General features: G+C 57.6%; 49 protein-coding genes, 2 pseudogenes and 1 riboswitch (1 of these 52 only partly in view). Of the genes and pseudogenes, 26 read left to right on the top strand and 25 right to left on the bottom strand.

Annotated elements, in window-relative coordinates:
- The 5 genes and pseudogenes from AB3U87_RS17715 to AB3U87_RS17695 form a co-directional block, all read left to right on the top strand.
- Positions 1–9, top strand: a pseudogene (locus AB3U87_RS17715) (type II toxin-antitoxin system HicB family antitoxin) (its annotated part extends 264 nt beyond the left edge of the window); the annotation flags it as partial.
- A gap of 188 nt (positions 10–197) precedes the next feature.
- Positions 198–1094 carry a CDF family cation-efflux transporter FieF gene (fieF, locus tag AB3U87_RS17710; RefSeq protein ID WP_253457039.1) on the top strand — a complete coding sequence of 299 codons (897 nt, stop codon included), beginning with the start codon at positions 198–200 and terminating at the stop codon, positions 1092–1094.
- Positions 1095–1298: 204 nt separating this feature from the next.
- On the top strand, positions 1299–2261 hold the full coding sequence (pfkA, locus tag AB3U87_RS17705; RefSeq protein ID WP_125290594.1) for a 6-phosphofructokinase: 963 nt from the start codon (positions 1299–1301) through the stop codon (positions 2259–2261).
- A 151-nt stretch (positions 2262–2412) separates the two neighbouring features.
- On the top strand, positions 2413–3405 hold the full coding sequence (locus AB3U87_RS17700; RefSeq protein WP_394149932.1) for a sulfate ABC transporter substrate-binding protein: 993 nt from the start codon (positions 2413–2415) through the stop codon (positions 3403–3405).
- A 197-nt stretch (positions 3406–3602) separates the two neighbouring features.
- Positions 3603–4361, top strand: coding sequence for a CDP-diacylglycerol diphosphatase (locus AB3U87_RS17695; protein WP_253457043.1), 759 nt, complete (start codon positions 3603–3605; stop codon positions 4359–4361).
- 6 nt (positions 4362–4367) lie between these two features.
- On the opposite strand, the gene yhjD is transcribed toward AB3U87_RS17695, so the two are convergent.
- Positions 4368–5363: an inner membrane protein YhjD gene (gene yhjD, locus AB3U87_RS17690; protein WP_253457045.1), complete on the bottom strand. Its 996-nt coding sequence runs from the start codon at positions 5361–5363 to the stop codon at positions 4368–4370.
- A 56-nt stretch (positions 5364–5419) separates the two neighbouring features.
- On the bottom strand, positions 5420–6319 hold the full coding sequence (locus AB3U87_RS17685) for a LysR family transcriptional regulator (RefSeq protein WP_301730971.1): 900 nt from the start codon (positions 6317–6319) through the stop codon (positions 5420–5422).
- 115 nt (positions 6320–6434) lie between these two features.
- Here AB3U87_RS17685 and AB3U87_RS17680 point away from each other — a divergent pair, with 115 nt between their 5' ends.
- Positions 6435–7193: an SDR family NAD(P)-dependent oxidoreductase gene (locus tag AB3U87_RS17680; RefSeq protein ID WP_253457052.1), complete on the top strand. Its 759-nt coding sequence runs from the start codon at positions 6435–6437 to the stop codon at positions 7191–7193.
- Positions 7194–7235: 42 nt separating this feature from the next.
- Here AB3U87_RS17680 and AB3U87_RS17675 read toward each other — a convergent pair whose 3' ends face one another.
- Positions 7236–8087, bottom strand: a complete 852-nt coding sequence (locus AB3U87_RS17675) for a PhzF family phenazine biosynthesis protein (RefSeq protein ID WP_301252475.1) — start codon at positions 8085–8087, stop codon at positions 7236–7238.
- 150 nt (positions 8088–8237) lie between these two features.
- On the opposite strand from AB3U87_RS17675, the gene AB3U87_RS17670 reads away from it, so the two are divergent.
- Positions 8238–8861, top strand: a complete 624-nt coding sequence (locus AB3U87_RS17670) for a glutathione S-transferase family protein (protein WP_253457057.1) — start codon at positions 8238–8240, stop codon at positions 8859–8861.
- 4 nt (positions 8862–8865) lie between these two features.
- Here the strand turns inward: AB3U87_RS17670 and AB3U87_RS17665 are convergent, their stop codons facing one another.
- Positions 8866–10323: an aminotransferase-like domain-containing protein gene (locus tag AB3U87_RS17665; protein WP_370734995.1), complete on the bottom strand. Its 1458-nt coding sequence runs from the start codon at positions 10321–10323 to the stop codon at positions 8866–8868.
- 136 nt (positions 10324–10459) lie between these two features.
- On the opposite strand from AB3U87_RS17665, the gene AB3U87_RS17660 reads away from it, so the two are divergent.
- Positions 10460–11044 (top strand): LysE family translocator, encoded by a 585-nt coding sequence (locus AB3U87_RS17660; RefSeq protein WP_253457064.1) that lies wholly within the window; start codon positions 10460–10462, stop codon positions 11042–11044.
- A 30-nt stretch (positions 11045–11074) separates the two neighbouring features.
- On the opposite strand, the gene AB3U87_RS17655 is transcribed toward AB3U87_RS17660, so the two are convergent.
- The 4 genes and pseudogenes from AB3U87_RS17655 to AB3U87_RS17640 all read right to left on the bottom strand — a co-directional run bounded on the left by AB3U87_RS17655 (position 11075) and on the right by AB3U87_RS17640 (position 17281).
- Entirely contained in the window at positions 11075–13474 is a 2400-nt protein-coding gene (locus AB3U87_RS17655; RefSeq protein WP_394149928.1) for a phosphoketolase family protein, read from the bottom strand.
- A 151-nt stretch (positions 13475–13625) separates the two neighbouring features.
- A pseudogene (mqo, locus tag AB3U87_RS17650) lies at positions 13626–15182 on the bottom strand (malate dehydrogenase (quinone)); the annotation flags it as partial.
- A 618-nt stretch (positions 15183–15800) separates the two neighbouring features.
- Entirely contained in the window at positions 15801–16568 is a 768-nt protein-coding gene (tpiA, locus tag AB3U87_RS17645; protein ID WP_253457069.1) for a triose-phosphate isomerase, read from the bottom strand.
- A 119-nt stretch (positions 16569–16687) separates the two neighbouring features.
- Complete coding sequence (locus tag AB3U87_RS17640; protein ID WP_394149926.1) at positions 16688–17281, bottom strand: YiiQ family protein; 594 nt, start codon at positions 17279–17281, stop codon at positions 16688–16690.
- A 92-nt stretch (positions 17282–17373) separates the two neighbouring features.
- On the opposite strand from AB3U87_RS17640, the gene AB3U87_RS17635 reads away from it, so the two are divergent.
- Positions 17374–17817, top strand: coding sequence for a DUF805 domain-containing protein (locus AB3U87_RS17635; protein ID WP_253457073.1), 444 nt, complete (start codon positions 17374–17376; stop codon positions 17815–17817).
- Here AB3U87_RS17635 and fpr read toward each other — a convergent pair.
- The gene (gene fpr / locus AB3U87_RS17630) at positions 17808–18554 is read right to left on the bottom strand and encodes a ferredoxin--NADP(+) reductase (protein WP_253457076.1); all 747 of its coding nucleotides are present in this window, start codon (positions 18552–18554) and stop codon (positions 17808–17810) included. The genes AB3U87_RS17635 and fpr overlap by 10 nt on opposite strands.
- 280 nt (positions 18555–18834) lie before the next feature.
- Here fpr and emrD point away from each other — a divergent pair, with 280 nt between their 5' ends.
- Positions 18835–20013 (top strand): multidrug efflux MFS transporter EmrD, encoded by a 1179-nt coding sequence (gene emrD, locus AB3U87_RS17625; RefSeq protein ID WP_394149924.1) that lies wholly within the window; start codon positions 18835–18837, stop codon positions 20011–20013.
- A gap of 29 nt (positions 20014–20042) precedes the next feature.
- On the opposite strand, the gene glpX is transcribed toward emrD, so the two are convergent.
- The 3 genes from glpX to AB3U87_RS17610 form a co-directional block, all read right to left on the bottom strand.
- A complete protein-coding gene (gene glpX / locus AB3U87_RS17620) occupies positions 20043–21053 on the bottom strand; it encodes a class II fructose-bisphosphatase (RefSeq protein ID WP_253457082.1) in 1011 nt (336 codons plus the stop codon).
- A gap of 145 nt (positions 21054–21198) precedes the next feature.
- The gene (gene glpK / locus AB3U87_RS17615) at positions 21199–22710 is read right to left on the bottom strand and encodes a glycerol kinase GlpK (protein WP_253457085.1); all 1512 of its coding nucleotides are present in this window, start codon (positions 22708–22710) and stop codon (positions 21199–21201) included.
- 31 nt (positions 22711–22741) lie between these two features.
- Positions 22742–23584: an MIP/aquaporin family protein gene (locus AB3U87_RS17610; RefSeq protein WP_301252485.1), complete on the bottom strand. Its 843-nt coding sequence runs from the start codon at positions 23582–23584 to the stop codon at positions 22742–22744.
- On the opposite strand from AB3U87_RS17610, the gene AB3U87_RS17605 reads away from it, so the two are divergent.
- Both AB3U87_RS17605 and zapB read left to right on the top strand, forming a co-directional pair.
- Positions 23583–24041, top strand: a complete 459-nt coding sequence (locus tag AB3U87_RS17605) for a hypothetical protein (RefSeq protein ID WP_253457091.1) — start codon at positions 23583–23585, stop codon at positions 24039–24041. The two genes, AB3U87_RS17610 and AB3U87_RS17605, sit on opposite strands and share 2 nt — an antisense overlap.
- The gene (zapB, locus tag AB3U87_RS17600) at positions 24031–24270 is read left to right on the top strand and encodes a cell division protein ZapB (RefSeq protein ID WP_125290575.1); all 240 of its coding nucleotides are present in this window, start codon (positions 24031–24033) and stop codon (positions 24268–24270) included. The genes AB3U87_RS17605 and zapB overlap by 11 nt, the downstream gene beginning before the upstream one ends.
- A gap of 96 nt (positions 24271–24366) precedes the next feature.
- Here the strand turns inward: zapB and rraA are convergent, their stop codons facing one another.
- The 7 genes from rraA to priA form a co-directional block, all read right to left on the bottom strand.
- A complete protein-coding gene (rraA, locus tag AB3U87_RS17595) occupies positions 24367–24852 on the bottom strand; it encodes a ribonuclease E activity regulator RraA (protein WP_253457093.1) in 486 nt (161 codons plus the stop codon).
- A gap of 106 nt (positions 24853–24958) precedes the next feature.
- A complete protein-coding gene (locus AB3U87_RS17590; protein WP_253457096.1) occupies positions 24959–25888 on the bottom strand; it encodes a 1,4-dihydroxy-2-naphthoate polyprenyltransferase in 930 nt (309 codons plus the stop codon).
- Positions 25889–26060: 172 nt separating this feature from the next.
- Entirely contained in the window at positions 26061–27392 is a 1332-nt protein-coding gene (gene hslU / locus AB3U87_RS17585; RefSeq protein WP_125290572.1) for an HslU--HslV peptidase ATPase subunit, read from the bottom strand.
- Between the two features lie 11 nt (positions 27393–27403).
- Positions 27404–27934: an ATP-dependent protease subunit HslV gene (hslV, locus tag AB3U87_RS17580; RefSeq protein WP_012439891.1), complete on the bottom strand. Its 531-nt coding sequence runs from the start codon at positions 27932–27934 to the stop codon at positions 27404–27406.
- Positions 27935–28024: 90 nt separating this feature from the next.
- Entirely contained in the window at positions 28025–28999 is a 975-nt protein-coding gene (gene ftsN / locus AB3U87_RS17575; protein WP_301252492.1) for a cell division protein FtsN, read from the bottom strand.
- A 159-nt stretch (positions 29000–29158) separates the two neighbouring features.
- Positions 29159–30196, bottom strand: coding sequence for a DNA-binding transcriptional regulator CytR (gene cytR / locus AB3U87_RS17570; protein ID WP_253457102.1), 1038 nt, complete (start codon positions 30194–30196; stop codon positions 29159–29161).
- Between the two features lie 198 nt (positions 30197–30394).
- A complete protein-coding gene (priA, locus tag AB3U87_RS17565) occupies positions 30395–32593 on the bottom strand; it encodes a primosomal protein N' (protein WP_253457105.1) in 2199 nt (732 codons plus the stop codon).
- Positions 32594–32808: 215 nt separating this feature from the next.
- Between priA and rpmE the strand changes: the two genes are divergently transcribed.
- A complete protein-coding gene (gene rpmE, locus AB3U87_RS17560) occupies positions 32809–33021 on the top strand; it encodes a 50S ribosomal protein L31 (RefSeq protein WP_024966154.1) in 213 nt (70 codons plus the stop codon).
- Positions 33022–33105: 84 nt separating this feature from the next.
- Here rpmE and metJ read toward each other — a convergent pair whose 3' ends face one another.
- The gene (gene metJ, locus AB3U87_RS17555) at positions 33106–33423 is read right to left on the bottom strand and encodes a met regulon transcriptional regulator MetJ (protein WP_125290568.1); all 318 of its coding nucleotides are present in this window, start codon (positions 33421–33423) and stop codon (positions 33106–33108) included.
- Positions 33424–33667: 244 nt separating this feature from the next.
- Here metJ and metB point away from each other — a divergent pair, with 244 nt between their 5' ends.
- The 4 genes from metB (at position 33668) to AB3U87_RS17535 (ending at position 39097) form a co-directional block, all read left to right on the top strand.
- Positions 33668–34828, top strand: a complete 1161-nt coding sequence (gene metB / locus AB3U87_RS17550) for a cystathionine gamma-synthase (protein WP_301252494.1) — start codon at positions 33668–33670, stop codon at positions 34826–34828.
- A 2-nt stretch (positions 34829–34830) separates the two neighbouring features.
- Positions 34831–37260: a bifunctional aspartate kinase/homoserine dehydrogenase II gene (locus tag AB3U87_RS17545; RefSeq protein ID WP_369896589.1), complete on the top strand. Its 2430-nt coding sequence runs from the start codon at positions 34831–34833 to the stop codon at positions 37258–37260.
- A 267-nt stretch (positions 37261–37527) separates the two neighbouring features.
- The gene (gene metF / locus AB3U87_RS17540) at positions 37528–38430 is read left to right on the top strand and encodes a methylenetetrahydrofolate reductase (protein WP_253457115.1); all 903 of its coding nucleotides are present in this window, start codon (positions 37528–37530) and stop codon (positions 38428–38430) included.
- Between the two features lie 88 nt (positions 38431–38518).
- On the top strand, positions 38519–39097 hold the full coding sequence (locus tag AB3U87_RS17535) for a hypothetical protein (protein ID WP_253457119.1): 579 nt from the start codon (positions 38519–38521) through the stop codon (positions 39095–39097).
- A 38-nt stretch (positions 39098–39135) separates the two neighbouring features.
- Here the strand turns inward: AB3U87_RS17535 and ppc are convergent, their stop codons facing one another.
- Both ppc and argE read right to left on the bottom strand, forming a co-directional pair.
- Complete coding sequence (gene ppc, locus AB3U87_RS17530; RefSeq protein WP_301252495.1) at positions 39136–41787, bottom strand: phosphoenolpyruvate carboxylase; 2652 nt, start codon at positions 41785–41787, stop codon at positions 39136–39138.
- 237 nt (positions 41788–42024) lie between these two features.
- On the bottom strand, positions 42025–43176 hold the full coding sequence (gene argE, locus AB3U87_RS17525) for an acetylornithine deacetylase (protein ID WP_301252496.1): 1152 nt from the start codon (positions 43174–43176) through the stop codon (positions 42025–42027).
- Positions 43177–43347: 171 nt separating this feature from the next.
- Here argE and argC point away from each other — a divergent pair, with 171 nt between their 5' ends.
- From argC to argH, 4 genes are all read left to right on the top strand, one after another.
- Positions 43348–44352: an N-acetyl-gamma-glutamyl-phosphate reductase gene (gene argC / locus AB3U87_RS17520; RefSeq protein ID WP_370734999.1), complete on the top strand. Its 1005-nt coding sequence runs from the start codon at positions 43348–43350 to the stop codon at positions 44350–44352.
- Between the two features lie 15 nt (positions 44353–44367).
- Positions 44368–45144 carry an acetylglutamate kinase gene (gene argB, locus AB3U87_RS17515; protein ID WP_253457130.1) on the top strand — a complete coding sequence of 259 codons (777 nt, stop codon included), beginning with the start codon at positions 44368–44370 and terminating at the stop codon, positions 45142–45144.
- 19 nt (positions 45145–45163) lie between these two features.
- The gene (locus AB3U87_RS17510) at positions 45164–46378 is read left to right on the top strand and encodes an argininosuccinate synthase (protein ID WP_125290558.1); all 1215 of its coding nucleotides are present in this window, start codon (positions 45164–45166) and stop codon (positions 46376–46378) included.
- Positions 46379–46457: 79 nt separating this feature from the next.
- The gene (argH, locus tag AB3U87_RS17505) at positions 46458–47831 is read left to right on the top strand and encodes an argininosuccinate lyase (protein ID WP_301252499.1); all 1374 of its coding nucleotides are present in this window, start codon (positions 46458–46460) and stop codon (positions 47829–47831) included.
- Positions 47832–47929: 98 nt separating this feature from the next.
- Here argH and AB3U87_RS17500 read toward each other — a convergent pair whose 3' ends face one another.
- Complete coding sequence (locus AB3U87_RS17500; protein ID WP_125290556.1) at positions 47930–48661, bottom strand: glutathione peroxidase; 732 nt, start codon at positions 48659–48661, stop codon at positions 47930–47932.
- A gap of 135 nt (positions 48662–48796) precedes the next feature.
- On the opposite strand from AB3U87_RS17500, the gene oxyR reads away from it, so the two are divergent.
- The gene (gene oxyR / locus AB3U87_RS17495; protein ID WP_253457136.1) at positions 48797–49714 is read left to right on the top strand and encodes a DNA-binding transcriptional regulator OxyR; all 918 of its coding nucleotides are present in this window, start codon (positions 48797–48799) and stop codon (positions 49712–49714) included.
- Here the strand turns inward: oxyR and sthA are convergent.
- Positions 49697–51097 (bottom strand): Si-specific NAD(P)(+) transhydrogenase, encoded by a 1401-nt coding sequence (gene sthA, locus AB3U87_RS17490; protein WP_253457139.1) that lies wholly within the window; start codon positions 51095–51097, stop codon positions 49697–49699. The two genes, oxyR and sthA, sit on opposite strands and share 18 nt — an antisense overlap.
- 193 nt (positions 51098–51290) lie before the next feature.
- Here sthA and fabR point away from each other — a divergent pair, with 193 nt between their 5' ends.
- Positions 51291–51932 (top strand): HTH-type transcriptional repressor FabR, encoded by a 642-nt coding sequence (gene fabR / locus AB3U87_RS17485; RefSeq protein WP_253457141.1) that lies wholly within the window; start codon positions 51291–51293, stop codon positions 51930–51932.
- Positions 51933–51941: 9 nt separating this feature from the next.
- The gene (locus tag AB3U87_RS17480; protein WP_253457144.1) at positions 51942–52295 is read left to right on the top strand and encodes a YijD family membrane protein; all 354 of its coding nucleotides are present in this window, start codon (positions 51942–51944) and stop codon (positions 52293–52295) included.
- Between the two features lie 50 nt (positions 52296–52345).
- Here AB3U87_RS17480 and trmA read toward each other — a convergent pair whose 3' ends face one another.
- Positions 52346–53446 (bottom strand): tRNA (uridine(54)-C5)-methyltransferase TrmA, encoded by a 1101-nt coding sequence (gene trmA / locus AB3U87_RS17475; RefSeq protein WP_253457149.1) that lies wholly within the window; start codon positions 53444–53446, stop codon positions 52346–52348.
- Between the two features lie 126 nt (positions 53447–53572).
- Positions 53573–53745, top strand: a riboswitch (cobalamin riboswitch).
- A gap of 66 nt (positions 53746–53811) precedes the next feature.
- On the opposite strand from trmA, the gene btuB reads away from it, so the two are divergent.
- Positions 53812–55683: a TonB-dependent vitamin B12 receptor BtuB gene (gene btuB, locus AB3U87_RS17470; RefSeq protein WP_369896592.1), complete on the top strand. Its 1872-nt coding sequence runs from the start codon at positions 53812–53814 to the stop codon at positions 55681–55683.
- Positions 55628–56479 (top strand): glutamate racemase, encoded by an 852-nt coding sequence (gene murI / locus AB3U87_RS17465; protein WP_253457155.1) that lies wholly within the window; start codon positions 55628–55630, stop codon positions 56477–56479. The genes btuB and murI overlap by 56 nt, the downstream gene beginning before the upstream one ends.
- Positions 56480–56607 lie beyond the last annotated feature (128 nt).

Raw genomic sequence — 56607 nt, 5'->3', positions numbered from 1 at the left:
TCACAATAGACGCTGTTAAACAGCATCCGGAAAAGGTTTTTTAATGAGACCAGGATGCGTTTTTTTAATATAAATATCTTTATCAATGAGTTAATTTTGACTGGTTAATGCCACCCCTGTCTTTCCCCTCATGATAACGGGGCTTTTTTTGCCCGAAATCCGGTATACTTAAGCCACTGTCCTGAACGGAGTGCGATATGGCACAGCATTATGCGCGCCTGGTTAACTCTGCCGCTCTGGCGGCTACGGCTCTGGCTTCTCTGTTACTTCTGGTGAAGATTTTCGCCTGGTGGTATACCGGCTCGGTCAGCCTGCTGGCGGCGCTGGTGGATTCTCTGGTGGATATTGCTGCCTCGCTGACTAACCTCTTTGTGGTGCGCTACTCTCTGCAACCTGCCGATGAGGAACATACCTTCGGACACGGCAAGGCCGAATCGCTGGCCGCGCTCGCGCAAAGCATGTTTATCTCCGGCTCCGCGCTTTTCCTCTTCCTGACGGGATTACAACATCTGTCGACGCCTGCCGGGATGCGTGCGCCGTTGGTTGGGGTTATCGTCACGCTTATTGCGCTCTTTTCTACGCTACTTCTGGTCGCTTTTCAGCGCTGGGTGGTGCGCAAAACCCACAGTCTCGCCATTCGCGCCGATATGCTTCACTATCAATCTGACGTTATTATGAACGGCGCCATCCTGATAGCGCTGGGATTGAGCTGGTATGGCTTTAAACGCGCCGATGCGCTGTTTGCGTTGGGTATCGGCGTCTGGATCCTCTATAACGCGCTGCGGATGGGGTACGAAGCAGTACAGCTGCTGTTGGACAGGGCGCTGCCGGAGTCAGAGAAGGCAGAAATTGCGACCATTGCCGGCCAGTGGCCCGGTGTGGAAGGCGTACACGATATCCGCACGCGTCTTTCCGGCCCGACGCGTTTTATTCAGCTGCATCTGGAACTAAAAGACCATCTGACGCTGTTTCAGGCGCACCTGATTGCGGAAGAAGTTGAACGAGCGTTGCTGAAAGCTTTTCCCGGTTCTGATATTACTATTCACCAGGATCCCTGCTCGGTAGTACCTGAAAAGGAGCTGAATGGGCTATGATTTTCAGAGAGTTAAAAGAGTTACCCGAAAATTGCCTGAAAGAGTTATTTTGCGATGGAAAAATAGCAGAATGATCTCTGACCTGAATCAATTCAGCTAAAAGGCTTTGATATACTATTGCCAACATTAGTCGATCGCTCGCGTACGCCGATCCCCCAAGGCGTTCAGAATTTAAAATTTGCATTAACAAGTTCAGAGGTTGTCATGATCAAAAAAATCGGTGTACTGACAAGCGGCGGTGACGCGCCTGGCATGAATGCAGCTATTCGGGGTGTCGTTCGTGCGGCGCTGAGTGAAAATCTTGAAGTTTTTGGTATTTATGACGGCTACCTGGGATTATATGAAGACCGCATGGTAAATCTGGATCGCTACAGCGTTTCCGATATGATCAACCGCGGCGGTACTTTCCTGGGGTCAGCGCGTTTCCCGGAGTTCCGCGAAGAGTCCGTTCGTGCCGTGGCCATTGAGAATATGAAAAAGCGCGGGATTGATGCGCTGGTGGTCATTGGCGGCGACGGCTCCTATATGGGCGCCAAAAGGCTGACGGAGATGGGCTTTCCCTGCATCGGCCTGCCGGGCACCATCGATAACGACGTGGCCGGTACGGATTACACTATCGGCTACTTTACCGCGCTGGAAACGGTGGTAGAGGCCATTGACCGCCTGCGTGATACCTCTTCTTCCCATCAGCGTATCTCTATTGTCGAAGTGATGGGCCGCTACTGCGGCGATCTGACGCTGGCGGCAGCGATCGCGGGCGGCTGCGAATTTATCGTCCTGCCGGAAATTCCGTTTACTCGCGAAGAGCTGGTGCAGGAAATCAAAGCGGGCATCGCTAAAGGTAAAAAGCACGCGATTGTGGCGATTACCGAGCACATTTGCGATATCGACGAGCTGGCGAAATATATCGAATCCGAAACCAAACGCGAAACCCGCTCGACGGTGCTGGGCCACATTCAGCGCGGCGGCGCGCCGGTAGCCTATGACCGCATTCTGGCTTCACGGATGGGCGCCTACTCTATCGAGCTGCTGCTTCAGGGCTACGGCGGCCGCTGCGTCGGTATTCAGAATGAGAAGATGGTGCATCACGATATTATTGACGCCATTGAGAATATGAAGCGTCCATTTAAAGGCGACTGGCTGGATACGGCTAAACGTCTTTATTAAATCGTAATGACTTTTCAGGCGCTGCCCGTCAGCGCCTTTATTATGCAAAGTGATATTCCATTCAGTTATTACAGCTATCTTTTAATTCTTTAAGTCAGCAGTCACTTTGTGTCACGCTCTCTGCCAGAAAAAACCTTTGGGAGCGCGCATAATGAAAAAGTGGAGCATCGGATTAACCCTGCTGCTGGCTTCAACCAGTGTTCTGGCAAAAGATATCCAGCTGTTAAACGTCTCTTACGATCCTACCCGTGAGCTTTACGAGCAGTACAACAAAGCTTTCAGCGCGCACTATAAGCAGGAAACAGGCGATAACGTGGTGATCCGTCAGTCGCATGGCGGCTCCGGCAAGCAGGCGACCTCCGTGATTAACGGCATTCGCGCCGATGTGGTGACGCTGGCGCTGGCTTCCGACGTGGACGCTATTGCCGAGCGCGGACGCATCGACAAAAACTGGATCAAGCGTTTGCCGGAAAACTCCGCCCCTTATACTTCCACCATTGTGTTCCTGGTCCGCAAGGGCAACCCAAAACAGCTCCACGACTGGCAGGATTTGACGAAGCCTGGCGTTTCCGTGATCACGCCAAACCCAAAAACCTCTGGCGGCGCGCGCTGGAACTATCTGGCTGCCTGGGGCTGGGCGCTGGACAAAAACAACGGCGACAACGACAAGGCGCTGGCCTATATCAAGGCGCTGTTTAAAAACGTTGAAGTACAGGATTCCGGCGCACGCGGCGCAACCAATACTTTTGTTGAACGCGGCATCGGCGACGTGCTGATCGCGTGGGAAAACGAAGCTTACCTGGCCGTCAACAAGCTTGGTAAAGACCAGTTTGAGATTGTGACGCCGAGCGAGTCGATTCTGGCCGAGCCGACGGTATCCGTTGTGGATAAAGTGGTCGACGAGCGCGATACCCGTAAAGTGGCCGATGCCTACCTGAAATACCTTTATTCGCCGGAAGGTCAGGATATCGCGGCGCAGAACTATTATCGTCCGCGCGATCCGGCAGTGGCGAAAAAATATGCCGACAAATTCGCGCCGGTGAAGCTGTTTACCATCGACGATCCTAAGTTCGGCGGCTGGGCCAAAGCGCAGAAAACGCATTTTGCGGATGGCGGCACCTACGACAAAGCCATGCAGCGTTAATATCTTCAGAATGCTCACAGAGGGTGAGTTTGTCATCAGTCAGAAGCCAGTCATCCGACTGGCTTTTGTTTTCTTCGTTATATCCTGCTGATTCCAAAAAGCTTCCGCCAAATAGTCACGCGTGTTGATTATTTAGCATGACCTTTAGCAACGATTCGTTTACATTATGCGCAATTTAACGCGCAGAGGTTGTTGTCATGCAGGGAGGAACGCGTGTCCTGATTATGGGCATCGTGGCGTCCGTGGCTGTTATTGCAGGCTGCAAGGCGCTCAGTTTTAAACACAATGCCAATGCATTATGGAATATCGTCAGCCAGCAGTGCGTACCCAATCAGCAACAAAACAACGATCCGGCGCCCTGCCGCATTGTAGATTTGCGCAACGGCTACGTGGTGATGAAAGATCGGGAAGGGCCGCTACAGTTCCTGTTAATGCCCGTGAAAAAGCTTGCCGGTATCGAAAGTCCGGAGCTGCTTAATCCTTTTGCTCCTAACTATTTTGCCGAGGCCTGGCACGCGCGTCACTATATGGAAGAGCGTCGCGGCTCGCCGGTAGACGACAGCGCGGTAGCGTTAAGCATTAACTCGCAGCGCGGCAGAACGCAAAATCAGCTGCATATTCATATCTCCTGCCTGCGTCCGGATATCCGGCGGCGGCTGGACAGCCTGAACAGCTCGCTAAGCGAGAAATGGCAGTCGGCGCAGTTGGGTAAGCATGAGTATCAGATCAGGATAGTGAGCCGTGACGAACTGAAAAAAACCAGTCCGTTTGTCCGCATTGCAAACGAGCTGCCGGGCGCGCGTGAGGAGATGGGGAAATACGGTATCGCGGTGGCGGCAATGCCGGGCGGGCGGCGGGTGCTGATGGTGATTAAGCGCAATCTGCTGCTGCTGAACCGGGGTTCGGCGGAAGAGCTTCAGGATCACAGCTGCGCTATTTTGCAGCCGTCATCCTGATTGTTATCAGACCGGAGTATTAGCCTGCTCCGGCTCATCATCCGCATATTCCGCCGTGGCTATCCAGGCGGCGCAGAACAGCGTCAGACGCGCGAAAAAGTAGAAGAAAGCCATCAGGCCAAGCACGGAGCCGAACGCCGCGCCGGAAGGTGAAGAAGCCAGCTTCGGCAACGTCATAGTCATAATGGCTTTAATCACCTCAAAGCCGATAGCGGCGAGCAGCGTCCCGCGGAACAGCGCCTTTTTACGCGGCTGGTGGCGCGGCAGGCGCCAGAAAATCCACAGAAACAGCAAATAGTTCGCCAGGATAGAGATGGTCAGGGCAATGGTGGTCATCGCCGGGCGCAGCCATTCGATACCGTCCAGCCCCAGCGCCCGCACAATGGCGTCCTGCGCCGCACCAGCGACCGAAGTCAGCATGATGGTAATAAACAGCGCCAGCACCAGGCCTATCAGCGAGATAAAATCGCGGGTGTATTTGAAGTAAATCTTTTCTTTATCCTGCTGGTTACGTTCCCAGACGTCGCGCGACTGCGCGCGGACGGCTTCGCGCAGGTTGCCCATCCAGCTGATGCCGGAATAGAGCGCCACCAGCAGGCCGGTGATCCCCACGGTAGTGCGCTGCTCGACGGCCGTTTTCACGCTGTTTTTCAGGGTAGTGGCCAGCGTAGGATCGCTGATGCTGTTAACCATTCTGTCGATCAAATCCGTCAGCAGATCCTGATTGGAAGCGAGTACGAAACCCACACCCGCAAACGACACCATCAGAATGGGGATCAGCGAAAGAAAAGAAAAATAGGTGATCGCCGCGCCAAACTGGCTGCCCATGCGGTCGGTAAAGCGCTCCCCGGCGCGGATAAAATGCGCCACCGCCGGAATAGCCTGAAACCAGCTTACCAGACGGGAAACGCGCGTAATCGACTTATCAACGGTTTGATTGCCGGTTTTGATATTAATCAGCGGCTTTTCCGCTTTTTTCTCTTCGGGTTTATTTTCCTTCATGGATCCTTCTTCATATCCTTCAAGTGCATGGCGTAAAACAAATTATAGCCGGACGCTCAGGCAACGTAGTTTTTCATTGCCTGGGTCAGCCATTCCATAAAGACCTGAACCCGACGCGTCAGGTTGCGGCGATGGGGATAAATCAGCGAAACGGGCATCGGTTCGGCGCGAAAATGCGGCAGGATCTCTACCAGCTTTCGCTCGGTCAGCGCCTGTTTTACGCCGCGTTCCGGCACCTGAATAATGCCCAGGCCGGCCAGACAGGCGGCGCGATAGGTTTCCGTGCTGTTAACGGTTACCGTTCCACCGGTTTGAATATAGCGGCTATTTTTACCGTCAAAGTATTCAAAGCCCGTCGGCTGCACGCCAATCTGCTGGCTGTAGTGCACCATCGCGTGCGAGACGAGATCGTCCGGCGTGGTCGGCGTACCAAAACGCGCCAGATAGTCAGGGCTGGCGCAGTTAATCAGCGTCAGCTTACCCAAAGGCCTGGCGATCAGGCCGGAACTTTCCAGCACGCCGACGCGCACCACGCAGTCAAAGCCTTCCCGCACCACGTCCACGCGTCTGTCGCTGCTGCTCAGCTCCAGTTCGATGCCGGGATAGTGCTGCATAAAATCCGGCAGCAGCGGCAGGATATAGTCGCACGCCATGCTGATGGGCATATCCACCCGCAGCTTGCCGCTTAGCGTGGCGGGATCGTGCTGGAACAGCGAATCCATTTCATCCAGCGTCGCCAGCACGTCGCGGCAGCGTTCGTAATAGATCAGGCCGTCCTGCGTCAGCTGGACGCGCCGCGTAGTGCGGTGCAGCAGCCGCACGCCCATCGCGTTTTCCAGCGATTGCAGCTGCCGCGACAGGCTGCCTTTAGGCAATCCCATGCTGTCGGCAGCGCGGGTGAAGCTCTGAAGTTCAGCGACCCTGACGAAAACCTGCATTGCGTGAATTTTATCCATTTATCCGCCCATTGTTGCTTATAACGAAACAGTGATGCGTAGCCATGACCATTTATAGATCGCTTTGCGAGCAATATCCTGTTTTTTATCCACAGCGGAACCTACGGAGCGAGAAATGAGCCATAAAATTGCGGTTATTACCGGCGGCAGCCGGGGTTTAGGCAGAAACGGCGCGCTGAAACTGGCTGAAAAGGGCGTTGACGTGATTTTTACCTGGCGCAGTAAAGAACAGGAGGCGCAGGCGGTCGTCAAGGAAATTGAGGCGCTGGGCGCCCGTGGCGTCGCGCTACAGCTGGACGTCGGCGATAGTCAGGCCTTTCCCGGCTTTGTCAGCGAAGTGCAAAAACAGCTAAAAGCGATCTGGCAGCGCGACAGCTTTGATTATTTATTAAACAACGCGGGCACGGCGCTGCATGAGCCTTTTGCGTCGACCACGGAAGCGCAGCTCGAGGCTTTGGTTAACGTCCATTTTAAAGGGCCGTTTTTTCTGACGCAGCAGCTGCTGCCGCTGATAGCCGACGGTGGGCATATCCTTAATGTCTCCAGCGGCCTGACGCGTTTCAGCCAGCCTGGCTCCGGAGCGTATGCGGCGGTAAAAGGTGCGATGGAAGTGTTAACGCGCTATCAGGCGAAAGAGCTGGCGGCGCGGGGCATTCGCGTCAATATCCTGGCACCCGGCGCTATCGCAACGGACTTCAGCGATGGGCGAGTACGCGACAATCCGCAAATTAATGCGTTTATCTCTTCCGTCACGGCGCTGGGTCGCGTGGGGCTGCCGGACGATATCGGCAAGGCGATCGCCATGTTGTTCAGTGACGAAAGCGCCTGGATCACCGGACAGCGCATCGAGGCGTCCGGCGGCATGTTTCTCTGAGGCGTTTCAGGCCGGGAAGCGTCGCGCCTCCCGGCTTTAGCCTCAAAGACGGATCGTGCCGTCTATGACCGTGACCGTCTGGCCGCCAATCCAGGCTGTGCCCGACGCCCAGCTGACGCTCAGGCGACCGGCGCGCTGTAAGGCCGTGCCCTGACGCACGCGGTAATCCAGCTCCACGCCCTGCGCCTGCAGGTAGCGGGCGAGACAGGCGTTGGCGCTGCCGGTCACGGGATCTTCGCACAGCGAGCCGTGCTCCATCAGCAGGCCGCGCACCTCATACTGTTCCGCTGCGCCCTGCAAAGGGCCAAACGGCATCACGCCGGTCACGCGGGCTTTTTTCAGCAGCCGTTCAAATTCCGTAACGTTGGGTTTGATCGCCAGCACCGCTTCGGCGGAAACCATTGGTACCAGCAGAAAACGAATGCCCATATCCGCAATCATTACCGGCAGACGGGTTTCTATCGCATCGGTGTTTAACGCGCTGCCCAGCGGCGCCTCGTTAAATTCCGTCAGCGTCGCCTCCGGGGCGGCAAAAGCCAGCGCGCCGTCGTCGGCAATCTTAACCTTTACCAGCCCCAGCTCGCACTGCTGCACAATCTGGCCCGGCTTCTTCAGGCTAATACCGGATTCCAGCAGCGCATGGGCCGTACCGAGCGTTGGGTGGCCAGCGAACGGCAGTTCGCCGTCCGGCGTAAAGATACGCACCCGGTAATCGGCGGCCTCGTTGGTTGCCGGCAGAACAAAGGTGGTTTCCGATAAATGCGTCCAGCGGGCCACGGCCTGCATCTGCTCTGTGCTGAGATCCTCGGCCGCCATGATCACCGCCAGCGGGTTGCCGTTTAAAGGCGAAGAGGTAAAAACATCAACCTGTTTAAAAGCGCGTAGCTGCGTCATCTGTCTCTCCTTTCCATTAATTTTCTTTGACAATATCAGGAATTTTCCCGGTCGGGGTGCTGAAGAGGTGCTATTTTCAGGTTAAGGAGCGCCGTTATCAGTTCACGCTGTAACAGGTAGCCTAAACCCGAACAAAAAAGTGACGGAAATATGCTGAAAATACTGGGGCGTGCATCGTCTATCAACGTCCGTAAAGTCCTGTGGGCCTGTGAGGAACTGGGTATCGCCTCTGCACGCGAAGAGTGGGGTGAAGGTGCCAGATCGCCTCAGGAGGCCGAATTCAGGGCGCTTAATCCCAACGCATTAATGCCGGTTATTCAGGAAGGCGATTTTATATTATGGGAGTCCAACGCCATCATTCGCTATCTGGCGAACGCTTATGAAGGCGGCTGGCTCTACCCACAGGAACCGCGCGCCCGTGGACGGGTCGATCAGTGGATTGACTGGCAGGCCACCGAACTGAATACTTCCTGGCGCTATGCGTTTATGTCGCTGGTGCGGCATTCCCCCGCCCATCAGGATCCGCGCCTGCTGGCCGCCGCCTGTAAAGGCTGGAACTACACGATGGCTATTCTTAATCAGCAGCTGGAAAAAACCGGCGCTTTTGTCGCGGGTGACGCGTTCTCGCTGGCCGATATCCCGATTGGGCTGTCGGTGAACCGCTGGTATGAAACGCCGATGGAGCATCCCGAGCTGGCGGCGGTGCGCGCCTACTACGAGCGCCTGACGAAGCGTAAGGGCTACGCGCACTGGGGACGCAACGGGATGCCGTAACGGCTCAGGCTATGCCGGGCGGGATGCCGCTCATCTCGCAGGCCAGCTCGCCGGTGCGCTTCAGTGCCCAGGTATAGCGTTCGTCAAAGTGGTAGCAGCAGGTCAGCCGGATCGCGCTGTTGCAGCGGTCGCTCAGCGTATAGAGCGCGCCCGGCGTCAGGCAGATTTTCTCCTGCAGCAGGCGGTGGAACAGATCGATGCAGTCGATCTGGCCCGGCAGCTCGACCCAAAAGATAAAGCCGCCGCTGGGCAGCGTCGCTCTGGTGCCCTGCGGGAAATGCCGGGCGATCAGGCCGCGCGCCTCATCCATTAACGTGGCATAGCGGCGACGCATGGTGCGAAGATGACGATCGTAGCCGCCGGATTCCAGAAACAGCCCAAGCGTTTCGCTCAGCAATTTTGATTCCGTCAGGGAAGAAACCGACTTAAGCCGCGCCAGCGCCTGGGAAAAACGTCCCGCCGCTATCCAGCCAACGTGAAAATCGGGCGCCACCGTTTTAGTGAAGCTGGCGCAGTGCAGCACCCAGCCATCCGTATCGAAAGCCTTTACCGCTGGCGACAGCGGCCAGCAGAATTGCAGCTCGTCATAAAGCCCATCCTCGATCAGCGGCACCTGATAATGGTTAACCAGCTTCGCCAGCCGCTTTTTATCCTCCAGCCGCATGGTGCAGCCCAGCGGATTTTGTACCGTCGGCATGGCTACCAGCGCCTGAATGCGCTGCTCACGCAGCACCAGCTCCAGCGCGTCCAGCGACAGACCGTGCTGCGGATCGGTAGGCAGCTCCAGCACCTTCAGGCCCAGGCTCGCCACCAGAGGGAAGAGGTAGAAATAGGTGGGCGTTTCCAGCCCGATGCAGTCGCCGGGCCTGGTGACGGCGCGCAGAGCCAGCTGTAGCGCCTCCATACAGCCGTGCGTCAGCGTAATATCTTCGGCGGTGAGCATCATGCCCAAATCCGCTACGCGCCGGGCGATTTCACGACGCAGACGCTGGCTTCCCGGCGGCAGCGCGTAGCGGCCGATCAGCCCAGGTTCGCGCCGCAGCAGCGAAGCCATAATGCGGCTGATTTTCGCCGTCGGAAAGAAATCGCTGTTTTGCGGGCAGGCCAGCGAAAGGTTGATATAGTCCGGATGGTTTTGCGCCGCAAAGACGGTATCGATCAAATCGAGCTTCTCGCTGCCGGGCGTGCGCACCTGTGACTGGTGGCCGTTGCGCGCCCTTAACGAAGGCAGAACGCCCCGGACATAGTAGCCGGACTGGGGACGCGCTTCGATCAGTCCGCGATCTTCCAGTAGCCGATAGGCCGTCAGCACGGTGTTAACGCTGACCTGATGGATAGCGGCGCAGCGGCGCACGGCGGGAAGGCGGCTACCCGGCAGCCAGGTGCCGTTGTGAATAGCTTCCGCCAGCGTTTCGGCCAGCTGGTGATACAGCGTCTGCTCTTGCGGATCGATAATGGACACAGTCACGTCTCCGGCTAATGGGTACAGTTAATCGATAACAAGGATTGTGCTCATAACAATAGTGGATTTCTGAATCTGTTACCATCATCGCAGACGCCTTACCATGTTCTTCTCATTCACTTGCAGGAGAGCGGCCATGCTCGATCCCTCTTTTTTCAGCTACGTTACCGTTATGTCGATCACGCCTGGGCCGAACAATCTGATGCTTGCCACTTCCGGCGTTAACTTCGGGATGCGCCGCACCGTGCCGATGATGTTCGGCATCACGCTGGGCTGCGCCTTGCAGATAGCGATCGCCGCGCTGCTGCTGGACAGCCTGCTGCTGTGGATGAGCGCCATTCGCCTGCCTTTAACGCTGCTGGGCTGTGCCTATCTGCTGTGGCTGTCGTGGAAGATTTTCCGCGCGGGCGCGCCGGAACTGCGGGAAAAAGCGAGGCCGCTGACGCTGCTGGGCAGCGCGCTGTTTCAGGTGGTCAATCCAAAGGCCTGGCTGATGGCCACCAACGTAGCGCTGATCTATTCCGCCAGCAGCGGCATCCTGCCGATCATGAGCGGTTTCGCCGCGCTGAATCTGCCCTGCATTTTGGTCTGGGCGATGATGGGCGACAGATTGGGCAGGCATTTGCAGGTGGCGTGGAAGCTGCGGGCCTTTAACAGCGTGATGGCGCTGTCGCTGGTGGCCACCATCGGCTGGATGCTGGCAGAGGTGTTAAAGCCATAAAAAAGGGCGGCCCGAAAGCCGCCTTCTGTTTTAGTCGCCGACTTCGCCGCCGCCTTCCTGCGACGGCCACTTCCAGTCCCGTACTTCCGGGATATCCTCGCCGTATTCACGCACCCAGGCGTGATGAGCCGCCAGCTTCTCCTGAAGCTTGTCCAGCACGTCGGCGGCTTTCTCCTGCAGACCGGGCACGCGCAGGATCGCTTCCTGCGCCAGATGGTAACGATCCAGCTCGTTCAGCACCGTCATATCGAAAGGCGTGGTGGTGGTGCCTTCTTCGTTGAAGCCTCTGACGTGGAAATTCGGATGATTATTGCGCTGGTAGGCCAGGCGATGGATCAGCGCCGGATAGCCGTGGAAAGCGAACACCACCGGCCTGTCGCGCGTAAAGATCGCATCGAAATCCTGCTCTTCCAGCCCGTGCGGATGCTGGTCGCGGGTTTGCAAAGCCATTAAATCCACCACGTTAACGACGCGAACCGACAGATCGGGCAGATATTGCCGCAGCAGATCGACGGCCGCCAGCGTTTCCATCGTCGGCACGTCGCCTGCGCAGGCCATTACCACGTCCGGCTGTTTGCCTGGCTTCTCGTTGCCTGCCCAAGGCCAGATCCCCATGCCTTTCTCACAGTGCGCGATAGCCTCATCCATGCTCAGCCACTGCGGCTCCGGCTGCTTGCCGGCGATGATCACGTTAATGCGGTCCCAGGTTTTCAGGCAGTGATCGCCGACCCACAGCAGAGTATTGGCATCCGGCGGCAGATAAACGCGAACAATATCGGCTTTCTTGTTGATAACGTGATCGATAAAACCGGGATCCTGATGGCTGTAGCCGTTGTGATCCTGTCGCCAGACGTGCGAGGAAAGCAGGTAGTTAAGCGAGGCGATCGGCTCGCGCCACGGCAGCTTGCGGGAAACCTTCAGCCACTTGGCGTGCTGGTTGAACATCGAATCGATAATATGAATAAAGGCTTCGTAGCAGTTGAACAGGCCGTGGCGACCGGTTAACAGATAGCCTTCCAGCCAGCCCTGACACTGATGCTCGCTGAGGATTTCCATTACCCGCCCATCCGGCGCCAGCTGCTCGTCGTAATCGCGGATCTCCTCCATCCAGGTACGATTAGTGACGTCAAAAACCTTGCTCAGCCGGTTAGAGGCGGTTTCGTCCGGGCCGAACAGACGGAAGTTATCAGGGTTATCGCGGAAGATAGCGCTCAGATAGCTCGCCAGCACGGCGGTAGACTGCTCCTGCGTGTCGCCAGGCTTATCGATTTTTACCGCAAATTCCCGAATATCCCGCGTTTTTAACGGTTTGCGCAGCCGGCCGCCGTTGGCGTAAGGCGTCGCGCCCATGCGCTTTTCGCCCTGTGGCGCCAGCGCCTGCAATTCGGGTTTAAGCCTGCCTTGTTCATCAAACAGATCGTCAGGCCGGTAGCTTTGCAGCCAGTTTTGTAACAGCTGGCGGTGCTCGTCGTTTTCCCGACATTCGGAAACCGGCACCTGATGCGCGCGCCAGAATCCTTCCACCTTTTTGCCGTCCACCGTTTTTGGGCCGGTCCAGCCTTTCGGGCTGCGCAGAATAATCATCGGCCATGCCGGTACGCTGTCGCTGGTGTGGCCCTGACGCGCCTGCTGCTGGAAGTCACGGATGCGATCGAAAGCACGATCCAGCGTGTCGGCCATCAGACGGTGCATTTTTTGCGGGTCGTCGCCGCTGACAAACAGCGGTTCATAGCCGTAACCGGCGAACAGCTGCCGCAGATCCTCATCGCTGCTGCGGCCAAGCAGCGTAGGATTGGCAATTTTGTAGCCGTTCAGATGCAGGATCGGCAGCACGGCACCGTCCCGCGCGGCGTTTAAAAACTTAGTGCCGTGCCAGCTGGCCGCCAGCGGGCCGGTTTCCGCTTCGCCATCGCCGATCACGCAGGGCACGATAAGATCCGGATGATCGAAAGCCGCGCCAAAGGCGTGCACCAGCGAATAGCCCAGCTCGCCGCCTTCATGGATGGAGCCGGGCGTTTCCGGCGCCGCGTGGCTGGGAATGCCGCCGGGAAACGAAAACTGGCGGAAAAGATGCTGCATGCCCTGCGCGTCCGCGCTGACTTTTGGGTAGATTTCGCTGTAGGTGCCTTCCAGCCAGGTATTGGCGACCATGCCTGGCCCGCCGTGGCCGGGGCCGCAGATATAAAGCAGGTTAAGATCGCGCTGGCGAATAATGCGGTTCAGGTGCGCATAGATAAAGTTCAGGCCCGGCGTGGTTCCCCAGTGCCCCAGCAGACGAGGCTTGATATGTTCAGGCTGCAGCGGCTCGCGCAGCAGAGGATTAGCCATCAGGTAAATCTGCCCGACCGAAAGATAGTTAGCGGCGCGCCAGTAACGGTCAAGCAGCGCTAATTCAGTCTCGGTAGCGGAATGGGGTGAAGAGGTGTCCATCAGCTGCTCCTTTTAAATGAGTCAGCTAAAAGCATAGACGCCTGGGGGAGTTGTGCAGGAAGCGGCAAAATGCGCGCGTAAAAAAGGCGGGAGATCCCGCCTTCAGGCTTTACTATTTACCGATTACGGCTGCGGCCACCGCCGCTTCGTCATTGGCCGCGGTAAACGGCGTGTAGTCGAGCTGCAAAACGCGGCTGGTTTCCGCCAGCTGGTGCTCGGTTGCCGCCACGTTGCCGTTCAGCTTCTGGCCGTAAGAGGGCACTATTGCTTTCAGCTTTGCCTGCCATGCCGACGTCGCCATCTGCTCAGCGAACACTTTGCTCATCAGATCGATCATGATAGGCGCGGCCGTGGAAGCACCCGGCGAGGCGCCCAGCAGCGCGGAGATGGTGCCGTCCTGCGACGTGACGACCTCCGTGCCCAGCTTCAGCACGCCGCCTTTCTGCGCGTCTTTCTTGATAATCTGTACGCGCTGGCCCGCCTTAACGCGACGCCAGTCCTCTTTTCTCGCCTCCGGGAAATAATCCCGCAGCGCCTGGCAGCGATCGTCATCGGTCAGCATGACCTGGCCAATCAGGTATTTCACCAGGTTAAAGTTATCCAGCCCGACGTGCACCATTGGCTTAAAGTTCGACGAGGTCATGGAGCCGAACATATCCCACAGCGAGCCTTGCTTCAGGAACTTCGTCGAGAAGGTGGCAAACGGCCCGAACAGCAGCACCTGCTTGCCATCCAGCATCCGCGTATCCAGATGCGGCACGGACATCGGCGGCGCGCCAACGGAAGCTTTGCCGTACACTTTGGCCAGATGGCGCTTCACGATCTCCGGGTTTTCGCTTACCAGGAACTCGCCGCCGACCGGGAAGCCCGCATATTCTCTGGCTTCTGGAATACCGGTCTGCTGGAGCAGCGTCAGCGCCGCGCCGCCCGCGCCGATAAAGATATATTTCGCGCGAATGGTTTTCCGGCGGCCGTTGTTTTTCAAATCGGCCACGGTCACGTTCCAGCTGCCGTCGCCGTTGCGCTTAAAGCCGCGAACCTCATGGCCGGTTTCCAGCGAAAAATGCTGGTTTTTCTGTAGCGATGCCACCATCTGGCGCGTGATTTCGCCGAAGTTCACGTCGGTGCCGGTGGTGATGCGCGTGGCGGCAACGCGATCTTTGTCGTCACGTCCTTCCATCAGCAGCGGTGCCCACGCCCTGATTTGCTCCGGGTCTTCTGAATACTCCATACCGCGAAACAGCGAGCTTTTCTGCAGCGCCGTAAAGCGTTTCTTCAGGAACGCCACGTTGTCGTCGCCCCAGACAAAGCTCATATGGGGAACGGTGTTGATAAAGCTGCGTGGATTGCGCAGGACGCCTTTCTGGACCAGATGGGACCAGAACTGGCGCGAGATCTGAAACGCTTCGTTGATCTCGACGGCTTTTTTGATATCGACCGAGCCGTCTTCTTTCTGCGGCGTATAGTTCATTTCGGCCAGCGCGGCATGCCCGGTACCGGCGTTGTTCCAGCCGTTGGAGCTTTCTTCAGCCACGCTGTCCAGGCGCTCGATCATACTGATGCGCCACTCGGGTTCCAGAGCCTGCAACCAGGTGCCAAGCGTAGCGCTCATCGCGCCTCCGCCGATCAGTAATACGTCTTTTTCTTCATCTGCCGTAGCGGCTTTCGCAGAGCCCATAGCGGCCAGAAGTCCTGCTAATTTTGGCATGAGGCGACTTCTCCGTATGTTGATAAATCAACATGGTGAGCAGGTGAAACGGCGGCGATCTCTTTCGGACCGTGGTAGCCGCTTCGCTGAGTACAGTGCGCTTCCATCACAAAAACGGATGATTAACGCGCGTTAAGCGTTGTGGAAATATACCATTGTTACGTAGCAATTAAAAAATTGTTTAAAGATTAAAAATGAGAATGAATAATCAAACAAAATTAGAGGAAGTAATACCAGAGGCTGCTTCAGCGAAACGGCAAAGAGAGTTATCGGTTATTTATTATTAATTTTCATAAGGATAATTTGGCTTTCTTCGGATGGGGTTGTGCAAAAAGCAGACAGGTAAAGCCTGAAAAGCAGGCGTGAGCAGGGAAGATCGCAGAGAATTTAGTTGTTATTAAATGTTAATTGTTTGTTAAGTGGGAAAGGCCAGCGGATGATCCAGCCGCGTGGCGGGTAAAATGAGGGCGGATATCTCCGTGCGGACAGGCCGATTAAAAAAACCTCCGCGCAGGCCGGGCAAAAAAATGCCTGCTCCGCACGGGCGGAACAGGCGTCACAGATTGATACGTCCGGCATGCTGCCGGACGGAACAGGCACTGTGCTTTATCGGCAGCGTCAGGCTTTTTTAGCCGCTGCGGCAGCCTTAACGATTACCGCGAAAGCATCCGCTTTCAGCGATGCGCCGCCAACCAGCGCGCCGTCGATATCCGGCTGGGCAAACAGCTCGGCCGCATTCTTATCGTTAACGGAACCGCCGTACTGGATAATGACCTGTTCTGCGACAGCGGCATCTTTTTTGGCGATATGGTCACGGATAAATTTATGCACGGCCTGGGCCTGTGCAGGGGTAGCGGATTTGCCGGTGCCGATAGCCCAGACTGGCTCATAGGCAATGACCACGCCGTTGAACGCGTCAGCGCCCTGGGTTTCCAGCACGGCGTCAATCTGGCGTGCGCAAACTTCTTCGGTTTTACCCGCTTCGTTTTCCGCTTCGGTTTCGCCAATGCACAGTACCGGGATCAGACCGGCCGTTTTCAGCACCGCGAATTTTTTGGCAATCAGCTCGTCGCTCTCTTTATGATAAGTGCGACGCTCGGAGTGGCCGATAATGATGTATTTCGCGCCTACGTCTTTCAGCATCTCGGCGGATACTTCGCCGGTGAACGCGCCAGACAGGTTAACGTCTACGTTCTGCGCGCCAAGCACGATATGGCTACCCGAGCTGGCGTGCTTCGCCAGATCCAGATAAATCGTTGGAGGGGCAATGGCTACGCCGCAGCCATCGACGGCGCTCAGCTCATTACGCAGACCGGCAATCAGCTCGTTGACCATGTGTTTGCTGCCGTTCAGTTTCCAGTTACCCATTACTAACGGATGTCGCATTCTATCCTCCACGCTTAGCGCGATACGGTTTAATTACCCTGCCTCAGCAGCGTTGTCTGCCGGACAGTATAGAGATCAAAGCCCTTCAGAGCTTTGCTTTTCGTCATTTTTAAACCCGGTTAGCCACCGTTCAGGGCGAGTTTTACCGGCTCGATGGCGAAGGTCAGCCCTTTTTCGCCGTTGTCGGCCACCACGTAGCGCAGCGCGCCTTCCGCCTGGGCATAGTAGCGCGAGCCTTTCCCTTTACTCAGCAGATCGTCCAGCCGCTTCTGACTCTGTTCCTGAGTCAGCGTCGGTTCAAAAAACCTCGTCAGCGCAATCATATAGGCCAGCGCTTTATCCCGTGCGGCTTTCTCTTCCGGGCCGGGCACCGGCAGCCAGGTAATCTGTAACGTTTTGATCTTTCCGGTTCCCTGTTCCAGCGCGGTAGAAGAGTAGAGATTTTCATTGATCTTGCTGGCGGCACGGGTCAAATTACTTTTATCACCGCGGCTGTCCGTCGCCCGGTATTCAGCAATCTGTAACTTTGGATTGATAGCATTATACTTTTCGCGAAACTGGCCGATAGTCATATCAAAGGTCGGCGCACCCGCCAGAAGATAGGGCGCTGTAGGCATATGTTCAGCACGCTCCTGAGGATCGGCTTCGGCCCGAACGGACGCGGTACTCAGCCAGACCAGTAACGTAAAACCCGTGAACAACGCTTTATTCATTATCTGTCGCTCTAACTAATGCAGTTAACGCAAGATTAAAACGGACAATGACCGGCAAAGTCAAAGCCTGACGCTGTTCTGAGGAAGAAAAAATGACCTTACAAGCGTGGTGTTTTTCCTGGCGTGGCAGGCTGGGGCGGCGCGATCTGTGGATTTGGCTGACGCTGTGGCTGGTGCTGCTGACCGTGCTGTTTACCCTGGCCGCGCGAGGCTGGATCAGCACGCAGACCGCCGCCTTCTGCGTGGTCAGCCTGCTGTGGCCGTCCAGCGCCGTGGTGGTGAAACGTCTGCACGACCGTAACAAATCGGCCGCCTGGGCTTTGCTGCTGATCGTGGCGTGGATGCTGCTGGCAGGGAACTGGTCGGCGCTGCCAGCCAGCTGGCAGTGGACGCTGGGGCGCTTTATTCCCACGCTGATCCTGGTGACCATGAGCCTGGAGCTGGGCGTCTTCAGCGGCAGCAAAGGCGCCAACCGCTTCGGCAAAACGACGTTGCAGGTGAACTATTTTGGTCGTCGGACGCCCGATTACCAGTAGTGTTCGCTGGTGATATGGCCAGGCTTACGTTTCAGGTGCTTGCGCATGTCGCGCGTCTCTTTCAGCAGCTGCTGGGTGTCTCTGACCATCTGCGGGTTGCCGCACAGCATGATATGGCTCTCTTCTGCCGTCATGGGCAGCCCGACGGCGGCTTCCAGCTCGCCACGCTCTATCAGCGCGGGCACGCGGCCGGTCAGCGAGCCTTCAGCTGCTTCACGGCTGACCACCGTCTGAATACGTAGCTGTCCCTGATAGCGCTGCTCCAGCGCCTGCATCAGCGGCAGATAGCTCAGGTCCTGCGCGTAGCGGACGGCATGGACGAGAACGATATGCTCAAAACGCGCCAGCCCTTTGCCTTCCTGCAGGATAGAAAGATAGGGGCCGATAGCCGTCCCGGTCGCCAGCATCCACAGCGTTTTGCACTCGGGGATTTCATCTATCACAAAAAAACCGGCGGATTCTTTGGTGATCATCAGCTTCTGGCCCGGCTGCAATGCATGAAGTCGCGGGCTTAATTTGCCTTCCGGCACCGTCACCAGGTAGAACTCCAGGTTGGCGTTGCTGGGGGCGTTCACAAAAGAGTAGGCGCGCTGCACGCGTTCGCCGTCGACTTCCAGCGCCAGCTTGGCGAACTGTCCGGCAATAAAGGGATCGATGGGCGCGGTGACGGTAATGCTGAACAGGCTCTCAGTCCAGTCCTGCACCTGCTGTACTGTGGCGTTGACCCACTCGGCCATAGTGCGCTCCTTAGTCAAAACGGTTGAATAGCCTATCTTCGCTACGGAACGGCTTTTTTGCCAGCCTCCGTGTTGCGCAAAGCTCATATCGACAAATCCGGCATCCGACGTACAGTTTCATTTACGCCGCTGAACGCTTTTGCTGACACTTAATTAAAGACCATTTTTCCTTGCCCTCTCGCTTTGTCATGCGTTCCTGATATTTTCCTCGCTATCGAAAACCCTTCCTGGCCAATCGTCCTGTTTAATGGCGATTTAGCCGATAAATTGTGCTGATAAAATGAAGAAAATTGCAAACGGGCATTTGCTGGTGATGCTGATCGCGCTGGTGGCCGTCGGACAGATGGCGCAAACCATTTATGTTCCGGCGATGGCGACCATCGCGCAGGATTTTGGCGTGCGCGACGGCGTGGTGCAGCGCGTGATGGCCGCGTATCTGATGACCTACGGCGGCTCGCAGCTGCTGTATGGCCCGCTGTCGGATAATATCGGGCGGCGTCCGGTTATCCTGGGCGGATTAACTATTTTTATGATCGGTTCACTGGTCGCGCTCGGCGCGCCGACCTTCGATCTGCTGGTGCTGGGCAGCGCCATTCAGGGACTGGGAACGGGCGTGGCGGGCGTGATGGCTCGCACCATGCCGCGCGATCTGTATGCGGGCGGCGTGCTGCGGCAGGCCAACAGCCTGCTGAATATGGGCATTCTGGTCAGTCCGCTGGTTGCGCCGGTGATTGGCGCGCTGCTGACTCATCTGTTTGGCTGGCACGCCTGCTTTATTTTTCTGCTGCTGCTCTGCCTGGGCGTGGGCACGGCAATGCTGCGCTGGCTGCCGGAAACGCGTCCCGCGCCGTTGGAAAAACGCGCGCTTTTTTCACGCTATAAGCCGCTGCTGGCTGACAGCACCTTTGTGCGCTATCTGATTATGCTGATGGGCGCGCTGGGCGGCATCGCCGTGTTTGAAGCCAGCTGCGGCGTGCTGATGGGCGGCGTGCTGGGACTCAACAGCCTCACGGTCAGCCTGCTGTTTATTCTGCCGATCCCGGCGGCGTTTTTCGGCGCGTGGTTTGCCGGTCGCGACAATAAGCCTTTTCAGCAGCTGATGTGGTGGTCGGTCAATAGCTGCCTGCTGGCTGGCGCGCTGATGTGGATCCCGGCCTGGTTCGGCGTGATGACCATCTGGACGCTGGTGGCGCCTGCCGCGCTGTTTTTCTTCGGCGCGGGCATGCTGTTTCCCCTGGCGACCACGGGCGCCATGGAGCCGTGGCCCTATATGGCCGGTACGGCGGGCGCGCTGCTGGGCGGCCTGCAAAACCTGGGATCGGGCCTGGCGGCCTGGCTGTCGGCGCTGCTGCCGCAGAACGGCCAGTTCAGCCTGGGAATGCTGATGTTCGCCATGGCGCTGCTGATCCTGCTGTGCTGGCTACCCTTGTCGAAAAGGCCGGAGATGCACGCGGTATGAAGTAACGGGCCAAACGGCCCGTAAACATCCTACAGAATATATTGATGCAGGCTCGCGTCCTTACGATCCAGATAGTGAATGGACTGGATGCGGCGGATAGTGCGCGATTTGCCGCGCACCAGCAGCGTTTCGGTGGTGGCGACGTTGCCCTGGCGCGTAATGCCTTTCAGCAGATCGCCGCTGGTGATGCCGGTTGCGGAGAAAATAACGTTATCGTTGCGCGCCATGTCGGCCAGCGCCAGCACCTTTCCGGCTTCAATACCCATTGCCCGACAGCGTTGCAGCTCCTGTTCACCCAGCGCGCGGTTTTCCGGCGTATCGCCTTTGACCGCGTGACGCGGCAGCAGGCGTCCCTGCATATCACCATCCAGCGCGCGGATCACCGCCGCCGAAACCACGCCTTCCGGTGCGCCGCCGATGCCATACAGCACGTCCACTTCGCTGTCCGGCATACAGGTCAGGATAGAGGCGGCCACGTCGCCGTCGGGAAAGGCAAAAATTCGCACGCCCAGCTGCTGCATCTCGGCAATCACGCCGTCATGGCGCGGCTTGGCAAGAACGGTGACGGTCAGCTCCGTCAGCGGTTTTTGCAGCGCCCGCGCGATATTTCGCAGGTTTTCCGCCAGCGGCAACGCCAGATCGATAGCGCCTTTCGCGCCAGGGCCAACCGCCAGCTTTTCCATATACATATCGGGCGCGTTCAGAAAGGTGCCTTTATCGCCAACGGCCAGCACGGCCAGCGCGTTGGCCTGGCCCATGGCGGTCATGCGCGTGCCTTCAATAGGATCGACCGCGATATCCACCGCATCGCCCTGGCCGCTACCCACTTTTTCGCCAATGTACAGCATCGGTGCTTCGTCGATCTCGCCTTCGCCGATGACGATTTGCCCATCGATATCGACTTTATTCAGCATGATACGCATGGCGTGCACCGCAGCGCCGTCGGCCGCGTTCTTGTCGCCGCGCCCCAGCCATTTATAGCCAGCCAGCGCTGCCGCTTCCGTTACGCGTGAAAATTCAATAGCGAGTTCTCGTTTCATAATGGGCCTTACGCAAAGTAATGAAGCAGGAAGTCTGGCATGGCGGGGAGGAAAAACGCCAGCATTCTTATCGCCGGGTTCTGAACATCAGGGAGGAGGGGCGGAACAGATGCCCGCAGCCGTGGCGACTGCGGGCGAGAAGACGTTACTCTTCGTGATCTTCCCATGCCTGAGCGCGGGAAACGGCTTTCTTCCAGCCTGCATAACGATAGTTACGCTCGGTGGTTTCGATGCTCGGACGGAATTCGCGTTCAATGACGGCCTTGGCACGGACTTCATCCAAATCTTTCCAGAAGCCGACCGCCAGCCCCGCCAGATAGGCGGAACCCAGCGCGGTTACTTCCAATACTTCCGGGCGTTCGACGCGGGTGCCCAGGATATCGGACTGGAACTGCATCAGGAAGTTGTTGGCTACCGCGCCGCCATCGACACGCAGAGACTGCAGGCGGGTGTTGGAGTCATTCTGCATGGCTTCCAGCACGTCGCGGGTCTGGAAGGCGATAGATTCCAGCGTGGCGCGAATAATATGGTTCGCGTTCGCGCCGCGCGTCAGGCCGAAGATAGCGCCGCGCGCATACGGGTCCCAGTAAGGCGCGCCCAGGCCGGTAAAGGCCGGCACCATATACACGCCGTTGCTGTCTTTCACCTTGGTGGCGAAGTATTCGGAATCGGTGGCGTCACCGATTAGCTTCATCTCGTCACGCAGCCACTGGATAGACGCGCCGCCGATAAATACCGCGCCTTCCAGCGCATAGTTGACTTCGCCGCGCGGGCCGCAGGCGATAGTGGTCAGCAGGCCGTTAGTGGAGGTGACCGCTTCCGTGCCCGTGTTCATCAGCATAAAGCAGCCGGTACCGTAGGTGTTTTTCGCCATGCCCGGCTGAACGCAAAGCTGGCCATACAGCGCCGCCTGCTGGTCGCCCGCGATACCGGCGATAGGGATACGCGTGCCGCCTTTACCGCCGATATTGGTCTGGCCGTAGACTTCGGAAGAAGACTTCACTTCCGGCAGCATTTCACGCGGGATATCCAGGATATCCAGCATGCGCTGATCCCACTCCAGCTTGTGGATGTTGAACATCATGGTACGCGAGGCGTTGGTGTAATCGGTGATGTGCACCCGTCCCTGCGTCATTTTCCATACCAGCCAGGAATCGACGGTGCCGAACAGCAGCTCGCCGCGCTTTGCCCGCTCGCGCGAGCCTTCAACGTGATCCAGGATCCATTTAACCTTGGTGCCGGAGAAGTAAGGGTTAATCACCAGCCCGGTAGTGTGCTGAATATACTCTTCCAGCCCCTCTTTTTTCAGTCGGGCGCAGTAGTCGGCGGTGCGCGGATCCTGCCAGACGATAGCGTTATAGATCGGCTTGCCGGTCTCTTTGTCCCAGACGATAGCGGTTTCACGCTGGTTGGTGATGCCAATGGCGGCTATCTCGTCCGAACGGATATCGGCGTGGGCCAGCACTTCCACCAGCGTGGAGCTTTGCGACGCCCAGATGTCCATCGGATCGTGTTCGACCCAGCCGGTCTTAGGATAAATTTGCTGAAATTCGCGCTGGGAAACCGCAACAATGTTGGAGTCGTGATCCAGCACCACGGCGCGGGAGCTGGTTGTGCCCTGATCCAGCGCGACGATATATTTTTTATCTGTAGTCATAAATCCTTCCTGATGTGTAAAGGGTTAGCACTTACGCTTTACGCTGTTCAGCACGCGCTATCGTCTCTGGCTTCTTTACCGCAGCTGCGCCAGGCAGGTTACGGGCGATCAAAGAGCGGTAGCCGAATGCACCCACGCAGGCGCCAACAATCGGGCCAAAAATTGGCACGAGGAAATAAGGAATATCGCGGGCGCCGGTGAAAGCAACGTTACCCCAACCGGCCAGCCAGGCAAAGATCTTGGGTCCGAAATCACGGGCCGGGTTCAGGGCGAAGCCGGTCAACGGACCCATTGCACCGCCGATAACCGCGATAAGCAGGCCGATCAGCAGCGGAGCCATCGGGCCGCGCGGCAGGCCGTTGCCGTCGTCGGTCAGCGCCATAATCAGCCCCATCATCACGGCAGTGATCACGGCTTCAACCAGGAAAGCCTGGCCAACGCTGATATGCGGATTAGGGTAGGTAGAGAAAATACCGGCCAAATCCAGGCTCTCGACGCTGCCGCGCACCATATGGTGCGTCTGCTCGTAGTCCAGAAACAGGTTATGGTAGAGCGCATAAACCAGCGCGGCGGAGCAGAAGGCGCCTGCCACCTGCGCCACAATATAAGGAATAACTTTACGGCCTTCGAAGTTGCCAAACAGGCAAAGCGCCAGGGTCACGGCCGGGTTCAAATGCGCCCCGGAAATGGCCGCGCTCAGGTAAACCGCCATGGCAACGGCGATCCCCCAGATGATGCTGATTTCCCACAGGCCGAGTACCGCGCCTGCTACCTTTGCCGCCGCGACGCAGCCGGCACCAAAGAAAATAATCGTGCCGACGCCGAGAAACTCGGCGATGCACTGCCCTTTAAGGGTGGTGGTTGTCTGGCTCATGATGTTGGTTCCTGAAGGCGAGGTTAAATGGTGTACGGCTTTTTTTTCTCTTTCCCTGAGTCGCCCCAATCTTGTGTGGGGTTGTTGTGAATTTATCGTTAACGAGCATAAACGAGAAATAGCGAAATCAAAAGTTGTGTGCTGCTTCAAAAAAATGAGCGTTTTCGCGTCTTTTAACGGAATTTTCCTGCGGCTTTTGGCTTTCGTTTTCCATTTCATGTTGCAATTTGTTAACAATACCCGCGCAGGGATCGCGGGTAAATGTTACAAACACCAGGTCTGCGCTGAAAAACGCGGCTCTCTGCGCCGTAGCAGGTTCGTTGCTGGACTTGGCGGGCCGCTCTACATACAATCGGAACATCGTTGTGAGCCGCAGCGGGTCGGCCAGTGTCGATCGCGCCGCGTCTGCAACATCAACGCCTTGCGATTAGGAGAGGTCATTTACGATGTCATTTGAAGTGTTCGAGAAACTGGAAGCAAAAGTACAGCAGGCGATTGATACTATCACGCTGCTGCAGATGGAAATTGAAGAGCTGAAAGAGCAGAACAACAACCTGAATCAGCAGGTTCAGCAGGCCGCGGGCAACAGCGAATCCCTGGTGCGTGAAAACCAGCACCTGAAAGAGGAGCAGCATGTCTGGCAGGAGCGTCTGCGTGCGCTGTTGGGAAAAATGGAAGAAGTCTGAGTCAGGTTTGACGGCAGGCGGTAAAAGAACGGGTGCCAGTCAGCACCCGTTTTTGCTATATGCCAGCCGGTGGATCTTCTGGAAGGATAAGGTGTGCTATTCGATATCCAGCGGATCTTCGGAAAGGATAATACCGGTATTATCGGCATAAAGATGGTCGCCTGAAAAGAAGGTCACGCCGCCAAAATTGACGCGCACGTCGCTTTCGCCAATGCCTTCGCCAGCGGCGCCAGCCGGGATAGCCGCAATCGCCTGAATGCCGATATCCAGCTCTTCCAGGTCGTCTACCTGACGCACGGAGCCGTAGACCACCAACCCTTCCCATTCGTTTTGCAACGCCAGGCGAGCCAGCGCCGCATCGACCAGCGCGCGCCGTACAGAGCCGCCGCCGTCTACCAGCAGCACGCGCCCGCGTCCGTTTTCTTCCAGCAGATCATACAGAAGCCCGTTATCTTCAAAACATTTCACCGTGGTGATTTGCCCGCCAAACGAGGTGCGGCCACCAAAGTTTGAAAAGAGCGGTTCAACCACGTTCACATCTTCATGATAGATGTCGCAGAGTTCGGAAGTATCGTATTTCATAAGGGGTTCATCTGTTCGCCACAGGGAGACTAAGTATATCGCTTTCTGGCGGTTGTTGGCAAAATCATCAGTTGTTAAAAATTGCGGCAGGTCAGGGACATCGCGATTAGTTCATCGCCAGACCAATGGCGAAAAGCAGATTAACCAGCAGCGTCGCTTTTACCGTTTTCTCCAGCACGGGCCGCATAGCGGCGGCGGCGGTATGTTTGATAACAAAGCGTGCCTGGCCGAACAACAGCGGCGCGCTGAGCAAAAACAGCCAGCCCGACGCGTCCAGCATCGCCAGTTTGGCATACAGGCCAAAGCAAAACAGCGCGCCGGAAAGCAGCATGGCATGGTAATAGCGCGCGTTACAGGCGCCGAGCCGTACGGCCAGGGTGAATTTACCGTTCCGCCGATCGCTGTCGATATCGCGCATGTTATTGACGTTGAGCACGGCGACCGCCAGCAGGCCGCAGCCGGTCGCGGGCAGAAAAGCCAACAGATGCAGGCCGTGCGTTTGCAGATAAAAGCTGCCCACCACGCCCAGCCAGCCAAAGAAAACCAGCACGGAAAGATCGCCCAGCCCAAGATAGCCGTAAGGTTTTTTCCCTACCGTATAGGCGATGGCGGCGACGATGGCCAGCGCGCCCAGCGCCAGAAAGCCCAGCATATCGCCGGGGCTCTGACAGGCGCGCACCACCAGCGTTACGCCTGCGATCAGCGTCAGCGCGACCGTCAGCGTCAGCGCAAAGCGCATCTGCTTCAGGCCGATCAGCCCTTTCTGCATGCCGCGTAGCGGGCCGAGGCGATCGGGCTTGTCGCTGCCTTTTACCGCATCGCCATAGTCGTTGGCCAGATTGGACAAAATTTGCAGCAGCGCCGTGGTCAGCAGCGTCAGCAGCGCGACGGCCGGATCGAAATGTCCCTCACGCCAGGCCAGCGCCGAGCCGGTAATCACTGACGCGCAGGCTAAAGGCAGCGTACGTAAGCGCAGGCTTTCCAGCCATGCGCGGAAAGAGGTAAAAGCCGGAACTGCAGAGATATTGTCGCTCATCAGGCTGGGCCTTTGCTGAAAGAGGATGAATGCCGGAAAGCGACCAGTTTACTGGCTGTCTGCACGCGGAGAATTAATCCACGTCAGGAATTGGGCGGGAAAGCAGAGGCGGCGGACAAAGAAAAACCCCGCGCGTAAGCGACGGGGTTTAAAAAGGCGCGAGCGTGGAAGATTACAGAATAAAGCGGCTGAGATCTTCGTCCGCTACCAGCTCGTCCAGATGTTTACCAACGTAATCGGCATCGATGGTGATCGACTCGCCGTTGCGGTCGCTGGCGTCGTAGGAAATCTCTTCCATCAGGCGCTCCAGCACGGTATGCAGACGACGCGCGCCGATGTTCTCAGCGGTTTCGTTCACCTGCCAGGCTGCGGCAGCGATGCGGCTGATGCCGTCTTCCGTAAAGTGGATATCCACGCCTTCGGTCTTCATCAGCGCCTTGTACTGCACAGTGACGGACGCGCTTGGCTCGGTCAGGATGCGCTCAAAGTCGTGCGTGGTCAGCGCCTGTAGCTCAACGCGGATCGGCAGACGACCCTGCAGTTCCGGGATCAGATCGGAAGGGCTGGCGACCTGGAACGCGCCGGAAGCGATAAACAGAATGTGGTCGGTTTTCACCATACCGTGCTTGGTGGAAACGGTGCAGCCTTCCACCAGCGGCAGCAGGTCGCGCTGTACGCCTTCGCGGGAAACGTCCGGGCCGGAGCTTTCGCCACGCTTACAGACCTTGTCGATTTCGTCGATAAACACGATGCCGTGCTGCTCGACCGCGTCGATCGCTTCCTGCTTTAACTCTTCCGGATTGACCAGTTTGGCGGCTTCTTCCTCGATCAGCAGCTTCATCGCTTCTTTGATCGGCAGCTTACGCGGCTTCTGCTTCTGGCCGCCGATGTTCTGGAACATCGACTGCAGCTGGCTGGTCATCTCTTCCATACCCGGAGGCGCCATGATCTCGACACCCATTGGCGCGGCGGCCAGATCGATTTCGATCTCTTTATCGTCCAGCTGGCCTTCGCGCAGCTTTTTGCGGAAAGACTGGCGGGCAGCAGACGGCTCGGCAGCGGCTTCCGGCTGGCCCCAGTTGTTTTTCGCCGGTGGGATCAGCACGTCGAGAATGCGTTCTTCGGCCATCTCTTCGGCGCGATAGCGGTTTTTCTCAATCGCCTGCGAGCGCACCATTTTGATCGCGGAATCGGTCAGATCGCGGATGATAGAATCCACTTCTTTACCTACATAGCCCACTTCGGTGAACTTAGTCGCTTCCACCTTAATAAAAGGCGCATTCGCCAGCTTGGCCAGGCGACGGGCGATTTCGGTTTTACCTACGCCGGTCGGGCCAATCATCAGAATATTTTTAGGCGTCACTTCGTGGCGCAGCTCTTCGTCGAGCTGCATACGGCGCCAGCGGTTGCGCAGGGCGATGGCAACAGCGCGCTTGGCGCCGTCCTGGCCGATAATAAATCTGTCCAGTTCGCTGACGATTTCGCGCGGGGTCATTTCAGACATAATCAGGGTCCTTACGCTTTAGACGATAATTCTTCGATAGTAAGATTGTGGTTGGTATAGATGCAGATATCGCCTGCAATACCCAGCGCTTTTTCCACGATGTCGCGCGCGCCAATGTCGGTGTTTTCCAGCAGCGCACGAGCGGCAGCCTGTGCGTACGGGCCGCCAGAACCGATGGCGATCAGATCGTTTTCCGGCTGGATCACGTCGCCGTTGCCGGTGATGATCAGCGAGGCGTTTTCGTCAGCTACGGCCAGCAGGGCTTCCAGCTTGCGCAGCATCCGATCGGTACGCCAGTCTTTGGCCAGCTCGACCGCCGCCTTCACCAGATGGCCCTGATGCATCTCCAGCTTGCGTTCGAACAGCTCAAACAGCGTAAAGGCATCTGCTGTGCCACCGGCAAAACCAGCAATGACCTTGTCATTATAAAGACGACGCACTTTTTTGACGTTGCCTTTCATTACGGTGTTGCCGAGCGTAGCCTGGCCATCACCGCCAATTACTACCTGGCCGTTGCGTCGTACACTTACAATTGTTGTCACGGGCAGACCCCTTGTTACAGTCGAAAGATCTCCCCGCAGGCCTACTGCGGGGCAATGATGCGATCAGATATGGGGGGAATCTGGAAGGTTTCAACCCCCCAAAGAGACAGGAATACAATTTGAATGGCCGTTGCCGCGCAGGCGTTTCAGCGTGCTGTCGGCGGCGGTGCGGCTGTTGTAAGGGCCGACGATCACGCGATTCCAGCCGCCGCCGCTGGTGATTTTGCTTTCAAAGCCTTCAAACGCCAGCGAGGCGCGTACGGATTCCGCCTGGTCGCTGCCTTTGAACGAGCCGCACTGCACCATCCAGCGCTGCGTCTTCTCTTTTTCGACTTCTTTTGGCTTCTCGGTTTTCGGCTGCGGCTGGCGGACAGGCTCCTGAGCTACCGTCGGCTGCTGGCTGTGCTGCGGCAGCATGTGCTGCTGCTGTGCCGGCTGCTGACGCGATGGCTGTACCTGCGGCTGCGTTTGAACCTGACGCGGCTGGATCTGTGGCTGCGTCTGTACCTGACGAGAAGGCTGAGGTTCTGATGAATAGGCGTTCTGCGGCTGGCGCGACTGCTGTTGCAGCTGCGTCTGCTGCTGCTGGCGCTGTAGCGTTTGCTGGCGTTGGGCTGGCGTCTGCTCGTTCCACGGCACTTCGTTCAGCTGGGTAGGCTGCTGGCGCATATCGGCCTGCATCTGCTCCAGCAGCTGGCGCTGTTCGTCGGTCAGTTGCGTAGGCGAATGCACTTCACCGCCTGCCGAAGGCTCGACGGGTGTCGGCACGGTGATTTGACGGTTCTCCAGCTCTTTAATGTAGCGCCAGCGCTCTTCTGGCTTGGGCGGCAAACCGTTGCCGGCTGCTTTGTGATCCGGGATGACCGGCGCCTCTTCCTCTTTTTTATGATGGGCGATAAACCATAAGCCACCGACAAACGTCACCAGTACCGCGACGGCCAGACCTACCATGATCTTTGATACACCCGATCCGCTGCTGCGCTTTTTACTGCCGCCGCGGCCGTTGCTCTTTTTGCGACGCGTCCCTGTCGAACGCCCGCGGCCTACGTAATCTTTTTGTGCCACTATCGTTCCGCTAATAATCAATGAAGAGTAAGGTCGGGCCAGCGCGCTGGCCTGCAGCTCGCCATGTTACTCAAGGGCCGGAAGTTTGACCAGCAGGGATACGATTAAGAATCTGCTGAATCTCGGTTTTGTTGCCCAAAAGGAAAAATTTTGTTCGCGCTACGCTTTTTGCCGCAGCGCGGGCGCCGTGCTGCCGCGAATTTTTATTTCAAAATCCAGCAGCCGGGAACCGCTGTTTACCAGCTTGCCCTGTAGCTGTTCCAGCAGCAGATTCATCGCCTCGCGGCCGATGTTGAATCGCGGCTGGGCAATGGTAGTCAGCTGAGGATCGCTGTAGCGCGACAGTTCGATATCATCAAAACCAATCAGCGACAGATCTTTCGGCACGCGCAGCCCCATTATTTTCGCCTGCGCCATCGCGCCCAGCGCCATGATATCGCTGTGGCAGAACAGGGCGTCCGGCGGCTGCGGCAGCCGCATTAGCTGCTTCAGCGCGCGGCTGCCGGCGTCAAACGTGAAATCGCCGCGCACGATATAGCGCGGATCCAGCCTGATGCCGTTGCGTTGCAGCGCCTGAATATAGCCCTGCAGGCGATACTGACACAGCGGCATCTCCTGCGGCCCGGCGACGCAGGCGATACGCTCGTGGCCCAGCTTAAGCAGATGGTTCACCGCCTCGAACGCCGCCGTCAGGTTATCAATGTGCACGGTCGGCAGCGCCAGATCGGGCGCGAATTCATTGGCCATCACCATCGGCGGCAGGCTGCGCTGCTCTTCCGGCCCGGTTTCAAAAGGCACCTGCGACCCCAGCAGCACCATGCCGTCAATCTGTCGGGTCATCACCAGATTCAGGAAAGCGCTCTCCTGACGGTTTTGGTGCGCGCAGTCGCCAATCAGCACCAGATAGCCTTCTTCGGCCGCCACCGATTCCACCCCGCGAATAATTTCGCTGAAAAAGGGGTCGCAAATGTCGGGCACTATCACCAGGATTGTGCGGGACTCGCTGCGTCGCGGATGGCGCACCATGGCATGAGGCGAATAGCCAACGGCAATCACCGCCTCGTCGACTTTTTGGCGCGTGGCGGCAGAAACCTTTTCCGGACTCATCAGGGCGCGGGAAACGGTCGCCGTCGATACGCCCGCTTTTTCCGCCACGTCTTTCATCGTGGCGCCCACGGTTTCTGGCTTGTGCTCCAACGCTGTTCTCCTCATACCGGCCGGTTGACTGCCCGGCGTCGGCCGGAAATAAAAGGCTTTTTGTCAGCGTTATAGCCGACCCTCACCGTGAAATTAACCAATGCTAATCAATTGCGTTACTTAATTTGCATAAAAATAGTGACTTGTGCGACTTTTTTCGAGCCGGCTCGCAGCAAGAAGACGATATCGTCTGGCATTTCAGCTTTCGGTGGGATCCACATCCAGCGTCCATTTCACCTTGCGCGACTGCGGCAGCGTGCCCATCAGCGGCAGCGTAGCCTTAATCAGCCGCTGCAGCAGCGCGCGGGAAGGATGCTGGAGCAGCAGCTGCCAGCGGTAGCGCCCGCCTCGTTTAGGCTGAAGCGCCGGCACCGGGCCCATAACCCAGAACGCTTCATCCTTAAGCGGGCTGGCTTCCAGCAGATTGCGCAGCTGCTGTAAAAAGAGCGCGGACTGCTGGTTATCGTGATCCTCCGAGCGGAACAGCGCGTGGCTGGTGAACGGCGGCAGAAACACGGTTTTCCTTTCGACCAGCGCCTGCTGCGCAAAAGCGTCGTAGCCCTGATGCAGCAGCGTTTGCAGAAGGGGATGTTCAGGATGATGGGTTTGCAGCATCACTTCGCCCTGTTTCCCGGCACGTCCGGCACGTCCGGCCACCTGGGTATAAAGCTGGGCGAAGCGCTCGGCGGAGCGGAAGTCGGCGGAAAACAGCGCGCCGTCGACATCCAGCAGCGAAACCAGCGTCACGTCAGGAAAGTGGTGGCCTTTTGCCAGCATCTGCGTGCCCACCAGGATCCTGGCGCCGCCACGATGAACGTCGGCCAGATGTTGTTCAAGCGCGCCCTTGCGGCTGGTGGTGTCGCGGTCGATGCGGGACAGCGGCACGCCGGGGAACAGCTCGCCCAGGTTTTGCTCCAGCTGTTCGGTGCCCAGGCCGACCGGCACCAGATGCGTCGAGCCGCACTGCGGGCACTGGTGCGGAATAGGGCGCTGGCTGTCGCAGTGGTGGCAGCGCAGCTGGCGGTGGTGCTGATGCAGCGTGTAGTAGCGGTCGCAGCGCTGGCATTCGGCTATCCAGCCGCACTCGTGGCAGAGCATGGCCGGAGAAAAGCCGCGTCGGTTTAAAAACAGCAGCACCTGATTATCCGCCTGCAGATGCTGCCCTATCTTTTTGATCAGCATCGGCGACAGGCCGCCCTGAAGCTTCACGCCTTTCAGGTCGATCAGCTGCTGCGTCGCCTGACGCGCGTTGCCCGCACGCTTGCTGAGGTTCAGCTGACGATATTTGCCCATCTGCACGTTGTGCAGCGTCTCCAGCGCGGGCGTGGCGGTTCCCATTACAATCGGGATATCTTCCTGACGGGCGCGAAAAACAGCCAGATCGCGCGCCTGATAGCGCCAGCCTTCCTGCTGCTTGTAGGAGCTGTCGTGCTCTTCATCGATAATAATCACGCCCAGCTGCGCAAAAGGCGTGAACAGCGCCGAGCGGGTGCCGATAACGATGGCCGTTTCACCCTGACGGGCGCGCAGCCATACCGCCAGCCGCTCGCTGTCGTTCAGCGCGGAGTGCAGCACGTCTACCGGCGCGTCAAAGCGCTCGCGGAAGCGGGCGATGGTTTGTGGCGTCAGGCCGATTTCCGGCACCAGCACCAGCGCCTGCTTGCCGCTGGCCAGCACGTTCTCCAGCACGCTCAGGTAGACTTCGGTTTTGCCGGAGCCGGTGATGCCGGCCAGCAGCCAGGCAGCGAAATGGTCGTCTTCGGCCCGGATAGCGCCGACCGCCGTGGCCTGTTCGGTGTTCAGCCGCAGCCGTTCGCCTTTGACGGCGTAATGCGTTCGCCAGTCCTGCGGCGCGCGCTGCTGCGTCTGGAGATCGCATAATCCTTTGGCGCGCAGGGCCTGAAGCGTCGCATCGGTAATGTCGTGCTGGCCGATTTCATGGCGATAGAGATTACGCTGGCGCAGCGCCGCCAGCGCCTGCTGCTGTTTCGGCGCGCGCTTCAGGCTTTCCGGGGCGGTTTCCCGACCGGTTTCCGTGATAAACCACTGCCAGAGCGGCGCTTCCCGCGCGGGTTTCCCCTGGCGCAGCAGCACGGGCATGGCGTGAAAAAGCACTTCGCCCAGCGGATAGTGATAATAGTCCGCCGCCCACAGCAGAATGCGCCACAGCGAAGCGGGATACAGCGACTCGTCGTCCAGCACTTCATAAACGGGCTTCAGCTGATCGAGGGGAAAGTCGCTGGTATCCGCAAGCCCCACCACCACGCCGACCGCTTTGCGCTTGCCAAACGGCACGCTGACGCGCGCGCCCGGCACCGCCGCAGGCAGATGCGCAGGCAGCAGATAGTCAAAGTTGCGGGCAAGCGGAACGGGCAGAGCGACCTGAACGACGGGCATGAATTTATCCGGATGAAATTATGAGCGGGATAGTGTACACTGTGTCTTCCTGAATGTGCGGATTCGATTGCAGCGAGCGGTTATTTTCTGTATAGTTCGCCGCCGTTGGTACGGCATTTTGGTATCAAATCACCTGAATTATTAATCTTCGTGTGGTGCCGGTGCAGGGTTTTCCTGGCACGGGAGAGCGACACGGCCTTAACTGAGGTTTTCCCATGAAAAAAGGTATTCACCCAAATTACGCTGAAGTTACTGCTAAATGTTCTTGCGGTAACGAAATCAAAACCCGCTCAACCGTGGGTCACGACCTGAACCTGGACGTGTGCGGCAAATGCCACCCGTTCTACACCGGCAAGCAGCGTGACGTTGCCAGCGGTGGTCGTGTTGACCGCTTCAACAAGCGTTTCAGCATCCCAGGCAGCAAATAAGTCGCCTGCACGAAGCGGATACCGTTTCGGATGCAATAAAAAACCCAGCTTCGGCTGGGTTTTTTTATATCTGCGAAAAAGCGCTCAATATTCCCAGGTATCGGGATCGACGCCCATTTCCCGCATGATCGCTTTGGCGGCTTCCGGGATTTCGTCGCTGCGCTCTTTACGCAGATCGACATCATCCGGCAGAGGCTGGCCGGTAAAAGCGTGCAGAAACGCTTCACACAGCAGCTCGCTGTTGGTGGCGTGACGCAGGTTGTTAACCTGACGACGGGTACGCTCGTCGGTCAGAATTTTTAAAACTTTTAACGGGATGGATACCGTAATTTTTTTTACCTGCTCGCTCTTTTTACCGTGCTCAGCGTAAGGGCTGATATATTCGCCATTCCATTCAGCCATGGGTTACCTTAGTCATCATTAATATTTACTGTGCCGAAATTCAGCTAATTATGCCCGAAGTTGGGCGACGCCACACCGTATTGCGCCCACTTTTTCCAGGGAGCAAAAAGGTAATATTACCGGTTATTGACAGATTGCTCAATCTATACGCAAAGACATTTAGAAGTCCAGATGTATTGACGTCTATCTGTTCCCTGTTATGCTGGTGGCTCTTCTTTCTTTCTCCTGCAGGAATTTATGCACCATGACGCGTAAACAGGCAACCATCGCGGTACGCAGCGGCTTGAATGATGACGAACAGTATGGCTGCGTTGTCCCGCCAATCCACCTCTCCAGCACCTATAACTTTACCGATTTCAACGAGCCTCGGGCGCATGACTACTCACGTCGCGGTAACCCTACCCGCGATGTTGTCCAGCGCGCGCTGGCCGAGCTGGAAGGCGGCGCCGGTGCGGTGATGACCAATACCGGCATGTCGGCGATCCACCTGGTTTGTACCGTCTTCCTGAAGCCCGGCGATCTGCTGGTGGCGCCGCACGACTGCTATGGCGGCAGCTATCGCCTGTTTGACAGCCTGAGCAAGCGCGGCGCGTATCGCGTGAAGTTTGTCGATCAGGGCAACGAAGCGGCGCTGCACGCTGCGCTGGCGGAAAAACCGAAGCTGGTGCTGGTAGAAAGCCCGAGCAACCCGCTGCTGCGCGTGGTGGATATTGAGGCTATCTGTAAGGCGGCGGCAGAAGCGGGCGCGGTTAGCGTGGTGGATAACACCTTCCTTAGCCCGGCGTTGCAAAACCCGCTGGCGCTGGGCGCCGATCTGGTGATCCATTCCTGCACGAAATACCTTAACGGCCACTCCGACGTGGTGGCGGGCGCGGTAATTGCCAAAGATCCCGAGCGGGTGAAAGAGCTGGCCTGGTGGGCGAATAATATCGGTGTAACCGGCGCGGCTTTCGACAGCTATTTACTGCTGCGCGGCCTGCGCACGCTGGCGCCACGTATGGCGGCCGCACAGCGCAACGCGCTCGCTATCGTGGATTATCTGAAACAGCAGCCGCTGGTTAAAAAGCTGTATCATCCTTCACTGCCGGAAAACGCGGGCCATCAGATTGCCGCCCGCCAGCAGAAAGGCTTCGGCGCGATGCTCAGCTTTGAGCTGAACGGCGACGAGCAGACGCTGCGTCGTTTCCTGAAGGCGCTGGAACTGTTCACGCTGGCCGAATCGCTGGGCGGCGTGGAAAGCCTGATCTCCCATACTGCTACCATGACCCATGCGGGCATGTCGGCAGAGGCGCGCGCGGCGGCAGGTATTTCGGAAACGCTGCTGCGGGTTTCCGTAGGGATTGAAGATCACGAAGATTTAATTGCCGATCTGGATAATGCATTCCGGATAGCGGCTAAGAGGTAAGCATGAGTCATTCAGCAGTGGCAGCAGGCGCGCGTCAGCTGCATAAATTCGGGGGCAGCAGCCTTGCCGACGCCAAATGTTACCTGCGGGTAGCGGGGATCATGGCGGAATACAGCCGTCCCGGCGACGTGATGGTGGTGTCCGCCGCAGGCAGCACCACCAATCAGCTGATTAGCTGGCTGAAGCTGAGCCAGAGCGACCGTCTGTCGGCGCATCAGGTGCAGCAGGCGCTGCGACGCTACCAGAGCGAGTTAATCAGCAGCCTGCTTCCGGCACAGACGGCGGACGGGCTGATCGGCGAATTCATTCGCGATCTGGAAAAGCTGGCCGCTCTGCTGGATGGCAAAATAACCGAAGCCGCCTACGCGGAAGTGGTGGGACACGGTGAAATCTGGTCGGCACGGCTGATGGCGGCCGTGCTTCAGCAGCAGGATATGGCGGCGAGCTGGCTGGACGCGCGGGAATTTCTGCGCGCCGAGCGGGCCGCCCAGCCGCAGGTGGATGAAGGAAAATCCTGGCCGCTGCTGCAACAGCTGATTGCCCAGCATCCGGGCGAGCGGCTGGTGGTAACCGGCTTTATCAGCCGCAACGACGCGGGTGAAACCGTGCTGCTGGGCCGTAACGGCAGCGACTATTCCGCCACGCAGATCGGCGCGCTGGCCGGCGTGTCGCGCGTTACCATCTGGAGCGACGTGGCGGGCGTTTACAGTGCGGATCCGCGCAAGGTGAAAGACGCCTGCCTGCTGCCGCTGCTGCGGCTGGATGAGGCCAGCGAGCTGGCGCGCCTGGCCGCGCCGGTGCTGCATACCCGTACGCTACAGCCGGTTTCCGGCAGCGATATCGACCTGCAGCTGCGCTGTAGCTACCAGCCGGAACAGGGCTCGACCCGCATTGAGCGCGTGCTGGCTTCCGGCACGGGCGCGCGGATTGTCACCAGCCACGACGACGTCTGTCTGATTGAGTTCCAGGTGCCGCCGCAGCACGATTTCGCCACGGCGCAGAAAGAGATTGAACGACTGCTTCAGCGCGCGCAGCTGCGTCCGCTGGCGACCGGCGTTCATCCCGATCGCCACCTTTTACAGCTTTGTTATACCTCGGAAGTGGTGAACAGCGCGCTGACGCTGCTGCAGGACGCGGGCATTCCCGGACGCCTACAGCTGCGGGAAGACATGGCGCTGGTCGCGCTGGTGGGCGCAGGCGTCTGCCGCAATCCGCTGCACAGCCACCGTTTCTGGCAGCAGCTGAAGGATCAGCCGGTTGAATTTATCTGGCAGTCGGAAGAGGGCATCAGCCTGGTCGCCGTGCTGCGCGTCGGGCCGACTGAACATCTGATCCGCGGTCTGCACCAGTCGCTGTTCCGCGCGGAAAAACAGGTCGGCCTGATGCTGTTCGGCAAGGGCAATATCGGCTCCCGCTGGCTGGAACTTTTCGCGCGCGAGCAGGAAACGCTATCGGCGCGGACGGGATTTGAATATGTTTTAGCCGGCGTGGTCGACAGTCGTCGCAGCCTGCTGAACTACGAAGGGCTGGACGCCAGCCGCGCGCTGGCCTTCTTTGATGACGAGGCGGTGGAGCGGGACGAGGAGTCGCTGTTCCTGTGGATGCGCGCGCACCCGTTCGACGACCTGGTGGTGCTGGACGTGACCGCCAGCGAGCAGCTCGCCGATCAGTATCTGGATTTCGCCAGCCACGGTTTTCACGTGATTGGCGCGAACAAAGTGGCCGGGGCGTCAAGCAGCGACCGCTATCGTCAGATCCGTGACGCCTTCGCTAAAACCGGCCGCCACTGGCTTTACAACGCCACCGTCGGTGCCGGGCTGCCGGTTAACCACACCGTGCGCGATCTGCGTGAAAGCGGCGACAGCATTATCGCCATCAGCGGCATCTTCTCCGGCACGCTTTCCTGGCTCTTTTTGCAGTATGACGGCACCGTGCCGTTTACCGAGCTGGTGGATCAGGCATGGCAGCAGGGGCTGACCGAACCGGATCCGCGCGTCGATCTTTCCGGTCAGGACGTGATGCGCAAGCTGGTGATCCTGGCGCGCGAGGCGGGCTACGATATCGAACCGGATCAGGTGCGCGTGGAGTCGCTGGTGCCGAAAAGCTGCGAAGGCGAGTCGGTCGATCACTTCTTTGAGAACGGCGAGGCGCTGAACGAGCAGATGCAGCAGCGCTTTGAGGCCGCACAGGAGATGGGGCTGGTGCTGCGTTACGTGGCCCGCTTTGACGCCAACGGTAAGGCGCGCGTCGGCGTCGAGGCGGTCAGGGACGATCATCCGCTGGCGGCGCTGCTGCCTTGCGATAACGTCTTTGCCATTGAAAGCCGTTGGTATCGCGATAATCCGCTGGTGATCCGCGGGCCGGGCGCAGGTCGCGACGTAACGGCAGGCGCAATCCAGTCCGACATCAACCGGCTGGCGCAGCTGCTGTAGTTTCTTTCGGGGCCGTAAAACGCGGCCCCGGCTTAAATGATAGCGCGTCATTTTTCTGTGCATTCAGCCCGATCGCGGCGGCCCTTTGATTTTCCTCACTTCTTTTTCCTGCATGAATTTCATTCAACTTTGTTGAGAATTTGTCACGCTGCGGCATCATTTATCTGTTGACGTAAAACCGCCGATCCGTCATTTTGAATGTCTGGACGTCTAAACGTATAGAAGTTCAAGGTGGGCCGTTTTCTTCCGCGATCGATGAGGTAAGCCATGAGTTTTTTCCACGCCAACCAGCGCGAAGCACTGAACCAGAGTCTGGCCGAACTGAACGGGCAGATTAACGTCTCGTTTGAGTTCTTTCCGCCGCGCAGCAGCGAAATGGAACAGACTTTGTGGCGCTCTATCGATCGTCTCGGCAGCCTGAAGCCGAAATTTGTTTCGGTTACTTACGGCGCCAACTCCGGCGAGCGTGACCGCACTCACAGCATCATCAAAGGTATTAAGGATCGCACCGGGCTGGAAGCCGCACCGCATTTAACCTGCATTGACGCCAGCCGCAGCGAGCTGCGCGCTATCGCTCAGGATTACTGGGACAGCGGCATTCGGCATATCGTGGCGCTGCGCGGGGATTTACCGCCGGGCGGCGGCAAGCCGGAAATGTACGGCGCGGATCTGGTGGCGCTGTTAAAGGAAGTGGGCGATTTTGATATCTCCGTTGCCGCCTATCCCGAGGTGCATCCGGAAGCCAAAAGCGCGCAGGCGGATTTGATCAACCTGAAGCGCAAAATTGATGCGGGCGCAAACCGGGCTATCACCCAGTTCTTTTTCGATGTGGAAAGCTATCTGCGCTTTCGCGACCGCTGCGTAACCGCCGGGATCGACGTGGAAATCGTGCCCGGCATTCTGCCGGTTTCCAACTTCAAACAGCTGCAGCGTTTTGCCACGCTGACCAACGTGCGCGTGCCGGGCTGGATGACCAGCATGTTCGCCGGGCTGGATGACGACCCGGAAACCCGCAAAATGGTGGGCGCCAACGTGGCGATGGATATGGTAAAAATCCTCAGCCGCGAAGGCGTGAAAGATTTCCATTTCTATACGCTGAACCGTGCGGAGATGAGCTACGCCATTTGCCACACGCTGGGCGTGCGCCCGGCGGTTGCCGTGCCGGCCTGATAAGTAAAAGCCAGCTGCGGCTTCGTTTACGCGAGGCGGCATTTTTTTTATGATACCTGTTTTCCAGGGCAGGAATCATGAAGAACCCATGCAAAACATTATCAGGGAAATAAAGCGGCTGGGGATAAAAGGCTGTTTACTGATGGCCTTTTTTACCGTTGTGCCTTTGGTGGCGATGGCGTACTGGTCTGCTCTTTCGCGCAACGTCTATCTGGCCGATCCAGATAGCGTTTTCTGGATAGCTGGCGAAGTCGGCGTAGGCGCCGCCTTAGTCATTACCTTAGTGGCCGTCATCTTTTTTCACCATCGCCTGACGCTGCGGCAGCTCCCTAAACTTTTTATCTGTAGCGCTTTTATGATCGGCGTGTTCTCGTTGCAGCTGCCCTCCGCTCTGGTTCGCTATCTTCCCCATCAAAGCAGTCAATATCTGACGGAGTATGACGTCTCTTTTCCCGGCCCGAGCCGGGGAAAATCGGGCCGTTGCGAAATGGGGCTGTGGCTTAAGGATCGTCACCTTAACCGCTGGATACAGTTTTGCAGCAGCAGGGCCTGGCTGGCTGAACATTGCGAAAGAGGCATGGACAGAATGGAAGTGGTGGAAGAGGTCAATAAGTATGGCGTCAGGGTCGTCAACTTCTGGTGCGCGTGGTCGCCCATTAAACCATAAGGGCGTTCATATCCGGCAGATATGAACGCCCTGTACCGTTAGCCCGTATTACGCATGCCCGCCGCGACGCCGGCTATTGTCACCATCAGCGCCTGCTCAACGCGCGGATCCGGCTCTTCACCATTGGTTTCCTGTAGGCGGGAGCGGTGCAGCAGCTCGGCCTGCAGTACGTTCAGCGGATCGGTATAAACGTTACGCAGCGCGATGGATTCGGCAATCCACGGCTGGTCGGCCATCAAATGCGCATCGTTGGCGATGGTCAGCACCGCTTTGATATCGGAATCCAGCTGGTCGCGCAGCTGCCTGCCCAGCGGCCACAGCGTCTGGTCCACCAGCCGCTGATCGTAATATTCCGCCAGCCAGAGATCGGCTTTGGAAAATACCATTTCCAGCATCCCCAGACGGGTGGAGAAGAACGGCCAGTTGCGGCACATCGCCTCCAGCTGATCCTGATGACCCGCCTGCATCGCTTTTTGCAGCGCCGCGCCCGCGCCCAGCCAGGCAGGCAGCATCAGGCGGTTCTGCGTCCAGGCGAAGATCCACGGTATCGCGCGCAGCGACTCGACGCCGCCGCTGGGGCGCCGCTTGGCCGGACGGGAGCCCAGCGGCAGTTTGCCCAGCTCCTGTTCCGGCGTGGCCGACCGGAAATAGGGCACGAAGTCGGCGTTTTCACGCACGTAGCCGCGATACATCTCGCAGGAGTCGGCGGAAAGCTGATCCATAATGCCGCACCAGGCCGCTTCCGGTTCCGGCGGCGGCAGCAGGTTGGCTTCAAGGATGGCGCCGGTGTAAAGCGTCAGGCTGCTGATGGTGACTTCCGGCAGGCCGTATTTAAAGCGGATCATTTCGCCCTGCTCGGTCACGCGCAGGCCGCCTTTCAGGCTGCCCGGCGGCTGGGAAAGCAGCGCCGCGTGGGCTGGCGCGCCGCCACGGCCAATGGTGCCGCCGCGTCCGTGGAACAGCGTCAGCGCGATACCGGCTTTTTCGCAGGTTTTAATCAGCGCATCCTGGGCCTGATACTGCGCCCAGCTGGCGGCCATCACGCCTGCGTCTTTTGCCGAATCGGAGTAGCCAATCATCACCATCTGCTTGCCCTGGATAAAGCCGCGATACCAGCCGATATCCAGCAGCTGACGCATCACGTCGTTGGCGTTGTTCAGGTCGTCCAGGGTTTCAAACAGCGGCGCCACCGGCATGGCGAAAGGAATGCCCGCCTCTTTAAGCAGCAGATGCACCGCCAGCACGTCGGAAGGCGTTTTCGCCATTGAGATCACGTAAGCGGCAATGGAACCTTTCGGCACTTCCGCCGCCACGCGGCAGGTATCCAGCACCTCCTGCGTCTCGGCGCTCGGCTCCCACTGACGCGGCAGCAGCGGGCGTTTGGAACTCAGCTCGCTGATCAGAAACGCCTGTTTATCGGCTTCCGACCAGCTGGCGTAGTCGCCCAGGCCTAAATAGCGGGTGACTTCTGCAATAGCGTCGGTGTGGCGCGTGCTCTCCTGACGCAGATCGATGCGCACCAACGGCACGCCGAAGCACTTGATGCGGCGCAGCGTGTCCAGCAGCTGGCCGTTGGCGATAATCCCCATACCGCAGGCCTGCAACGACTGGTAGCAGGCGTAGAGCGGATCCCAAAGCTGTTCGTTGGCAATCAGCAGGTTATCGGGACGCGCAGGCCGCTCGCCCTTCAGGCGGCGCTCCAGATACGCCTGGGTCGCCAGCAGCTGGGCGCGCAGGTTTTTCATGATTTCGCGGTAAGGCTCCAGCGCCTCCGGGTTGCCGCACAGCTCGCGGACTTCCGGCGTACACTCCGACATCGACAGCTCGGAAACCAGCACGGCGATATCGCGCAGGAACAAATCGGTGGCTTTCCAGCGGCTTAGCTGCAGCACGTGGCGGGTGATTTTAGCCGTCACGTTCGGGTTGCCGTCGCGGTCGCCGCCCATCCAGGAGGTAAAGGTCACCGGCACAAAATCTACCGGCAGCTTAACGCCAAACGACGCCTCTACCTGCTCGTACAGCTCGCGCAGAAAGGCCGGGACGCCTTCCCACAGGCTGTTTTCCACCACCGCGAAGCCCCACTTGGCTTCATCGACCGGCGTCGGGCGATATTTACGGATTTCATCGGTATGCCAGGCCTGCGCAACCAGCTGGCGCAAACGACGCATAATCTGCGATCGGTCGTAGTCGGAAAGATCGTTGTGATCCAGCTGTTTCAGGCAGCTGTTGACCTCGACCAGCTTGTGGATCAGCGTGCGGCGGGTGATCTCCGTCGGGTGTGCGGTCAGCACCAGCTCCAGAGAAAGCGATTCGATAGCCTCGCGAATTTTGGCTTCCGTCAGGTTGGGCTGCTGCTTCAGGCGCTCGAAGGTTTTCGCCAGCAGCTCCTGGTGATTGGCGCCTTCGCCCTTGGGCGATATGGTGTGGTACTGCTCGGCGACGTTGGTCAGGTTCAGAAACTGGCTGAAGGCGCGCGCCACCGGCAGCAGTTCGTCATTGGATAAATTTTGCAGCGTGGTAAGCAGCTCTTTACGGTGGGCGTCGTTTCCCGCGCGGGAAGACTTGGAGAGCTTACGGATGGTTTCCACCCGATCCAGGATGTTCTCGCCAAGCGCATCCTTAATCGTATCCCCGAGCAGTTTGCCGAGCATACTGACATTACTTCGCATTGCGGAATATTGTTCGTTCATATGACCCCTGACCGTTATTTTTATCACTCTCTACCGTCGCCGGTATAACATTGCCTTTTATCTAGCCACGTTCCCGTCCATCCGTCAATTGACTTAAACGTGTGCGAACCTGTCGCTAACTTGCGGTAATTTAAGAAATTTAACAGCGACGCAGCGAGATAAGTTATTCTTATCGAGAAACAAATGATAAAGCCGGGGTAAAAGGCCGTTTTACTGGCTAAATGCCCCGCTTTTCACTCAGTGATTGCAAAAATGCTGTACGACCTGCGTAATCAATTCGCGGGTAGGTTTAATAAAAGCGGTATCAAGATATTCATCCGGCTGGTGCGCCTGGTTAATCGAACCTGGCCCTAACACCAGCGTCGGGCACAGTTCCTGAATAAACGGCGCTTCGGTGCAGTAGTTCACGATGCTGGTTTCCGTGCCCAACAGCTTTTCCACCACTTTGACCAGCCGATGATCGGCCGGACATTCATAGCCGGGGATCGGCGGATGCAGCTGGCTGACGTTGACGCGGCCCGGCCAGCGTTCGCTGACGGGCGCCAGCGCCTCGTTAATCAAGCCTTCCAGCTCGTTCAGTGTCAGGCCCGGCAGCGGCCGCAGATCCATATGCAGATCGCAGCAGGCGCAAATGCGATTTGCCGCATCGCCGCCGCTGATATGGCCAAAGTTCATGGTGGGATAAGGAATGGCAAAACCGTCGTGACGATAGCGCGTTTTCAGCGTGTCGCGCAGCGCCATCAGCTGCGTGATGGATTCATGCATCAGCTCAATGGCGTTGACCCCGCGTGAAGGATCGCTGGAATGGCCCGACTGGCCTTCAATGCGGATCACATTCGACATATGGCCTTTGTGCGCCCGCACCGGCTGAAGCGAGGTAGGCTCGCCGATAATGGCGCAGTCGGGCCGCACTGTGGCGTTTTCAGAGAAATATTTCGCGCCCGCCATCGTGGTTTCTTCATCGGCGGTCGCCAGCACGTAGAGCGGTTTCGCCAGCTTTTTCACGTCAACATCGCGCAGCGCATCAAGGATAAAGGCGAAGAAGCCTTTCATATCGGCGGTGCCCAGGCCATACAACTTGTTATCGTGTTCGGTTAACGTAAAGGGATCGCGCGTCCAGCGGCCATCGTCGAACGGCACGGTGTCGCTGTGACCAGCCAACAACAGGCCGCCAGCGCCGCTGCCGGTACGGGCCAGCATATTAAATTTATGGCGCGTGCCGGGAACCGGCTGCACTTCCACCTCAAAGCCAATATCGCGGAACCAGCCTGCCAGCAAACTGATTAAAGCTTCATTACTCTGATCCATCGCGCTGTCGGTGGCGCTGATGGACGGCGTGGCGATCAACTCACGGTAAAGCTCAATAAAAGGCGGTAATTTTGTCTTCACTGTTGACAGTCCTTGCGTTAGGATAGTATCAATATTCATGCATTAATAGTGAATAAAAATACATTAATGGCGTGGGGATGGAAACCAGATTTCCTGCATAACCGGCGCTAACCGCGTGGGAATACGGCATGAAGCCGTCACCCGAAACCCGAGACCGTTATAAGGTGTCCGATGTTAAATACGCTGATTGTTGGTGCCAGTGGCTATGCTGGCGTAGAGCTTGCGACCTACCTGAACCGTCACCCTCAGGTGAACATAACCGCTTTAGCGGTATCAGCGCAAAGCCCTGACGCCGGAAAATTGCTTTCCGATCTGCATCCGCAGCTGAAAGGCATCCTGGACATGCCGCTGCAGCCGCTGACAAGCGCGGCAGAGTTCGCCGACAAAGTGGACGTGGTGTTTCTGGCGACGGCGCACGAAGTCAGTCATGACCTGGCGCCTGAATTCCTGGCCGCCGGCTGCGTGGTGTTCGATCTGTCAGCCGCGTTCCGCGTCAACGAAGAGAGCTTCTTCACCGACTATTACGGCTTCCCGCATCAGCATAAAGCGTGGCTGGCAAAGGCCGTGTATGGCCTGGCCGAATGGCAGCAGAGCCAGCTAAAAGAAGCGCAGCTGATTGCCGTGCCGGGCTGCTACCCGACCGCCGCGCAGCTGGCGCTGAAGCCGCTGATTGCGGCGGATCTGCTGAACGAAGCGCAGTGGCCGGTGATCAACGCCACCAGCGGCGTCAGCGGCGCAGGACGCAAAGCGTCCGTGACCACCAGTTTCTGCGAGGTCAGCCTGCAGCCTTATGGCATTTTCACCCATCGTCACCAGCCGGAAATCGCCGCGCATCTTGGCGTGCCGGTGATCTTCACGCCGCACCTGGGCAACTTCCCGCGCGGCATCCTGGCCACCACCACCTGTCGGCTGAAGGCGGGCGTAACGCATGAAGACGTGGCGGAAGCGTTCCATAACGCCTATCACGATAAGCCGCTGGTGCGTGTCTATGATAAAGGCGTGCCGTCGATCAAAGGCGTGGTCGGCCTGCCGTTCTGCGATATCGGCTTTGCCGTGCAGGGCGAGCACGCGATTATCGTCTCGGCGGAAGATAACCTGCTGAAAGGTGCGTCGTCGCAGGCGGTGCAGTGTATGAATATTCGTTTCGGCTTCCCGGAAACGCAGTCGCTTATTTAATCAGTGAGAAAGCCCATGACCAATCCTTTAATTATTAAACTCGGCGGCGTGTTGCTGGATAGCGAAGAGGCGCTGGCGCGCCTGTTTGACGCACTGGTGGCGTACCGCGAAACCCATCAGCGCCCGCTGCTGATCGTTCACGGCGGCGGCTGCCTGGTCGACGAGCTGATGAAGAAGCTGGCGCTGCCGGTGAAAAAGAAAAACGGCCTGCGCGTCACGCCAGCCGATCAGATCGACATCATTACCGGCGCGCTGGCGGGCACCGCCAATAAAACGCTGCTGGCCTGGTCGAAAAAACACGGTATTGATGCCGTTGGCCTGTGCCTGGGCGACGGCGGCAGCGTCAACGTGGCGGCTTTTGATGAAGAGCTGGGCCACGTGGGCCAGGCGACGCCGGGCAATCCCAAACTCATTACTACGCTGCTGGAAGCAGGCTACCTGCCGGTGATCAGCTCTATCGGCATCACCGAAGACGGCAAGCTGATGAACGTCAACGCCGACCAGGCCGCCACCGCGCTGGCCTCGACGCTGGGCGCCGATCTGGTGCTGCTCTCCGACGTCAGCGGCATTCTGGACGGCAAAGGCCAGCGCATCGAAGAGATGACGACGGCGCTGGCGGAACAGCTGATCGCCCAGGGCATCATTACCGATGGCATGATTGTTAAAGTCAACGCCGCGCTGGATGCCGCCCGCACGCTGGGCCGTCCGGTCGATATCGCCAGCTGGCGTCATGCCGAACAGCTACCAACCCTATTTAACGGCGTGTCGATTGGCACCCGGATCCTCGCTTAACCGGTTCAAGGAAATGACAATGCAAGATAAAAGCATCAAAAAAATCGTTCTGGCTTACTCTGGCGGTCTGGATACCTCCGCGATTATTCCGTGGCTGAAAGAGAACTACGGCGGCTGTGAAGTGGTCGCCTTCGTGGCCGATATCGGCCAGGAGCGTGGCGATCTGGAAGGCGTTGAGCAGAAAGCGTTGCAGTCCGGCGCTTCCGAATGCCACGTAGTGGATCTGCGTGAAGAATTCATCAGCGATTACGTCTATCCCGTGCTGCAAACCGGCGCGCTGTATGAAGGTACTTATCTGCTGGGCACGTCGATGGCGCGTCCTATTATCGCCAAAGCGCAGGTTGAGCTGGCGCTGAAAGTCGGCGCGGATGCGCTGTGCCACGGCGCAACCGGTAAAGGCAACGACCAGGTGCGTTTCGAAACCACCTACACCGCGCTGGCCCCACAGCTGAAAGTGGTTGCCCCATGGCGCGAGTGGAACCTGCGTTCCCGTGAGGCGCTGCTCGACTATCTGAAAGAGCGCAACATCCCGACCACCGCGTCGCTGGAAAAAATCTACAGCCGTGATGAAAACGCCTGGCATATCTCTACCGAAGGCGGCGTGCTGGAAAGCCCGTGGAATGCGCCAAACAAAGACTGCTGGGTCTGGACTGTCGATCCGCTGGAAGCGCCGGACCAGCCTGAGCAGGTGACGGTATCCGTGGAGAAAGGCCGCGTGGTTGCCGTAAACGGCGAAGCGCTAAGCCCGTTCGGCTGCCTGGAAAAACTGAACGTTATCGGCGCGAAACACGGCGTGGGCCGTATCGATATCGTCGAAAACCGTCTGGTGGGCATCAAGTCTCGCGGCTGCTACGAAACCCCTGGCGGCACCATTATGGTCAACGCGCTGCGTGCGGTTGAGCAGCTGGTGCTGGATCGCGACAGCTTCAAATGGCGCGAACAGCTGGGCCACGAGATGTCCTACGTGGTTTACGACGGCCGCTGGTTCGCGCCGCTGCGTAAATCCATTCAGGCCGCTGCCGAATCGCTGGCGGAAGAAGTCAACGGCGAAGTGGTGCTGCAACTTTATAAAGGTCAGGTTACGGCGATCCAGAAGAAATCCGCCAACAGCCTCTACTCAGAAGAGTTTGCGACCTTCGGCGAAGATGAAGTGTACGACCATCGTCACGCGGGCGGCTTTATCCGTCTGTTCTCGCTCTCTTCACGCATCCGTGCGCTGAACGAGAAAAAGTAAGCCGGGATTTTGCCTGGCGAAATAAGGCGGCGCAGGCCGCCTTTTAAAGAAAACTCAATGAATTTAAGGGAGCACTGACATGGCACTTTGGGGTGGACGGTTTACTCAGGCAGCAGATCAACGTTTCAAACTGTTTAATGACTCGCTGCGCTTTGACTATCGTCTGGCAGAGCAGGACATTGTCGGGTCCGTAGCCTGGTCCAAAGCGCTGGTGACGGTCAATGTTCTGACTACAGAAGAGCAGCAGCAGCTGGAAGCCGCGCTGAACGTGCTGCTTGAGGAAGTGCGCGCTAATCCGCAGCAGATCCTGGAAAGCGATGCGGAAGATATTCACAGCTATGTTGAAGGCAGGCTGATTGAGAAAGTCGGCGCGCTCGGCAAAAAGTTGCATACCGGCCGCAGCCGTAACGATCAGGTCGCCACCGATCTGAAGCTCTGGTGCAAAGCGCAGATCGGCGAGCTGCTGATCGCCACGCGTCAGCTACAGCAGGCGCTGGTGGCCACGGCAGAAGCGAACCAGGACGCGGTCATGCCGGGCTACACCCATTTGCAGCGCGCGCAGCCGGTGACCTTTGCGCACTGGTGCCTGGCTTATGTCGAGATGCTGGCGCGGGATGAAAGCCGCCTGCAGGATACGCTGAAGCGTCTGGACGTCAGCCCGCTGGGCTGCGGCGCGCTGGCCGGCACGGCTTATGAAATCGACCGCGAGCAGCTGGCCGGCTGGCTGGGCTTTGCCTCCGCCACGCGCAACAGCCTGGACACCGTTTCCGACCGCGATCACGTGCTGGAGCTGCTTTCCGACGCCTCTATCGGCATGGTGCATCTTTCCCGCTTCGCCGAAGATCTGATTTTCTTCAATACCGGCGAGTCAGGCTTTGTCGAGCTGTCCGATAAGGTTACCTCCGGCTCTTCGCTGATGCCGCAGAAGAAAAACCCGGACGCGCTGGAGCTGATCCGCGGCAAGTGCGGCCGCGTGCAGGGCGCGCTGACCGGCATGATGATGACGCTGAAAGGCCTGCCGCTGGCCTACAACAAAGATATGCAGGAAGACAAAGAAGGCCTGTTCGACGCGCTGGACACCTGGTCCGACTGTCTGCATATGGCCGCGCTGGTGCTGGACGGCATTCAGGTGAAGCGTCCGCGCTGCCAGGAAGCGGCAGAGCAGGGCTATGCCAATGCGACCGAGCTGGCTGACTATCTGGTAGCTAAAGGCGTCCCGTTCCGCGAAGCGCATCATATCGTGGGCGAAGTCGTTGTGGCGGCAATTGGCAAAGGCGTGGCGCTGGAAGCGCTAAGGCTGGAAGAGCTGCAACAGTACAGCAAGGTGATTGGTGAAGACGTCTATCCGATCCTGTCGCTGCAATCCTGTCTGGACAAGCGTAATGCGAAGGGTGGTGTTTCGCCGCATCAGGTGTCGCTTGCGATTACCGACGCGAAAAATCGCCTGGCGTAAGCAAAAAAAAGGCGGGCATCAGGCCCGCCAACTAATTTCGACTTATATTTTTATTTTAGGCACATAAGAGGGCGGGCTATGGCTCGCCTTCTTAATTCTTAGGCTAAAAAGAACTGTTCCAGATCGTCGCTGCCGCCGATGTGGCGTCCGCCGATAAAGACCTGAGGAACGGTCGCACGGCCGGTTACAGCGCGCAGGCTGACGGTGGTGGCATCCTGGCCCAGCACGATTTCTTCGTACTGAATACCGCGATCCAACAGCATCTGCTTGGCTTTAGCGCAGAACGGGCAGCCCGGCTTGGTGAACAGGGACACGGACTCCTGCACCTTAAATTCCGGTGCCAGATAGCGCAGCATGGTGTCGGCATCAGACACTTCAAACGGGTCGCCCGGCTTGTTTGGTTCAACAAACATTTTCTCTACCACGCCGTTACGAACCAGCATGGAGTAGCGCCATGAGCGCGGGCCAAAGCCCAGATCCGCTTTCTCGACCAGCATTTCCATGCCGCGAGTAAAATCGCCGTTGCCATCCGGGATAAAGGTAATGTTGTTAGCGTGCTGATCGGCTTTCCACGCGTTCATAACGAAGGTGTCATTGACCGATACGCACAGAATATTGTCCACGCCGTGTTTTTTGAAAACGTCTGACAGCTCGTTATAGCGTGGCAGATGGCTCGATGAACAGGTTGGCGTAAACGCGCCTGGCAAAGAGAACACGATGACAGTTTTGTCTTTAAACAGCTCATCAGTCGTGACGTCTACCCAGCTGTCGCCCTGACGCGTATGAAAAGTGACCTGCGGGACTGACTTACCTTCCTGACTTGCAAACATAAACTACCTCTTGATTAGGGGTAAAAGTGATTCATCTCTCGAACGGGTGACATTATTATCATCCGGGCTTGATAGGGCTAATCGTTGATTGCTATTCTATCTATCGCCATGAACTATCGTGGCTCGGAGGAAAAGATGAATATTCGCGATCTTGAGTATCTGGTAGCGTTGGCTGAACATCGGCATTTCCGACGGGCAGCTGATTCCTGCCACGTCAGTCAACCTACGCTCAGCGGTCAGATCCGCAAGCTGGAAGATGAACTGGGCGTTATGCTGTTAGAACGCACCAGCCGTAAAGTGCTTTTCACTCAGGCTGGCTTGTTGCTGGTCGACCAGGCGCGCACCGTGCTGCGCGAGGTCAAGGTGCTGAAAGAGATGGCCAGCCAGCAGGGCGAGGCGATGTCCGGGCCGCTGCATATCGGGCTGATCCCGACCGTGGGACCTTATCTGCTGCCGCAGATTATCCCGACGCTGCACAAAACCTTTCCCAAGCTGGAGATGTATCTGCACGAGGCGCAAACGCAGCAGCTGCTGGCGCAGCTGGACAGCGGCAAGCTCGACTGCGCGATCCTGGCCCTGGTGAAAGAGTCAGAAGCCTTTATCGAGGTGCCGCTGTTTGATGAGCCGATGAAGCTGGCGATCTATCAGGATCATCCGTGGCACGACCGCGATCGCGTACCGATGTCGGATCTGTCTGGCGAGAAGCTGCTGATGCTGGAAGACGGCCACTGCCTGCGCGATCAGGCAATGGGCTTTTGCTTTCAGGCCGGGGCAGACGAAGACACGCATTTCCGCGCCACCAGCCTGGAAACGCTGCGTAATATGGTGGCGGCAGGCAGCGGCATCACGCTGCTGCCCGCGCTGGCGGTGCCGAAAGAGCGCGTGCGCGACGGCGTTTGCTATCTGCCGTGCTACAAGCCGGAACCGCAGCGCACCATCGCGCTGGTGTACCGGCCAGGCTCGCCGCTGCGCGGCCGCTATGAGCAGCTGGCAGAGGCGATCCGCACCCATATGCAGGGCTATATGAACAGCGCGTTAAAACAGGCGGTTTAACCCGTTCAGCGCGGCCACGCGGTAGGCTTCGGCCATGGTGGGATAGTTAAAGGTGGTATTCACGAAGTATTCAATCGTGTTGCCGCCGTTTTTCTGCTCCATGATGGCCTGGCCGATATGAATGATCTCGGCAGCGCGTTCGCCAAAGCAGTGGATCCCCAGGATCTCTTTGGTTTCACGGTGGAAAAGGATCTTCAGGCTGCCAACGTTCATCCCCACAATCTGCGCGCGCGCCAGATGCTTAAACTGCGCCCGACCCACTTCGTAAGGCACCTTCATCGCCGTCAGCTGCTGCTCCGTTTTGCCCACCGAACTGATTTCCGGAATGGTATAAATACCGGTTGGGATATCCTCAATCAGGTGCGCGTTCGCTTCGCCTTTCATCAGCGCCTGAGCGGCAATGCGGCCCTGATCGTAAGCGGCGGAAGCCAGGCTTGGATAGCCGATCACATCGCCTACGGCATAAATATGCGGCTGGGCGGTCTGATACATGCTGTTGACCTTCAGCAGGCCACGGCCGTCCGCTTCCAGCCCGACGTTTTCCAGCCCCAGCGCATCGGTATTCCCGGTACGGCCGTTGGCGTACAGCAGGCAGTCGGCCTTCACTTTTTTGCCGGACTTCAGATGCATGATCACGCCGTCGCTGACGCCTTCGATTTTCTCGAACTCTTCGTTATGGCGGATAACCACGCCGCTGTTCCAGAAATGGTAGGAAAGCGAATCTGAGATTTCCTGATCGAGAAACGCCAGCAGATGATCGCGCGTGTTGATTAAATCAACTTTTACGTTCAGTCCACGGAAGATAGAAGCATATTCGCAGCCGATCACGCCCGCGCCATAAATAATGACGTGGCCAGGCTCATGATGCAGATTAAGAATGGAATCGCTGTCGTAAATGCGCGGATGGGTAAAGTCCACGTCTACCGGATGATAAGGACGCGAGCCGCAGGCGATAACAAATTTCTCAGCGGTCAGTCTTTCCACGCTGCCGTCGTGCGTAACGATTTCGATAGTGTTGGCGTCAACGAAACGGGCGTCGCCCTGATACAGTTCGCAGCGGTTGCGCTCGTAAAAGCCCTGACGCATCCGCGTTTGCTGACTGATAACGTTTTCCGTATGGTTCAGAATGTCAGCAAAAGACGAGCGCAGCAGGCGGGTGTGATCGCTGTAAAGCGGATTCTGGTTAAATTCGATAATGCGGCTGACGGCGTGGCGGAGTGCTTTTGATGGAATGGTTCCCCAATGGGTACAACCGCCGCCGATATTGTGATAACGCTCGATAACGGCAATGCGCGCGCCCTGTTTAACCAGGCCCATCGCCGCGCCTTCGCCGCCAGGACCGGAACCAATCACGATGGCGTCGTAATCATAAGACTGTTGCATACCAATACGTCCTATATTCTTATACAAATTTTCAACTTTATTCTAACATCTCGTGAGCGGGTTCCCAATTTTAACTGTTCAATTTGCCATTTATTGACAAAGCGGAAGGTTAACAGGCGTACACAAAGTTGATACCGCTGTACGCTGAAAAGTTTGATATAGTGCAAATCTGGCAGGCAAAACAGGCACAAACATGGGCGTCAGAGCGCAGCAAAAAGAACGGACACGGCGTTCGCTGATCGAAGCGGCATTCAGCCAACTGAGTGCCGAGCGGAGTTTTGCCAGCCTGAGCCTGCGGGAAGTCGCCAGGGAAGCGGGCATCGCGCCGACTTCCTTTTATCGTCATTTTCGCGATGTTGACGAGCTTGGGCTGACAATGGTGGATGAGAGCGGCCTGATGCTGCGCCAGCTGATGCGCCAGGCGCGTCAGCGTATCGCTAAAGGCGGCAGCGTTATCCGCACCTCGGTGTCCACATTTATGGAATTCATCGGCAATAATCCCAACGCTTTCCGCCTGCTGTTGCGTGAACGCTCCGGCACGTCGGCCGCGTTTCGCGCCGCGGTAGCCCGTGAAATCCAGCATTTTATCGCCGAGCTGGCGGACTATCTTGAAGTTGAAAATCGTATGCCGCGCAGCTTTACCGAAGCGCAGGCGGAGGCGATGGTTATTATTGTCTTTAACGCCGGGGCCGAGGCGCTGGATATCGACGTGGCGCAGCGACGCCAGCTGGAAGAGCGGCTGGTGTTGCAGCTACGGATGATCTCTAAAGGCGCTTACTACTGGTATCGACGCGAACAGGAGCGGCTGGCGGTGTCGCCAGGCGCCCATGATTAGGAGAGTGAGATGAGTTTAGCGACTGGCCGGGACAAGGGTACGCTGCTGCTGGCCTTTCTGACCGGGCTATCCATTAACGGCTCGTTTTCGGTGCTGTTCAGTTCGATAGTGCCGTTTTCCGTTTTCCCGCTTATCGCGCTGGGCCTTTCCGCCTGGTGCCTGCATCAGCGCTATCTTAACCGCGCGATGCCGGACGGCATGCCTTCTCTCGCCGCTGCGTTTTTCCTGCTCGGCATCCTGGTTTACAGCGCTATCGTCCGCGCGGAATATCCTGAAATCGGTTCTAACTTTGTGCAGACTATTTTGATGGTTGCGCTAATTTTCTGGATTGGCCTGAAGCTGCGGGCGCGCAGAGGCGGCTAACGCCCGACGGTGCAATAAAAAGAGCGATGCCTGGCATCGCTCTTTTGCGTTTAGCGCCGCGTCAGCAGAACGCCGCACTCCATATGATGGGTATAGGGGAACTGGTCAAACAGCGCCAGCCGTTCAACGTCATGGGTGGCGGAAAGCGTAGCCAGATTGTCGCACAGCGTCTGCGGGTTGCAGGAGATATAAAGGATGCGCGGGTAAGCCTGCACCATTTTTACCGTCTCTTCATCCAGCCCGCTACGCGGCGGATCGACAAAGATAGTCTCGCACTCGTAGCTGCTGAGATCGATGCCTTCCAGACGGTTAAACTGGCGCGTGCCGTTCATCGCCTGGGTAAACTCTTCTGCCGCCATGCGGATAATCTGCACGTTTTCAATATTGTTGACGGCAATATTGTACTGGGCGGAAGCGACCGACGGTTTGGCGATCTCCGTAGCCAGCACGCGACGGAAATTGCGTGCCAGCGCTAAAGAGAAGTTGCCGTTGCCGCAGTAGAGTTCCAGCAAATCGCCGCTGGCGTCTTTTGTCACGTCCAGCGCCCACTCCAGCATTTTAATGTTCATCGCCGCGTTCGGCTGGGTAAAGCTGTTCTCTACCTGACGATAGATCAGCTCTTTTCCGGCTACCGGTAAACGCTCGTCCACAAAATCCCGATCCAGGCAGATTTTGGTTTTAGTGGCGCGGCCAATCAGATGCAGATCGAAGCCTTCCGCACGCAGCTCGTCACGCAGCGCCGTGGCCGCCTGCTGCCATTCATCCGTCAGCGCGCGATGGTAAAGCATGGAAACCACAATCTGCTTGCTCAGCGTGGAGAGATAATCAATCTGGAACAGCTTATGGCGCAGCACCGGCTTATCGCGCACGGCGTCAATCAGGCGAGGCATCAGCTGATTGATCAGTTCACTGGCCGCCGGAAAGCTGTCGACGCGGATACGCTGGCGCGTCTGCTGGTCAAAAATAATATGGTAGAGGTCGTCGCCGTCGTGCCAGATCCGGAACTCAGCGCGCATACGGTAGTGGCTGACTGGCGAACGGAAAACTTCGACATCCTGTGCGGTAAAAGGAACCATCAGCGTTTGCAGACGGGCTACTTTCTCTTCCAGTTGGGCATCGTAGTGTTCGATCGGCAGCTGTTCGGGAGTCATGGTCATTCCTGGGTTAAGGGCCTTAAAAGCCCTGCGATTGTAGGCATCCGCCGCGTAATGTCCAGCGTTGTCCGGTGCTGGCATCGTTTGGATGCGCGGGCGTCTGGAATTCTGTATGGGTTAACCATAAAATGCGCTGCCGGCCTTTCAATAAGTTAAAAGGGAATCCAGTGCAAAGCTGGAGCTGACGCGCAGCGGTATGGAATGTCGTCGTGGGTGCCTGACACTGTCTTTGGATGGGAAGTCTGCACTGTTTCATGATTCCGAGCCCGAAGACCTGCCGGTGATTACGTCGCAACTCCTACGAGCGCGTTCTTTCTCGTATGCCTGCGGCATCTGCATGATCTACCGGATGCTCTGACACCATGATAACGAAACCGAAGCTGTTCGCCTTCAGCGCTACGGCACTTTCCCTCTGGGCGCAATATGGCTTTGCGCAGGATGCCGACAGCACGTTGGTCACCACCGCAAACCGTTTTGCACAACCCGTTTCCTCCGTGCTTGCGCCCACCACGGTCGTCACGCGCGAGGAGATAGATCGCTGGCAGTCGAAAAGCGTTGCCGATGTGATGCGTCGGCTGCCGGGCGTGGATATCGCGCGCAACGGTGGGCTGGGGCAGCAAACCTCGCTGTTTATTCGCGGCACCAACTCCAGCCACGTGCTGGTGCTGATTGACGGCATTCGCCTGAATCAGGCCGGCATCAGCGGCTCTTCCGACCTCAGCCAAATCCCGATCTCGCTGGTGCAGCGTATTGAATACGTGCGCGGCGCGCGCTCGGCCGTTTATGGCTCTGATGCGATTGGCGGCGTGGTTAACATTATTACCGGGCGGGAAAAACCGGGCACGACCTTAACGGCCGGAGTCGGTTCAAACGGCTATCAGGCTTATGACGGCGCCACGCAACAGATGCTGGGGGAAAACACGCGTGTGACCCTGGCGGGTAACTATACCTATACCAAAGGGTATGATGTGGTGGCGAACTATCCGGATGCTTCAGGCAACGAGCGGCAGAAAGATCGCGATGGCTTTATGAGCAAAACGCTTTACGGCGCGATTGAACAGCAGATCAATGACGAGTTCAGCGGTTTCGTGCGCGGCTACGGCTACGACAACCGCACGGCCTACGATGGCTACTCTACCTATGTTAAGCCGGATACCTATGTCGATACGCGTCAGCTTTACAGCCAGACGTGGGATGGCGGCCTGCGCTTCAATAACGGGCTTTACTCTTCTCAGCTTGTCGCCAGCTATAGCCACTCTAAAGATTACAACTACAGCCCAGGCCTGGGACGGTATGACGGATCCGCTACGTTAGACGACTCGCAGCAGTACAATCTGCAATGGGGCAATAACATTGTGGTAGGCAACGGCAGCGTTAGCGGCGGCGTCGACTGGCAGAAGCAAACCATCGAGCCCGGCACGGCCTACGTTACCGACAGCCACGAAGTAACAAATACCGGCCTTTATGCAACAGCCCAGCAGGCGTTCGGTTCACTGACGCTGGAAGGCGCGGTGCGCGGCGACGATCATGCCGAATTTGGCTGGCATAACACCTGGCAAACCAGCGGCGCATGGGAGTTTGCAGAAGGCTATCGCGTTATCGCCAGCTATGGAACGGCCTTTAAGGCGCCAACCATCGGCCAGCTTTACGGCTCCTTTGGCGGCAACAGCGATCTCGATCCGGAGCAAAGCAAGCAGTGGGAAGGGGGCTTCGAAGGCCTGACCGGCCCGGTTACCTGGCACGTGTCGGGCTATCGCAACGATATCGATAGTCTGATCGACTACAGCAACGTAACCAGCAGCTACTACAACGTGAATAAAGCCACGATTAAAGGCGTGGAAACCACGGCGTCGTTTGATACCGGCCCCGTCAGCCACACGCTTTCCTATGACTATACGGATGCGCGTAACGGTGAAACCAACGAAATCCTCTTGCGTCGCGCCAAACAGCAGGTGAAGTATCAGCTTGATTACACCCTGTATGCCTTCGACTGGTCGCTCAGCTATCAATATCTGGGCCAGCGCTACGATAAAGAGTATTCACAGGATGTCAGCGGCAAAATTGTGAAGCTTGGCGGCGTCAGCTTATGGGATCTCGCGGTTTCGTATCCGGTCACATCCCGGCTGACCGTTCGTGGTAGAATAGCCAACCTGTTTGATAAAGATTACGAGACAGTTTATGGCTATCAAACTCCAGGAAGGGAGTATTACCTCAGCGGCAGCTACACCTTCTAATCCGCGACCCACCGTGCTGGTGTTTGATTCCGGCGTCGGTGGGCTTTCCGTCTGCGAAGAGATCCGGCAGCTGCTGCCGGATCTGCACTATATCTACACCTTTGATAACGTTGCCTTCCCCTACGGTGAAAAAAGCGAAGCTTTTATTGTTGAACGCGTGCTTGAAATCGTGACCGCCGTTACGCGTCTGTATCCGCTGTCGCTGGTAGTTATCGCCTGCAACTCGGCCAGCACCGTTACGCTTCCCTCCCTGCGCGAACGTTTCAGTTTTCCTGTCGTCGGCGTGGTGCCGGCAATTAAACCCGCTGCGCGCTTAACGCGTAACGGCGTAGTCGGCCTGCTGGCGACGCGAGGGACGGTAAAGCGTCCTTATACCCATGAGCTGGTTAAGCGCTTCGCCGGTGAATGCAAAACGGAAATGCTGGGTTCCGCAGAGCTGGTGGAGCTGGCGGAAGCCAAGCTGCAGGGTAAAGAGGTGCCGCTGGAGCAGGTAAGACAGATCCTGCAACCCTGGCTGCGGATGAAAGAGCCGCCCGATACGGTGGTGCTCGGCTGCACGCACTTCCCTTTATTGGCGGATGAACTGCAACAGGTATTGCCTGAAGGGACGCGATTAATCGACTCCGGCGCGGCTATCGCGCGTCGCACCGTCTGGCTGCTGGAAAATGAGTCGCCAAAAGTCTTCTCCGAAGAAAGTAATCTGGCCTTTTGTCTGGCAATGACGGAGCAGGCAGTACAATTAATGCCCGTTTTACGGCGTTATGGCTTCGAAAAGCTCGAAAAACTGGCGCTTTAGCCCGGCTTTGCATAAAAAAACAACGGTCGGAAAATTTTTTAAAAATAGGGGTTGTCAGCCGTCAGAAACTCCCTATAATGCGCCTCCACTGACACGGAACAACGGCCTGACGGTCACCGGGTCAGAAG

Source organism: Erwinia plantamica (genome assembly GCF_043420595.1).
GTDB lineage: Bacteria > Pseudomonadota > Gammaproteobacteria > Enterobacterales > Enterobacteriaceae > Erwinia > Erwinia aeris.
The sequence above is the reverse complement of the archived record's forward strand: the minus strand, read 5'-3'. Positions and strand labels throughout refer to the sequence as shown.

What these genes read in the sequence shown, in the direction of transcription:
- fieF (WP_253457039.1), top strand. Translation starts at nt 198, where the DNA reads ATGGCACAGCATTATGCGCGCCTGGTTAACTCTGCCGCTCTGGCGGCT.
- pfkA (WP_125290594.1), top strand. Translation starts at nt 1,299, where the DNA reads ATGATCAAAAAAATCGGTGTACTGACAAGCGGCGGTGACGCGCCTGGC.
- AB3U87_RS17700 (WP_394149932.1), top strand. Translation starts at nt 2,413, where the DNA reads ATGAAAAAGTGGAGCATCGGATTAACCCTGCTGCTGGCTTCAACCAGT.
- AB3U87_RS17695 (WP_253457043.1), top strand. Translation starts at nt 3,603, where the DNA reads ATGCAGGGAGGAACGCGTGTCCTGATTATGGGCATCGTGGCGTCCGTG.
- yhjD (WP_253457045.1), bottom strand. Translation starts at nt 5,363, where the DNA reads ATGAAGGAAAATAAACCCGAAGAGAAAAAAGCGGAAAAGCCGCTGATT.
- AB3U87_RS17685 (WP_301730971.1), bottom strand. Translation starts at nt 6,319, where the DNA reads ATGGATAAAATTCACGCAATGCAGGTTTTCGTCAGGGTCGCTGAACTT.
- AB3U87_RS17680 (WP_253457052.1), top strand. Translation starts at nt 6,435, where the DNA reads ATGAGCCATAAAATTGCGGTTATTACCGGCGGCAGCCGGGGTTTAGGC.
- AB3U87_RS17675 (WP_301252475.1), bottom strand. Translation starts at nt 8,087, where the DNA reads ATGACGCAGCTACGCGCTTTTAAACAGGTTGATGTTTTTACCTCTTCG.
- AB3U87_RS17670 (WP_253457057.1), top strand. Translation starts at nt 8,238, where the DNA reads ATGCTGAAAATACTGGGGCGTGCATCGTCTATCAACGTCCGTAAAGTC.
- AB3U87_RS17660 (WP_253457064.1), top strand. Translation starts at nt 10,460, where the DNA reads ATGCTCGATCCCTCTTTTTTCAGCTACGTTACCGTTATGTCGATCACG.
- AB3U87_RS17655 (WP_394149928.1), bottom strand. Translation starts at nt 13,474, where the DNA reads ATGGACACCTCTTCACCCCATTCCGCTACCGAGACTGAATTAGCGCTG.
- tpiA (WP_253457069.1), bottom strand. Translation starts at nt 16,568, where the DNA reads ATGCGACATCCGTTAGTAATGGGTAACTGGAAACTGAACGGCAGCAAA.
- AB3U87_RS17640 (WP_394149926.1), bottom strand. Translation starts at nt 17,281, where the DNA reads ATGAATAAAGCGTTGTTCACGGGTTTTACGTTACTGGTCTGGCTGAGT.
- AB3U87_RS17635 (WP_253457073.1), top strand. Translation starts at nt 17,374, where the DNA reads ATGACCTTACAAGCGTGGTGTTTTTCCTGGCGTGGCAGGCTGGGGCGG.
- fpr (WP_253457076.1), bottom strand. Translation starts at nt 18,554, where the DNA reads ATGGCCGAGTGGGTCAACGCCACAGTACAGCAGGTGCAGGACTGGACT.
- emrD (WP_394149924.1), top strand. Translation starts at nt 18,835, where the DNA reads ATGAAGAAAATTGCAAACGGGCATTTGCTGGTGATGCTGATCGCGCTG.
- glpX (WP_253457082.1), bottom strand. Translation starts at nt 21,053, where the DNA reads ATGAAACGAGAACTCGCTATTGAATTTTCACGCGTAACGGAAGCGGCA.
- glpK (WP_253457085.1), bottom strand. Translation starts at nt 22,710, where the DNA reads ATGACTACAGATAAAAAATATATCGTCGCGCTGGATCAGGGCACAACC.
- AB3U87_RS17605 (WP_253457091.1), top strand. Translation starts at nt 23,583, where the DNA reads ATGATGTTGGTTCCTGAAGGCGAGGTTAAATGGTGTACGGCTTTTTTT.
- AB3U87_RS17610 (WP_301252485.1), bottom strand. Translation starts at nt 23,584, where the DNA reads ATGAGCCAGACAACCACCACCCTTAAAGGGCAGTGCATCGCCGAGTTT.
- zapB (WP_125290575.1), top strand. Translation starts at nt 24,031, where the DNA reads ATGTCATTTGAAGTGTTCGAGAAACTGGAAGCAAAAGTACAGCAGGCG.
- rraA (WP_253457093.1), bottom strand. Translation starts at nt 24,852, where the DNA reads ATGAAATACGATACTTCCGAACTCTGCGACATCTATCATGAAGATGTG.
- AB3U87_RS17590 (WP_253457096.1), bottom strand. Translation starts at nt 25,888, where the DNA reads ATGAGCGACAATATCTCTGCAGTTCCGGCTTTTACCTCTTTCCGCGCA.
- hslU (WP_125290572.1), bottom strand. Translation starts at nt 27,392, where the DNA reads ATGTCTGAAATGACCCCGCGCGAAATCGTCAGCGAACTGGACAGATTT.
- priA (WP_253457105.1), bottom strand. Translation starts at nt 32,593, where the DNA reads ATGCCCGTCGTTCAGGTCGCTCTGCCCGTTCCGCTTGCCCGCAACTTT.
- rpmE (WP_024966154.1), top strand. Translation starts at nt 32,809, where the DNA reads ATGAAAAAAGGTATTCACCCAAATTACGCTGAAGTTACTGCTAAATGT.
- metJ (WP_125290568.1), bottom strand. Translation starts at nt 33,423, where the DNA reads ATGGCTGAATGGAATGGCGAATATATCAGCCCTTACGCTGAGCACGGT.
- metB (WP_301252494.1), top strand. Translation starts at nt 33,668, where the DNA reads ATGACGCGTAAACAGGCAACCATCGCGGTACGCAGCGGCTTGAATGAT.
- AB3U87_RS17545 (WP_369896589.1), top strand. Translation starts at nt 34,831, where the DNA reads ATGAGTCATTCAGCAGTGGCAGCAGGCGCGCGTCAGCTGCATAAATTC.
- metF (WP_253457115.1), top strand. Translation starts at nt 37,528, where the DNA reads ATGAGTTTTTTCCACGCCAACCAGCGCGAAGCACTGAACCAGAGTCTG.
- AB3U87_RS17535 (WP_253457119.1), top strand. Translation starts at nt 38,519, where the DNA reads ATGCAAAACATTATCAGGGAAATAAAGCGGCTGGGGATAAAAGGCTGT.
- ppc (WP_301252495.1), bottom strand. Translation starts at nt 41,787, where the DNA reads ATGAACGAACAATATTCCGCAATGCGAAGTAATGTCAGTATGCTCGGC.
- argC (WP_370734999.1), top strand. Translation starts at nt 43,348, where the DNA reads ATGTTAAATACGCTGATTGTTGGTGCCAGTGGCTATGCTGGCGTAGAG.
- argB (WP_253457130.1), top strand. Translation starts at nt 44,368, where the DNA reads ATGACCAATCCTTTAATTATTAAACTCGGCGGCGTGTTGCTGGATAGC.
- AB3U87_RS17510 (WP_125290558.1), top strand. Translation starts at nt 45,164, where the DNA reads ATGCAAGATAAAAGCATCAAAAAAATCGTTCTGGCTTACTCTGGCGGT.
- argH (WP_301252499.1), top strand. Translation starts at nt 46,458, where the DNA reads ATGGCACTTTGGGGTGGACGGTTTACTCAGGCAGCAGATCAACGTTTC.
- AB3U87_RS17500 (WP_125290556.1), bottom strand. Translation starts at nt 48,661, where the DNA reads ATGTTTGCAAGTCAGGAAGGTAAGTCAGTCCCGCAGGTCACTTTTCAT.
- oxyR (WP_253457136.1), top strand. Translation starts at nt 48,797, where the DNA reads ATGAATATTCGCGATCTTGAGTATCTGGTAGCGTTGGCTGAACATCGG.
- sthA (WP_253457139.1), bottom strand. Translation starts at nt 51,097, where the DNA reads ATGCAACAGTCTTATGATTACGACGCCATCGTGATTGGTTCCGGTCCT.
- fabR (WP_253457141.1), top strand. Translation starts at nt 51,291, where the DNA reads ATGGGCGTCAGAGCGCAGCAAAAAGAACGGACACGGCGTTCGCTGATC.
- AB3U87_RS17480 (WP_253457144.1), top strand. Translation starts at nt 51,942, where the DNA reads ATGAGTTTAGCGACTGGCCGGGACAAGGGTACGCTGCTGCTGGCCTTT.
- trmA (WP_253457149.1), bottom strand. Translation starts at nt 53,446, where the DNA reads ATGACTCCCGAACAGCTGCCGATCGAACACTACGATGCCCAACTGGAA.
- btuB (WP_369896592.1), top strand. Translation starts at nt 53,812, where the DNA reads ATGATAACGAAACCGAAGCTGTTCGCCTTCAGCGCTACGGCACTTTCC.
- murI (WP_253457155.1), top strand. Translation starts at nt 55,628, where the DNA reads ATGGCTATCAAACTCCAGGAAGGGAGTATTACCTCAGCGGCAGCTACA.